Source organism: Sinomonas mesophila (assembly GCF_001999765.1).
GTDB classification, from domain to species: domain Bacteria; phylum Actinomycetota; class Actinomycetes; order Actinomycetales; family Micrococcaceae; genus Sinomonas; species Sinomonas mesophila.
This window is the reverse complement of record NZ_MTIC01000029.1, coordinates 1-52,759: the sequence shown is the minus strand read 5'-3', so window position 1 is coordinate 52,759 and position 52,759 is coordinate 1. Positions and strand designations below refer to the sequence as shown.

Annotated in this window: 50 protein-coding genes and 1 pseudogene; 23 read left to right on the top strand and 28 right to left on the bottom strand. The window is 71.1% G+C overall.

Translation table 11 applies throughout. From position 1 onward, the window contains the following. Nucleotides 1-83 precede the first annotated feature (83 nt). The 4 genes and pseudogenes from BV907_RS19860 to BV907_RS17150 form a co-directional block, all read left to right on the top strand. Nucleotides 84-500, top strand: a pseudogene (locus tag BV907_RS19860) (hypothetical protein); the annotation flags it as partial. A 41-nt stretch (nucleotides 501-541) separates the two neighbouring features. After that, a complete protein-coding gene (locus tag BV907_RS19450; protein ID WP_483881446.1) occupies nucleotides 542-1,891 on the top strand; it encodes an RHS repeat-associated core domain-containing protein in 1,350 nt (449 codons plus the stop codon). A gap of 64 nt (nucleotides 1,892-1,955) precedes the next feature. After that, the gene (locus BV907_RS19845) at nucleotides 1,956-2,354 is read left to right on the top strand and encodes a toxin C-terminal domain-containing protein (RefSeq protein WP_425441655.1); all 399 of its coding nucleotides are present in this window, start codon (nucleotides 1,956-1,958) and stop codon (nucleotides 2,352-2,354) included. Nucleotides 2,355-2,356: 2 nt separating this feature from the next. Next, a complete protein-coding gene (locus BV907_RS17150; RefSeq protein WP_077490965.1) occupies nucleotides 2,357-2,650 on the top strand; it encodes a hypothetical protein in 294 nt (97 codons plus the stop codon). Between the two features lie 405 nt (nucleotides 2,651-3,055). On the opposite strand, the gene BV907_RS17145 is transcribed toward BV907_RS17150, so the two are convergent. Next, the gene (locus BV907_RS17145; protein WP_077490964.1) at nucleotides 3,056-4,006 is read right to left on the bottom strand and encodes a recombinase family protein; all 951 of its coding nucleotides are present in this window, start codon (nucleotides 4,004-4,006) and stop codon (nucleotides 3,056-3,058) included. 917 nt (nucleotides 4,007-4,923) lie between these two features. On the opposite strand from BV907_RS17145, the gene BV907_RS17140 reads away from it, so the two are divergent. Further along, nucleotides 4,924-5,247, top strand: coding sequence for a hypothetical protein (locus BV907_RS17140; protein ID WP_342745575.1), 324 nt, complete (start codon nucleotides 4,924-4,926; stop codon nucleotides 5,245-5,247). A 61-nt stretch (nucleotides 5,248-5,308) separates the two neighbouring features. Beyond that, nucleotides 5,309-6,196 (top strand): hypothetical protein, encoded by an 888-nt coding sequence (locus tag BV907_RS17135; RefSeq protein WP_139346855.1) that lies wholly within the window; start codon nucleotides 5,309-5,311, stop codon nucleotides 6,194-6,196. Nucleotides 6,197-6,223: 27 nt separating this feature from the next. On the opposite strand, the gene BV907_RS17130 is transcribed toward BV907_RS17135, so the two are convergent. From BV907_RS17130 to BV907_RS17120, 3 genes are read right to left on the bottom strand one after another with little or no spacing between them, the layout of a single operon-like run. Beyond that, nucleotides 6,224-7,315 carry an enoyl-CoA hydratase/isomerase family protein gene (locus tag BV907_RS17130; protein WP_077490962.1) on the bottom strand — a complete coding sequence of 364 codons (1,092 nt, stop codon included), beginning with the start codon at nucleotides 7,313-7,315 and terminating at the stop codon, nucleotides 6,224-6,226. Next, entirely contained in the window at nucleotides 7,312-8,196 is an 885-nt protein-coding gene (locus tag BV907_RS17125; protein ID WP_077490961.1) for a gamma-glutamyl-gamma-aminobutyrate hydrolase family protein, read from the bottom strand. The genes BV907_RS17130 and BV907_RS17125 overlap by 4 nt, the downstream gene beginning before the upstream one ends. Next, nucleotides 8,196-9,302, bottom strand: a complete 1,107-nt coding sequence (locus BV907_RS17120; protein WP_077490960.1) for a glutathione S-transferase family protein — start codon at nucleotides 9,300-9,302, stop codon at nucleotides 8,196-8,198. Before BV907_RS17120 ends, BV907_RS17125 begins: the two co-directional genes overlap by 1 nt. A 137-nt stretch (nucleotides 9,303-9,439) precedes the next feature. Here BV907_RS17120 and BV907_RS17115 point away from each other — a divergent pair, with 137 nt between their 5' ends. Then, entirely contained in the window at nucleotides 9,440-10,252 is an 813-nt protein-coding gene (locus BV907_RS17115) for an enoyl-CoA hydratase/isomerase family protein (protein WP_077490959.1), read from the top strand. Between the two features lie 43 nt (nucleotides 10,253-10,295). Here the strand turns inward: BV907_RS17115 and BV907_RS17110 are convergent, their stop codons facing one another. The 6 genes from BV907_RS17110 to BV907_RS17085 form a co-directional block, all read right to left on the bottom strand. Continuing rightward, the gene (locus tag BV907_RS17110; protein ID WP_077490958.1) at nucleotides 10,296-11,315 is read right to left on the bottom strand and encodes an NHL repeat-containing protein; all 1,020 of its coding nucleotides are present in this window, start codon (nucleotides 11,313-11,315) and stop codon (nucleotides 10,296-10,298) included. Nucleotides 11,316-11,377: 62 nt separating this feature from the next. Next, nucleotides 11,378-11,815: an SRPBCC family protein gene (locus BV907_RS17105; RefSeq protein WP_077490957.1), complete on the bottom strand. Its 438-nt coding sequence runs from the start codon at nucleotides 11,813-11,815 to the stop codon at nucleotides 11,378-11,380. Beyond that, a complete protein-coding gene (locus tag BV907_RS17100) occupies nucleotides 11,808-12,818 on the bottom strand; it encodes a TIGR03086 family metal-binding protein (RefSeq protein ID WP_077490956.1) in 1,011 nt (336 codons plus the stop codon). Before BV907_RS17100 ends, BV907_RS17105 begins: the two co-directional genes overlap by 8 nt. A 55-nt stretch (nucleotides 12,819-12,873) precedes the next feature. Then, nucleotides 12,874-13,203 (bottom strand): ArsR/SmtB family transcription factor, encoded by a 330-nt coding sequence (locus tag BV907_RS17095; protein ID WP_175637508.1) that lies wholly within the window; start codon nucleotides 13,201-13,203, stop codon nucleotides 12,874-12,876. A 94-nt stretch (nucleotides 13,204-13,297) separates the two neighbouring features. Further along, nucleotides 13,298-14,089 carry an SGNH/GDSL hydrolase family protein gene (locus tag BV907_RS17090; RefSeq protein ID WP_077490954.1) on the bottom strand — a complete coding sequence of 264 codons (792 nt, stop codon included), beginning with the start codon at nucleotides 14,087-14,089 and terminating at the stop codon, nucleotides 13,298-13,300. Then, nucleotides 14,086-14,607 (bottom strand): MarR family winged helix-turn-helix transcriptional regulator, encoded by a 522-nt coding sequence (locus tag BV907_RS17085; RefSeq protein WP_077490953.1) that lies wholly within the window; start codon nucleotides 14,605-14,607, stop codon nucleotides 14,086-14,088. Before BV907_RS17085 ends, BV907_RS17090 begins: the two co-directional genes overlap by 4 nt. A 99-nt stretch (nucleotides 14,608-14,706) precedes the next feature. On the opposite strand from BV907_RS17085, the gene gluQRS reads away from it, so the two are divergent. Then, nucleotides 14,707-15,618, top strand: a complete 912-nt coding sequence (gene gluQRS / locus BV907_RS17080) for a tRNA glutamyl-Q(34) synthetase GluQRS (RefSeq protein ID WP_077490952.1) — start codon at nucleotides 14,707-14,709, stop codon at nucleotides 15,616-15,618. Between the two features lie 84 nt (nucleotides 15,619-15,702). Here gluQRS and BV907_RS17075 read toward each other — a convergent pair whose 3' ends face one another. The 4 genes from BV907_RS17075 to BV907_RS17060 form a co-directional block, all read right to left on the bottom strand. Then, complete coding sequence (locus BV907_RS17075; RefSeq protein ID WP_077490951.1) at nucleotides 15,703-16,881, bottom strand: FAD-dependent oxidoreductase; 1,179 nt, start codon at nucleotides 16,879-16,881, stop codon at nucleotides 15,703-15,705. A 6-nt stretch (nucleotides 16,882-16,887) separates the two neighbouring features. After that, nucleotides 16,888-18,081 (bottom strand): type III polyketide synthase, encoded by a 1,194-nt coding sequence (locus tag BV907_RS17070; RefSeq protein WP_077490950.1) that lies wholly within the window; start codon nucleotides 18,079-18,081, stop codon nucleotides 16,888-16,890. An 86-nt stretch (nucleotides 18,082-18,167) separates the two neighbouring features. After that, a complete protein-coding gene (locus tag BV907_RS17065) occupies nucleotides 18,168-19,229 on the bottom strand; it encodes an App1 family protein phosphatidate phosphatase (RefSeq protein ID WP_077490949.1) in 1,062 nt (353 codons plus the stop codon). A 31-nt stretch (nucleotides 19,230-19,260) separates the two neighbouring features. Further along, on the bottom strand, nucleotides 19,261-20,607 hold the full coding sequence (locus BV907_RS17060; protein ID WP_077490948.1) for an ATP-binding protein: 1,347 nt from the start codon (nucleotides 20,605-20,607) through the stop codon (nucleotides 19,261-19,263). Nucleotides 20,608-20,758: 151 nt separating this feature from the next. Between BV907_RS17060 and BV907_RS17055 the strand changes: the two genes are divergently transcribed. Further along, nucleotides 20,759-21,106 (top strand): antibiotic biosynthesis monooxygenase family protein, encoded by a 348-nt coding sequence (locus BV907_RS17055; protein ID WP_077490947.1) that lies wholly within the window; start codon nucleotides 20,759-20,761, stop codon nucleotides 21,104-21,106. A gap of 53 nt (nucleotides 21,107-21,159) precedes the next feature. After that, nucleotides 21,160-21,690: a hypothetical protein gene (locus BV907_RS17050; protein WP_139346854.1), complete on the top strand. Its 531-nt coding sequence runs from the start codon at nucleotides 21,160-21,162 to the stop codon at nucleotides 21,688-21,690. A gap of 770 nt (nucleotides 21,691-22,460) precedes the next feature. Here BV907_RS17050 and BV907_RS17040 read toward each other — a convergent pair. The 5 genes from BV907_RS17040 to BV907_RS19010 all read right to left on the bottom strand — a co-directional run bounded on the left by BV907_RS17040 (nucleotide 22,461) and on the right by BV907_RS19010 (nucleotide 27,288). Continuing rightward, entirely contained in the window at nucleotides 22,461-23,654 is a 1,194-nt protein-coding gene (locus BV907_RS17040; RefSeq protein WP_077490944.1) for a multidrug effflux MFS transporter, read from the bottom strand. Nucleotides 23,655-23,808: 154 nt separating this feature from the next. Further along, on the bottom strand, nucleotides 23,809-24,294 hold the full coding sequence (locus tag BV907_RS17035; RefSeq protein WP_077490943.1) for a hypothetical protein: 486 nt from the start codon (nucleotides 24,292-24,294) through the stop codon (nucleotides 23,809-23,811). 187 nt (nucleotides 24,295-24,481) lie between these two features. Then, on the bottom strand, nucleotides 24,482-25,333 hold the full coding sequence (locus BV907_RS17030) for an SGNH/GDSL hydrolase family protein (RefSeq protein ID WP_245828053.1): 852 nt from the start codon (nucleotides 25,331-25,333) through the stop codon (nucleotides 24,482-24,484). A 146-nt stretch (nucleotides 25,334-25,479) separates the two neighbouring features. Continuing rightward, a complete protein-coding gene (locus tag BV907_RS17025) occupies nucleotides 25,480-26,553 on the bottom strand; it encodes a siderophore-interacting protein (RefSeq protein ID WP_077490942.1) in 1,074 nt (357 codons plus the stop codon). Nucleotides 26,554-26,739: 186 nt separating this feature from the next. Continuing rightward, the gene (locus BV907_RS19010; RefSeq protein ID WP_077490941.1) at nucleotides 26,740-27,288 is read right to left on the bottom strand and encodes a hypothetical protein; all 549 of its coding nucleotides are present in this window, start codon (nucleotides 27,286-27,288) and stop codon (nucleotides 26,740-26,742) included. Nucleotides 27,289-27,485: 197 nt separating this feature from the next. Between BV907_RS19010 and BV907_RS17015 the strand changes: the two genes are divergently transcribed. Continuing rightward, complete coding sequence (locus tag BV907_RS17015; protein ID WP_077490940.1) at nucleotides 27,486-28,409, top strand: response regulator transcription factor; 924 nt, start codon at nucleotides 27,486-27,488, stop codon at nucleotides 28,407-28,409. Nucleotides 28,410-28,456: 47 nt separating this feature from the next. Here the strand turns inward: BV907_RS17015 and BV907_RS17010 are convergent, their stop codons facing one another. Genes BV907_RS17010 through BV907_RS17000 form a run of 3 tightly spaced genes read right to left on the bottom strand, consistent with a single transcriptional unit; the run spans nucleotide 28,457 to nucleotide 30,168 of the window. After that, on the bottom strand, nucleotides 28,457-28,840 hold the full coding sequence (locus tag BV907_RS17010) for a hypothetical protein (protein WP_077490939.1): 384 nt from the start codon (nucleotides 28,838-28,840) through the stop codon (nucleotides 28,457-28,459). Continuing rightward, entirely contained in the window at nucleotides 28,837-29,499 is a 663-nt protein-coding gene (locus BV907_RS17005; RefSeq protein ID WP_245828052.1) for a signal peptidase I, read from the bottom strand. Before BV907_RS17005 ends, BV907_RS17010 begins: the two co-directional genes overlap by 4 nt. A gap of 45 nt (nucleotides 29,500-29,544) precedes the next feature. After that, nucleotides 29,545-30,168, bottom strand: coding sequence for a TasA family protein (locus tag BV907_RS17000; RefSeq protein WP_077490938.1), 624 nt, complete (start codon nucleotides 30,166-30,168; stop codon nucleotides 29,545-29,547). Between the two features lie 261 nt (nucleotides 30,169-30,429). Between BV907_RS17000 and BV907_RS16995 the strand changes: the two genes are divergently transcribed. Next, nucleotides 30,430-32,571: an elongation factor G-like protein EF-G2 gene (locus tag BV907_RS16995; RefSeq protein ID WP_077490937.1), complete on the top strand. Its 2,142-nt coding sequence runs from the start codon at nucleotides 30,430-30,432 to the stop codon at nucleotides 32,569-32,571. A gap of 279 nt (nucleotides 32,572-32,850) precedes the next feature. Here BV907_RS16995 and BV907_RS16990 read toward each other — a convergent pair whose 3' ends face one another. The 4 genes from BV907_RS16990 to BV907_RS16970 all read right to left on the bottom strand — a co-directional run bounded on the left by BV907_RS16990 (nucleotide 32,851) and on the right by BV907_RS16970 (nucleotide 39,914). Next, on the bottom strand, nucleotides 32,851-36,300 hold the full coding sequence (locus tag BV907_RS16990) for an ATP-binding protein (RefSeq protein ID WP_077490936.1): 3,450 nt from the start codon (nucleotides 36,298-36,300) through the stop codon (nucleotides 32,851-32,853). After that, nucleotides 36,297-37,187: a DUF4194 domain-containing protein gene (locus BV907_RS16985; protein WP_077490935.1), complete on the bottom strand. Its 891-nt coding sequence runs from the start codon at nucleotides 37,185-37,187 to the stop codon at nucleotides 36,297-36,299. Before BV907_RS16985 ends, BV907_RS16990 begins: the two co-directional genes overlap by 4 nt. Continuing rightward, on the bottom strand, nucleotides 37,187-38,674 hold the full coding sequence (locus tag BV907_RS16980; RefSeq protein ID WP_077490934.1) for a DUF3375 family protein: 1,488 nt from the start codon (nucleotides 38,672-38,674) through the stop codon (nucleotides 37,187-37,189). Before BV907_RS16980 ends, BV907_RS16985 begins: the two co-directional genes overlap by 1 nt. Before the next feature lie 325 nt (nucleotides 38,675-38,999). Continuing rightward, entirely contained in the window at nucleotides 39,000-39,914 is a 915-nt protein-coding gene (locus BV907_RS16970; RefSeq protein WP_077490932.1) for a hypothetical protein, read from the bottom strand. A gap of 178 nt (nucleotides 39,915-40,092) precedes the next feature. On the opposite strand from BV907_RS16970, the gene BV907_RS16965 reads away from it, so the two are divergent. The 8 genes from BV907_RS16965 (at nucleotide 40,093) to BV907_RS16925 (ending at nucleotide 47,312) form a co-directional block, all read left to right on the top strand. Continuing rightward, nucleotides 40,093-41,055, top strand: a complete 963-nt coding sequence (locus BV907_RS16965) for a metal ABC transporter substrate-binding protein (protein ID WP_077490931.1) — start codon at nucleotides 40,093-40,095, stop codon at nucleotides 41,053-41,055. A 28-nt stretch (nucleotides 41,056-41,083) separates the two neighbouring features. Further along, nucleotides 41,084-41,857, top strand: coding sequence for a metal ABC transporter ATP-binding protein (locus BV907_RS16960; protein WP_077490930.1), 774 nt, complete (start codon nucleotides 41,084-41,086; stop codon nucleotides 41,855-41,857). Then, the gene (locus BV907_RS16955; protein WP_077490929.1) at nucleotides 41,857-42,726 is read left to right on the top strand and encodes a metal ABC transporter permease; all 870 of its coding nucleotides are present in this window, start codon (nucleotides 41,857-41,859) and stop codon (nucleotides 42,724-42,726) included. The genes BV907_RS16960 and BV907_RS16955 overlap by 1 nt, the downstream gene beginning before the upstream one ends. Nucleotides 42,727-43,059: 333 nt before the next feature. Then, a complete protein-coding gene (locus tag BV907_RS16945) occupies nucleotides 43,060-44,184 on the top strand; it encodes a DUF475 domain-containing protein (RefSeq protein ID WP_077490928.1) in 1,125 nt (374 codons plus the stop codon). Nucleotides 44,185-44,240: 56 nt separating this feature from the next. Then, complete coding sequence (locus BV907_RS16940; protein WP_077490927.1) at nucleotides 44,241-44,843, top strand: TerD family protein; 603 nt, start codon at nucleotides 44,241-44,243, stop codon at nucleotides 44,841-44,843. Nucleotides 44,844-44,868: 25 nt separating this feature from the next. Further along, entirely contained in the window at nucleotides 44,869-45,450 is a 582-nt protein-coding gene (locus BV907_RS16935; protein ID WP_077490926.1) for a TerD family protein, read from the top strand. Between the two features lie 32 nt (nucleotides 45,451-45,482). Continuing rightward, the gene (locus BV907_RS16930; protein WP_077490925.1) at nucleotides 45,483-46,064 is read left to right on the top strand and encodes a TerD family protein; all 582 of its coding nucleotides are present in this window, start codon (nucleotides 45,483-45,485) and stop codon (nucleotides 46,062-46,064) included. A 45-nt stretch (nucleotides 46,065-46,109) separates the two neighbouring features. After that, nucleotides 46,110-47,312 carry a toxic anion resistance protein gene (locus BV907_RS16925; protein ID WP_077490924.1) on the top strand — a complete coding sequence of 401 codons (1,203 nt, stop codon included), beginning with the start codon at nucleotides 46,110-46,112 and terminating at the stop codon, nucleotides 47,310-47,312. Nucleotide 47,313: 1 nt separating this feature from the next. Here BV907_RS16925 and BV907_RS16920 read toward each other — a convergent pair whose 3' ends face one another. Further along, nucleotides 47,314-48,516, bottom strand: a complete 1,203-nt coding sequence (locus BV907_RS16920) for a hypothetical protein (protein WP_077490923.1) — start codon at nucleotides 48,514-48,516, stop codon at nucleotides 47,314-47,316. 16 nt (nucleotides 48,517-48,532) lie between these two features. Then, complete coding sequence (locus BV907_RS16915; protein ID WP_077490922.1) at nucleotides 48,533-50,443, bottom strand: vWA domain-containing protein; 1,911 nt, start codon at nucleotides 50,441-50,443, stop codon at nucleotides 48,533-48,535. Nucleotides 50,444-50,655: 212 nt separating this feature from the next. On the opposite strand from BV907_RS16915, the gene BV907_RS16910 reads away from it, so the two are divergent. From BV907_RS16910 to BV907_RS16900, 3 genes are all read left to right on the top strand, one after another. Then, nucleotides 50,656-51,303: a GntR family transcriptional regulator gene (locus BV907_RS16910; protein WP_077490921.1), complete on the top strand. Its 648-nt coding sequence runs from the start codon at nucleotides 50,656-50,658 to the stop codon at nucleotides 51,301-51,303. A 155-nt stretch (nucleotides 51,304-51,458) separates the two neighbouring features. Beyond that, entirely contained in the window at nucleotides 51,459-52,148 is a 690-nt protein-coding gene (locus tag BV907_RS16905; protein ID WP_077490920.1) for a haloacid dehalogenase type II, read from the top strand. Between the two features lie 43 nt (nucleotides 52,149-52,191). After that, on the top strand, nucleotides 52,192-52,677 hold the full coding sequence (locus BV907_RS16900; protein ID WP_077490919.1) for a RidA family protein: 486 nt from the start codon (nucleotides 52,192-52,194) through the stop codon (nucleotides 52,675-52,677). The last annotated feature ends 82 nt before the right edge of the window (nucleotides 52,678-52,759 follow it).

The following is a 52,759-nucleotide window of genomic DNA, read 5'->3' as shown; positions in this document are numbered from 1 at the left end:
CCTACACGCCCCGGAACCAGGTCGCCAGCGTCACCGACCCGCAGGGCGCCGTCACCGCCTACAGGTACGACGCCGCGGGCAGGCTGACCAGGGCGGACCTGCCGGGCACGGACAGCGACGTCACCTACACCTACGACGCCAACGGCAACCGCGCCTCCATGGTCGATCCGAACGGCACCACGACCTACGCCTACGACTCGCTCGACCGGCTCACCACCGTCACCCGGGCCGGCAGAGTGTTCACGCTCGGCTACGACGCCGCCTCCAACCTGACCAGCCTCACCAGCCCCGACGGCGCCGTCACCACGTACGCCTACGACGCCGACGGGCGTGTCACCCAGGTCAGGAACGGCGCCGCGGTGGTCGCCGACTACACCCACGACCCGGACGGGAACACCCTCACCGTCACCCGCGCCGACGGCTCCACCGCCACCAAGACCTACGACAGCCTCGGCCGGCTCACCCGCCTCACCGACGCCACCACAACGGCAACCATCCTCGACGAGGCCTACAGCTACGACCCCGCAGGCAACCCACGTCCATTGCCCGGCCGGACGGCACCGCCGACACCTTCGCCTACGACACCCTCGACCGGCTCACCAAGGCCTGCTACACGTCCGGCTGCGCCACCAGCACCGAGGTCCTCGAGTGGACCTACGACCACGCCGGGAACATCCTCACCGAGATCCGCAACGCCCAGACCACCACCCACACCTACAACACCCAGGGCCAGCGCACCCAGACCACCACCCCCACCGGGACAACGAGCTACACCTACGACGCCAAGGGCCAGGCCCTCACCGCCGGGAGCTCCTCCTTCACCTACACCAAGGGCGGACGCACCGCCACGGCGACCACACTGGCGGGGACCACGACCTACAAGTACGACGGCGACGGCCGCCGCCTGAGCGCGACGCTCGGCACCGCCAAGACCAGCTTCGAATGGGACCCGTTCTACCGGCTCGCCAACGAGCTCGACACCAGCGGCGCCCTCCTCCGGCACTACACGCACGGTGACCAGCCCCTCACCGCCCACGACGCCGCCGGCACCCCGGCCTACCTCCACACCGACCGGCTCGGCTCCATCCGCGCCCTCACCGACGCCACCGGCGCCCTCACCTCGGCCGGGGCCTTCGAACCCTACGGACGACCCCGGGCCACCGGCCCGAACAACCCCAACGCCCCACCCCTGGGCTGGCTCGGCCAATACCAGGACCCCACCGGCCTCACCCACCTCCGCGCACGCCAGTACGACCCGAGCGCGGGCATGTTCCTCAGCACCGACCCCGCCGCGACCCCGCTCCGCTACCTCGACATCACCGGCCTCTTCTCCTGGGACGAATTCCTCGGCGGCGTCCAACAAGTCAGCGGCATCGTCTCCGACGTCGCCGGCGTCCTCGCCATCGCAGCAGCCGTCACCGGCGTCGGCGCCCCCGTCGCCGCAGCACTCGGGGTCATATCCATCGCCGCCGGAGCAGTCGAAGCCGGCACCAAAGCCATCCAGGCCTACAACACCTGCAACACCGGCAAAGGCTCCTGCGGCGACGCCGTCGCCGAAGCACTCCTCTCAACCGCAGCCATCGTCCCCGGCGGCAGACTCATCAGAGGCGCCGCAAGCGGGGTGAAAAGCCTATCCGGGGCCTCAAAGGCCGCGAACACGATGGCCAAGGCCTGCTCCTTCTCCGCGGCAACCGTGGTGCTCATGGCCGACGGCTCACGCAAACCGATCGAGGACATCAACGTCGGTGACAAGGTCATTGCGGCCGACCCCGAGACCGGCGAACAGGCCGCCAAGACCGTGCAGCGCGTCTTCGTCCACGACGACACTGTCATCGACCTGGCGGTCGAGGGCGACCTCATCACCACCACCGAAGACCATCCCTTCTGGTAGGCCACCGACCAGCGCTTCGAACGCGCCGACCAACTCGAGCCAGGCGAAGAGGTCCTCGGTGCCGATGGCCGGACCGTCAGAATCTCGGGACTCGAACCCGGGACCCGCGCCAGGCGCTGCCTACAACCTGTACGTCGAAGGCATCCACACCTACCACGTCGGTCAATCCGAAATCCTCGTTCACAATACATGTGATCTCCCACTTCCCCCTCGGAAACCTGGGAAGACCACTCCGCTCACTACCTCACAGGCAACAGATCTGGCGAAATACCTCGGCTACTCTCGTACGGGAGAATTCGTAAAGGGCGAACGTGTGTTTCGTAGCGGCCGCTCATACATTGTTCAAGACACCACCTCCCACAGTGGAGGAGTCTGGAAGATGGCTGGCTCGGTTGAGGATCTTAGACACAAGGACACCAGAACTGCAACAACGGATGCACTTCTCAACGTGATCGGAAAATAGACATGCAACAAGAAGACCCGGTTTACTGGTCAATCGACTTTCCCGACATCGATAGAAAGACGGCTGAGGCGATAGTCGACTCGGTAGAAGAGCTTGGTCTGGCGACCGACGCGATTATCACTCCTCCGGACGTTTTCATGACATTTCATTTGGACGTCGACACAGTTTCGGCTTTGTACGAGGCGGTGTCGTCGCAGGTCCAGTCGAGCAGTGAAGTGAGACCGATCTTGACCGGTCTGTCAGACGCCCTTGCCGAATGGCTTACGGAGAGGGAAGCGCCGGAGGGCTATGAATGACCGCCGTGTGACGGGCGCATTCGGCCAACGTCTGCTTCCTCAGCTACGAACCGTGAGTGCAGGATCCTCGGAATCCCTGTAAATAGCGCGCTGCCGATACAGCCCTCGGGGATGACCAACACCGGGCTCAACGGGACTCTGCGGCGAGGCCGCGATGGCAGCGGCGTTTTCGTCGTCAGGGGATGCTCAACCGGGCCCGGGGCAAGATTCACGAACCCGGGACCTCGTGCCCTTTTGCGCGTCTATGCCCTAATTGGAAGCCGCGCCTGCCTCGATTACCGCACTGAGGTGCCGCTCTTTTTGAACCGGGCGCGGGAAGGCAGGAGTTCACCCTCATGCCTTCCCGCCTTGGTCGGGATCCCGGAAGCACTCGGGAAAAATCAGGCGGATAGGCTGATCTGGGCCTTACTGGCTGGTGGTGAGGTCGGTGTGGGCCTGCTCGATCGCCTCGGGGTAGCGCTGGCGTCTGTCGTGCTCGGCTAGGGCGCGGTAGATGCTGGCCGGACTCGGGTTCTGGCCTTTGCGCCTGCCGGTGGGGATGATCAGGTCGTTGCGGATCGAGGCGACGGGTTCGCCCTGGGCCCGGCGGCGGAGCACCGTGTGCAGCATGTCTTCGGTGATCACCGGGGGCCTTCCGCCGTGGTTTCCCCTTTGGGCGGCGGCATTCAGGCCCTCCAGGGTGGCCTCGCGGATGTTCTCGCGTTCGGTTTCGGCCATCGCGGCGAAGAACGCGAACAGCACCCGGCCGGTGCCGGACGGGTCGTAGATCCCGGTCAGGGGCCCGGCGAGCATCTCCAGGGCGATGCCTTGCGCGGTGAGGTGGTCGGCCAGTGCTGTCAGCTCGGCGGAGTCGCGGCCGAGCCGCTTCATCTCGTACACGGTGAGGATGACCCGGCAGTGCGGGGCGTGCGCCTTGATCTGACGGCAGGCGTCCAACGCGTTCTCGAACTCGGGGCGGACGCGGACGCGGGTGGAGACTTTCTCGGCGAAGATCTTCTCGCGCGGGATGCCGGCCGTGGTCAGGGCGTCCAGCTGGGATTGGAGTTCCTGGGTGAGGTGGGAGCAGCGGGCGTAGCCGATGCGGATGTCGGCGCTCGGCGTGTCCGCCGGGACCGGTGCCGGGGGCGGGGTGCCTGGCCGCCACGGCTGGCCCCGTCCCCGGCCGGCCGGCGTCGGCACGCGCAGTTCCTTGGCTAGGCGGGGCACCTGGGTGAACCTGGCGGTGTGGTAGGTGCCGGCGACCGCGCCGGAGCGGGTCCGGCACGGTGAGCCCGGCTGGGCGGTGCACCTTGGGCAGGGGTGCCGCTCGACATCGTCAGCATCAGACACGTCGGGAGATTCAGAGTCGTTGCTCACCCTCGGATTCTCTCACAAACATTTCTCAAAATTCCCGTCAGTCATCGAGTGTGTGAGAACGGGTTCTGGGACGGAATCCGGGCTCGTGGCTTCGGTGAGGCGCAGTTCGGCGAGAGCTTCCTAGAATGGGCCGTTTGTGAGGATTCCGTCCTATGGCGTCCTCTGTTCTTCGGATCCGTCTTCTTTGTACCCGTCCAGCATTGGCCACATCCAGAACGGCGTCCTTTCCTCAGGTGACCATTGTCCCGGGACGAACCTCGGTCTCGACATCGGGTGCGGCCTCATTGCCCTGCATGCCGGTGCACCCGTCTGACCTCGGTCGTACTGGACGAAGGACGATGACTTCGAGCAGCGGAAGTGGTGCTGATTCTTCCAGCTGTGCTCGCGGCGGCTGGCGGCATCGGGTATCAGCTCGCCCTTTCGGGACCTGATCAGGCCAGCCAACAGTCTTCGTCGTCTCCACAATCGGCGAAAGCTCCGATAATCGGAGAGCTCATCCGCGCCGATTCATCTGCTGGCCTAGAACTCTGGCAACAACTGAATCTCAGGGGTGCAGGCGGCCGAAGATGTGCCGAGGATCGCTGTTGTCGTTTCGTCCGGGGAGGGGTCAGTCCAGAACCCCTACATCGTCTCGACTCTTCCGACAAGCACGTGCAGTGCACAGACGTTTACTGCAGTCGACCAGGTTGCGCGCGTCAGCCTGCCCGTTATGAAAGAGATCGCCTACACGACACACCGTCCATCACCAGAGATAGGGACATCGCAGCCGCGCTCGGCAGGCCCTCATAGCGGCTCTTGGCGTTCGGCGAGTACCGCGAAAAACCCTCATAGTTGACGGCCGAGGCTCCTGGGTCCTCACGTGGCTCGAAGCAGGAGACGAAGGACCCGGTTTACACGTCACGGGGGAGCCCGATCCGGTGCGGGGCGGGCTGCAGACCGTCGTCTGCGATCAGGGCACGCCGGGGGAGGGGTGGAACGTGTACGAGGAGCTCAAGCGCCAGCTCGTCATGCGCGGGGTGCCGGGGCACGTGGTCAGGTTCATGCACAAGGCCAGAAACGACACCGAGAAGGCGCGGCTGTTCGCCGAGGCCCGGGCTGGCCATGTGGCCGTCCTGGTCGGCTCGACGCAGAAGATGGGCGTGGGCACGAATATCCAGAAGCGCGCGATCCGACTCGTGCACATGGACGCCCCGTGGCGGCCGGCCGACGTCGAGAGTTGTCCACAGGCCTGGCTCGTGTGACACGCGCTGGCGCTGCCGCACTGGAAGAATCCCCCGGTAAGCAACGAGGACGGGGGATGACATGACTTCTGGGACACCGACAGCGGCCAGCCCGCGGGCCCGGCGCCCGTGGGCCGGGGTCGTGCGCTGGCTCTTGTGGTTCCTGTGGCCGGCGCTCGGCCTGATCGCGCTCCACGCCATAGCGAGTATCTTCATCCTTCCGTTGGCCGGCGATCCGGAGACGGTAAGCCTCGCAGAATGGATCGGCCTTCTCTGGTGCGCGGCGAGCGCTGCCCCGGCGATCGTCATGATCGTGAAGGTCTTCAAGGCCCTCGGCATGCTGCGGCGGCGGCTGGGCTGGCTGACCCGATCCGAGCAGCGACTCGCCGCCTCCGCCCTCGCCTATCAGCAGGGGTTCGAGCGGGCGGCAGAACTGAAGGCCAGGCTCGTCGCCGGCGGCGAGCCTGTCCGTCTCACGGTGTGGGATGTCATGCTCGAGCCGGGCGAGACCCTCCTCATGGAGGCTTCCCTGCAGTACTCGCGGTGGTACGGCACGGACGCCGTCTACACGCACACGAGCACCTTCGCCGTCGGCCGCCCGTCATTCGTCGCCGGGGCCCTCGTGGGCGACGCGATCGGCAACGCCATCGCGCGGAGCAACGCCGTCTCGGAGGCCCGCACGATATGGCGCGAGCAGCAGAACTGCCGAACCCTGGTGACAGACAGGAGGATCCTCTGCAGGACCTCCGACCAGTGGCTCAGCTTCTACTACGGCGGTGTGATGGCCAGCCACCCCGATGTCCAGGGCGCCACGCTCATCCTCGAGTTCTCGGACACGGCAGCCCTCAGGCTCCACGGCGTCGACGGCCCCGGCCTCTGCGTCTTCGTGACGGCTCTCTTGCAGGGACGACAGTCTCTCGAAGCCCACCCGGCACTCGGACCGCTCGCGCTCGCCCACGCTCAGGCCTGAGCCCGCCGTAGTGCTCGGCCCTGCCTTCTACCCGCCGAACGCCGCCTTGATCTCGGCAGGGTCGATGTCCTCGATCCGCGCCGGGTTCCACCGCGGGGCGGCGTCCTTGTCCACGAGGAGCGCCCGGATCCCCTCGCGCATGTCGCCGCGGGCGATGAGGGCGGCCCCGAGCCGCAGGTCCTGGGCGAGCACGTCGGCCAGGTCCATGAGGGCGGCCCGGCGCAGCGACTCGAGCGTCAGCACGACCGAGAACGGGCAGACCTCGCGCATCGCCGCGGCGGCCGCCCGCGCGGCTGCGTGCCCGGCTGAACCCCCATCCATCGCCGTGGCGAGCTCGTCGAGCCGGTCGAGGATCGTCTGTGTGTCGTCACCCGCGTAGGCCTCGTCGATCCACTCGCGCCCTGCGACGAGGGGGGCGACCAGCCGGGGATCCTGCGGGTCGAGCGCGAGGCCGCGGACGGCGTCGTGCGCGATCGCGACGTCCGCCCCGCCCGGCAGATCGTCCACGTCGAGCCCCGCGAACCGCTCGGCGAGCCGGCCGATGAGGGCCCCGCCGCCCTCGCCGAGGCGCTCCGAGGGCACGAGGTGGTCCGCCCAGCCGAGGGCGAGGGCGTCGGCGCCGGTCGCCGTCGACGACGTCAGCGCGAGGTGCGTGCCCAGCTCCCCCGGCGCCGCCGCGAGGAGCTTCGCCATCCCGACGTCGGGGGTGAAGCCGATCCGGGCCTCCGGCATGGCCACGGAGGTCCGCTCCGTCACGACCCGCACCGAGCCATGCGCCGAGATTCCGAGCCCGCCGCCCATCGTGATCCCGTCCATGAGCGCGACGTACGGCTTCGGGTACCCCGCGATGAGCCCGTTGAGCCGATACTCGTCGGCCCAGAACGCGATGGCGTCCTCGTCCGGGCCGTCACGCAGGGCGCGGACGTCACCGCCCGCGCACAGCCCACGCCCCTCCCCACGCACGACGACGGCGCGCACCTCGGGAGCGCCGGCCCACTCGAGCAGGGCACCCTCGAGGGCGAGGACCATGCGGCGGTCGAGGGAATTGAGGGCCCGGGGCCGGTCGAGCGTGAGGATGCCGAGGGGTCCGTGGGTTTCCGCGCGGACGTGGGCGCTCATGAGGGCTCCCGGGCGTCCTGCTCCCGGGCGTCCTGTGCCTCCCTGTCCCCCGCCCCTTGGCGGCAGGCGTCGGCGAAGGCGCCGAAGATCGCCCCGAGCTGGCCGGGCGAGGCCTGCTCGGTCTGTCCGTCCTCGGGGTGCCACTGGATGCCGACGAGCCACTCGGAGGGGTCGGTGGTCTCGATGGCCTCGACCACGCCGTCCGGTGCCACCGCCGAGACGCGCAGTCCCTCGCCGAGCCGCTTGACGGCCTGGTGGTGGCCCGAGACGACCCGGGCCTCGGGCCCGAGGACCTCGAAGAGCCGCGTGCCCGGCTCGATCTCGACGTCGTGCTGGAACATCGGGCCCTGGCGGTCGGCGTCGTTGCGGTGCATCCCCGTCCCGAGGTGCTCGTGGAGCGTCCCGCCGCGGACCACGTTGACGAGCTGGAGCCCCCGGCAGATGCCCAGGACCGGCCGGCCCGCGGCGAGCGCCGCCCGCACGAGGCGCGCCTCGGCGTCGTCCGCCCCGCGGTCCACGGCGGCGACCGTGGGATTCGACGTGTCTCCGCCGTACAGCTCCGGGTCCACGTCGCCTCCGCCCATCACGAGGACGCCGTCGACCTCCTCGGCCAGGCCGGGCCCGAAGGCCTGGGCGGTGCCGGGGTCGGCGGCGTCGAGCATGACGGTGTCCGCGCCCACTGCGTGCAGGCCCTCGGCGGCGGCGGCGGCGAGCCGATTCACCTTCCTGTGGAACCAGGGCTCGTGCGAGGCCGCCGAGCCCGCGTAGGTGACGGCGATGCGCGGGGTCCGCCGCCCCGACTGCTCGCCCTCGCCCTCGTTCAGGGACTCCGGGGACACCTGGGGCTCGGTGGGGGTCGCGGTGCTGTCGTCGGCGGTCATCACGCGCCCTCGGCCGGGTACAGCGGATTGTGGCCCGCGGCGATGCGCTCGTCCTCGCGCACCGGGCCCGGCGGGGTGCCGTCGCCGAAGGGCCGGCCGCCGAGCGCCTCGCGCCCGTGCGGGGTGAGCCAGCCGGAGAGGTCGGGGCCCGCCGGGACGATCCGCGTCGGATTGATGTCCTCGTGGACGATGTAGTAGTGCTGCTTGATCTGCACGAAGTCGACCGTGTCGCCGAAGCCCGGCGTCTGGAAGAGGTCCCGCGCGTAGGCCCACAGGGCCGGCATCTCGGCGAGTTTGTTCCGGTTGCACTTGAAGTGCCCGTGGTAGACGGCGTCGAAGCGGGCGAGCGTCGTGAAGAGGCGGACGTCCGCCTCCGTGATCGTGTCGCCGACGAGGTAGCGCTCCCCCGGGAGCCGCTCCTCGAGCCAGTCCAGCGCGTCCCAGAGGCGGGTGTAGCTGCGGTCGTAGGCAGCCTGCGATCCCGCGAAGCCGCAGCGGTACACGCCGTTGTTGACGTCGGCGAACACGCGCTCGTTGACCCAGTCGATCTCGTCGCGCAGGACCTCCGGGTAGAGGTCCGGGGCGCCGTCGCGGTGGAAGGCGCTCCACTCGCCGGAGAAGTCGAGGGTGATCTGGGGGTAGTTGTTGGTGACGACGGCGCCGCTCGGCACGTCGACGATCGCCGGGACCGTGATGCCCCGGGGATAGTCGGGGAAGCGGCGGAAGTACGCCTCCTGGAGGCGCTCGATCCCGAGGACCGGATCGCGCCCGTCGGGGTTGAGGTCGAAGGTCCAGGAGCGGGAGTCGTGGGTCGGGCCGGGGAGGCCCAGCGAGATGGCGTCCTCGAGCCCGAGGAGCCGGCGCACGATCACCGTCCGGTTCGCCCAAGGGCAGGCCCGCGCCGCGATGAGCCGGTACCGGCCGGCCTCGACCGGCCACGCCTTCGCCCCCTCCGGGGCAGGAGTCCCGGGCGGGAAGGTGCCGTCCCGCGTGATGCGGTCCTCGATGTAGTTCGTGTCCCGGGTGAACTCCTCCCCCGTGTGCACGTAGGAGCCCCTCGTGCTGTACTCGGCGGTGCCCTGCCTTCCGGCGGTGTCCTGAGCCATGCTTCTCAGCCTAGCCCCGGGCGGCGCGGCCGGAGCAGCTACTTCGGCCGATTCCGGGGCACGATGGTTTCGGCTTCGCTGGCCCGCCACGTAGCGTGGGGCTCGGACGCTACCCATCGACGGCGAGGACGTGACCCATGGACTTCGGCAGCTACTCGACCCTTCATCTCGACGTGAACGACAGCATCGCCACCCTCACGGTGAACCGACCCGAGGCCCTCAACGCGCTCTCGCAGGAGGTGGTCGCGGAGCTGTGGAAGGCGTTCACGGCGATCCAGGACTCGTGCACGCACGACGCCGGGTGGCCGGTTCGCGGGGTGATGGTCACCGGGGCGGGCGGCAAGGCCTTCGTCGCAGGCGCCGACATCCGGGAGATCTCCGCGATGGAGCCGGACGAGGCCGCCGAGTACTCCCGCTCGATGCAGGCCGTGACGCTCCTGATCGAGAAGCTGCCCGTGCCGGTCGTGGCGGCCGTGGACGGGTTCGCGCTCGGCGGCGGGTGCGAGCTCGCCCTCGCCTGCGATTTCATCTACGCCTCCGAGGCCGCGTGGTTCGGGCAGCCCGAGGTCAACCTCGGGCTCGTCCCGGGCTTCGGCGGCTCAGTGCGCCTGCCCCAGCGGGTGGGGCTCGGCCCCGCGCGCGAACTCATCTACACGGGCCGGCGCATCGACGCCGCGGAGGCCCTGCGGCTCGGGCTCGTCAACCGCGTCCTCGGCACGCGCGAGGAGGTCCTCGCCGCCGTCCGCGAGACCCTCGCCGAGATCGCCGAGAAGGCCCCGGCCGCCGTCGGCCTCGCGAAGCAGACCATCAGCAAGGCGACCGGCCGCTCCACCGCCAACGGCCTCGAAGACGAGGCCGACGCCTTCCGCGAGGCCTTCGCGACCCATGACATGCGCGAGGGGACCCGCGCCTTCCTCGAGAAGCGCGCGGCGGTGTTCACGGGGAGATAGGGCCTGGTTGCGCGGGGGTCAGCGCGCGGGTCAGCGCGCTGGATCACCGCGCAGGGAGCCTCGTGATCCAGTACTCGGCAGTGTCCGGGTCCGGCTGCACCCCGAAGCGGGCGTTGACGGCCCACAGCCAGCCGCCCGCCACCGTCGCGGTCGACGGGACATCGAGGGTCTCGTCGCGGCGGTTCCCGGCCCAGTTCGCCGACCACCCGCCGTCGTGCGTCAGGATCACGACGGCGACCGAGTCCGCCCCCGCGCCGCGGACGTTGTACAGGATCGGGCCGTCGAGCTCGAGGCCGTCGCCGCCGATGATGCCGGGGCCGCCCGAGACGGGGATCGGCTCGACGGCGCCGCTCGGGAGCGGGACGCGCCACAGTCCGCCGGCCGTCGTGTTGTTGAGCACGAGCGAGCCATCGGGAAGGGCGCGCAGGCCGTTCGCGCTGAAGCCGCTCACGATCGGCCAGTCCCCGACGAGGTCCAGGAACGTGGCTGGCCCGCCCGTCGGCGCACCGCCCGGCGCGGCGATCCGGGTGAGCCGGTTGACGCGGGAGTCGGTGACCCACACGGCGTCGGCCGTGACGTCGAGGTCGTTGAGGAAGGCCGCGCCGGGTACCGGTGTCGCGGAGACGACGGCGCCGGTTGCGGCGTCGACGGCCCACACGACTCCACCGCCCTGGCTGCCCACGGCCCACACGTAGCCCGACCGCGCGTCCCAGCGCAGGCCGCGCAGGGAGCGGCCGGCCGCGGCGGGGAGCAGCTCGGTGAACTCGCCGGTCAGGAGGTCGCCCGTGAGGATCCGCCCGCTCGCGACCGAGCCGACGTAGAACCGTGTGCCGGGGCCGGACGTGATCCCCTCGGGCCGGAAGCCGACGGGCAGTGCCACGGTCCCAGGCGCGGGAACGGCGCGGCGGGGCGCGGCGGCGACGGCACCGTGGGCGCCAAGGACGACGCCGGCACTCGCCGCAGCGGCGGCGAGCACCGCGCGCCGGGTGAGGGGCCTGGCGGCGGCAGAGGCGGTCAGGCCGGCCAGGGCAGCGGAACGGGAGCGGGATGCTGGCATGTCCATACGCCATCGTTGGCAGCCCCCGGGCCCGGTGTCGAGGGCCTGCGCAGCGCTCTTCGGACAGGCTACCCGCGTCCCTCGAGGATGCCCTTGAGCCTCGCGAGGTCCTTCGTCGTCGCGCGGCGGATCGCCGCCTCCATGACCGGGGCGGCGATCGCCGCGAAGCCGCTCGGCTCCCCCGCGTTGGCGAGCGTCATGACGGTGCCGCCCTCGCCGTCCGCCCAGGTGTACGTGGTGCGCATCGGGAAGGGGCCTTGCGCCGTCGCCATGACGAGCCGCTCCCCGGGCACGTACTCCTCGATCCGGTAGGTGTAGGCGAGGTCGCGGCCGAGGAAGCGCGCTCGGAAGTCGACCTCGCTGCCGACGGCGAGCGGCCGGGGCGTGCGCCACGAGGCCGAGCGGATGTTGGCGTACCACTCGGGCGCGTTGTCCGGGTCCGCTGCGTACGCCGCAACCTCGGCGCGTGGGCGACGGATGACCGCGGAGGTCTGGACATCAACCATGTGAGGGCACCCTTCCGGTGAAGGCGATGAGACGGTCGAGGGCATGAGCCGACTCGTCGACGAGCGTCTCCTCCGCAAACGAGCCATTGGCGCGGGCCTCGTCGGTGATCGTCGACTGCGCGAGGCCCAGCACGTACTCGGAGAGCTCGGGCGAGACGTCGAGTGTCCGGCCGAGCGCCGCCGCGTAATCCCACGCGTGCACGAGCATTTCAACGTTGAGGAAGGTCGCCACGAGCGTTGCCGGGAGGACGGCGAAGCCAAGGTCGACCTCGCCCTCGAGCCCGCGGCGGGAGAAGGCTTCGAGGGTCGGCTGGATGACGACGGCGAGGCGCGCCTCGGTGGGGACGTCGGCGTCGTCTGTGGTGAGGTCCGCCCCTGGGGCGGGGTCCGAAGGCAGGTCCGCGCCGAGCGCGGTGCCGATGCTGACGATGCTGCCGCGCACGTGCTCGGTGAGGGCGGCGACGTCGAACTCGGCGCACGGCGTCGGGAGGCCCGCGTGCTCGGGGCCGATCGCGGTGAGCACACGGGACAGGACGGCGTAGGAGCCGTCGGCGCCCTTGAGCTGATCGAAATCCTTGGGCATGCCCCATGCGTCGAGCCCCGCGTCGCCGGTCTCGGCGAGCGCGACGAGGCGGTCAAGGTAGTGCGTCCAGCCTTGGGCGTGCATCGCCTCCTGCTCGGGGCTGAGGCCGGCATGAACGAGCGTGACCTTCGTGCCGCCGTCGGCCGGTTCGAGCGTGATGGTCACGTCCGTGGATCCGGGCGGAACCTCCTCGTTGCCCTCCCACCCGAAGGCGAAGGAGATCCGTCGCCCGGGCTCGACCTCGGTGACCGCTCCCGCCGCATGAGCGCCCGGAACAACGGTCCAGCGGAAGTCGCCGCCCGCGCGCAGATCGATGCGGGCGGTGATGGTCATCCAGCGGCGAAGGCGGTCCGGCTGAGTGACGAGCTCGAAAGCTTGGGCAGGGGCGACGGGCAGATAGACGGTCTTGGAGAACGACATGGCGGGTGGTCCTTCCGGCGTGTGGGTTCTGTTGACTCTTGTCGTGGTTCTGGCCTTAGGGGTGGCGCGGCGGCGAGGGAGGTGCGGACTGCGCGAGCGCCGTCGCGTCGGCGACGAGGACGTCGAGCTCCCGCGCCCAGAACACAGCGACCTGCTCGCGCAGGCGGTCCATGCCCTCGGGGACGAGGCTGTAGTAGCGGTTGCGGCCCTCCTTTCGCGCCTCGACGAGGCCGACCTCGGCGAGGAGCAGGAGGTGCTGGGAGATCGCGGACCGGGAGACCTCGAACTGCTCGGCGAGCGGCGTGACCGCCTGCTCGCCCGACGCGAGCAGGGCGAGGAGCCGACGCCGCGTCGGCTCGGCCGCCACCTCCAGCAGATCGGGCATGAAAATACGTTAGCAATGGCTAACGTATCGGTCAAGGGTCGACGTGGCCGGGCTCGGCACGCCGAGGGCCGGGAAGGGGGGGTGAAGGCGACGCCTAGAGCCGGATGAGCTCCGGGTACCTCGGGCTCACGCCGTTCCCCGAGGAGCGGCCCGTGAGCCGGCGCATGACCCAGGGCCCGGCGTGCTCGCGGACCCAGACGGCGTCCGCGCGGAGCTGCTGGGCGCGGGTCAGGGCCGGGAGGTCGGGCGCCTCGGGGACCTCGGCCAGGCCCTCGTGCTCGAGGACGCCGAGGACGCGGTTGGCCATCGTCGCGTGCCCGAGGGAGGACATGTGCATGCGGTCGACGTCCCACATCCGCCAGTCCTGGAACTCGTGGTACCGCCAGTAGTCCACGATCCAGGCCCCGTGCCGGTCCGCGATCCAGCGGACCTGCTCGTTGTAGATCGCGATCCGGCCGCGCATCGTCCCGAAGACCTTGGACGAGCCGGCGTCGAAGCCCGTGAAGAGCAGCACCCGGGCCCCTGCGCCCACGAGGCGGGCGACGGCGGCGTCGTACTCGATGAGGAGCCCGTCGATGTCGACCTTCGGCCGGAAGATGTCGTTCGCGCCCGCGTAGAGGGACACGAGGGTGGGTTCGAGGGCGAGCGCGGCGTCGATCTGCTCGGACAGGATCCGGCGGATCTTGCGGCCGCGGATCGCGAGGTTCGCGTAGCCGAGCCCGGGATCGGCGGCCTGGAGCTGCTCGGCCACGCGGTCGGCCCAGCCGCGCACGCCGTTGGGGCGGGACGGGTCCGGGTCGCCCAGGCCCTCCGTGAACGAGTCCCCGAGGGCCACGAAGCGCGAGGTGAAGCCCGCGGTGAAGCGCCCGGTGACATCGCCGCTCACGGCGCGCTCCCGCCGTCGTCCGCGAGGGCCTGCGCCCTGGCGGTGTCGCGGAAGATCCAGTTGTCCTCGTCGAGCCGGCCGACGATCTTCTCGGCGATCTCAGCGAGGCGGCGCACGTCGTCGCCGTCGAGGCCGTCGAAGATGAGCTCGCGGACGCGCTCGACGTGAACGGGGGCGAGCTCGACGATCGTCTCCCAGCCCTCGTCGGTCAGGTGCGCGGTGGTGACGCGGGCGTCGTCGGGCGAGGGCTGGCGGTCGATCCAGCCGCGGGCCTGCAGCTTCGTCACGACGTGGGAGAGCCGCGAGAGGGACGCCGACGTGCGCGAGGCGAGCTCCTTCATCGGCAGGGAGCGGCCCTCGGCCTCGCTGAGCATGGCGAGGACGTCGTAGTCGAAGAGCGAGAGCCGGTTGAGCGACGTGAGGTGGGCGTCGAGCGCGGCCGGCAGCAGGGTGTTCACGCTCAGCAGGGCCAGCCAGGCCCTGCGCTCCTGGGCGTTCAGCCAGCGGGGTTCCGTCACGGATATCAAGCATAGGGGTTTGAGACCCGCCTCTCGGCTCGCCCCATGGGCGGGAGGTCCTCGCGCGACAGCGACCCCTGAATCGCTAGCCTTGGGCGCATGAATCCAGGCGCCGGCCGCTTCGCCCCCAGCCCCTCCGGGGAGCTCCATGTGGGGAACCTGCGCACGGCGCTGCTCGCGTGGCTCTTCGCCCGGTCCAGCGGGCGGCGGTTCCTCCTGCGCGTCGAGGACCTGGACCGGGCCCGCGCGGGGGCCGAGGAGGTCCAGCTGCGGGACCTCGCCGCCGTCGGGCTCGACTGGGACGGCGGGGTGGTCCGCCAGACCGAGCGAGGCGCGCTCTACGAGGCCGGGATCGCGCGGCTCACCGGGGCCGGGCTCACCTACGAGTGCTACTGCACCCGCCGCGAGATCCAGGAGGCCCCGAGCGCGCCGCACGCCCCGCTCGGCGCCTATCCGGGAACGTGCCGGGACCTGACGGAGGCGGAGCGCGCACGACGGCGGGCGGAGCGTCCCGCGGCCCTGCGGCTTCGCGCGTCGGTCACCGAGTGGGGCATGACGGACGCCCTCCACGGGCGGTATGCGGGGATCGTGGACGACTTCGTGCTGCGCCGCAACGACGGGGTCGTGGCGTACAACCTCGCGGTCGTCCTGGACGACGCCGCCCAGGGCGTGGACCAGGTCGTCCGCGGCGACGACCTCCTCCCCACGACCCCGCGGCAGGCGTACCTCGCCGGGCTCCTCGGCGTGCGCGTGCCGGAGTACGCCCACGTGCCGCTCGTGCTCAACCCCGTGGGGCGGCGGCTCGCGAAGCGCGACGGCGCCGTGACGCTCGCGGACCTCGCGGCGGCCGGAGTGCCGCCCCGGCAGGTGACGGGGCTCCTGCTCGCCTCGCTCGGACTGCCGCGGACGCTGCCCGAGGCACTCGAGGCCTTCCGGCCCGAGGACCTCCCGCGCGATCCGTGGGTCCTTGACCCCGAGGCGCTGGCGACCTGGCGCGAGGCGCCGAGCTAGCGCGACGTGCCGAGCTAGCGCGAATTGTTGGCTTGAGCAGGGTCGGCGGGCCCATCACCCTGCACAACCCAACAATTCGCGGCGTCAGCCCTGCATCGTGAAGCGCTGCGCCGTGAGGCCCGCGGCCCCGGGGATGCGGTAGACGCCGCGGAGCAGGGCGTTGCGGGCGGCCATGGCCCCGGGGGGCATCGGCCTGCCGAGCGTCATATTGAGCCTCGCCTGCCGCGCCGCGAGAGCCGCCGAGGCAAGCCGCTCCCGCTCCGCCGCGGCCCACAGCTCGGGCCACGCCGACGCCCGGCCGGAACGGGCCGCCCGCACGTCCGCAGCAATGAGCGGGGCGAAGGCCTCGGCGTCGAGCCACCCCAGGGTCATGCCCTGGCCTCCGATCGGGCTGACCTCGTGCGCGGCGTCGCCCACGAGCAGGACGCGCCCCAGCACCATGCGTCCCGCGAGCCGCTCGGTCACGGCGAAGGCGCTGAGCATGGTGCACGTCGAAGGATCCGGCCTGGCGCCGGTCCGCTCGGCGACGAGACGCGCAAGACCCCGCGGGGTGGGGTCGACCCACAGCCGGTCCGTCCTGGCCACCCACCGCCGCACTCCCCCGGGCAGCGGGAACGACTCGACGATGCCGCCCGGTTCGAGGTGCAGGACCGCAAGCGCCCCGTCGCCGGTCTCGTCCGCGAAGTCCCCCATGACGTAGGAATCGGCAAGCCTCCGCTCGCGGACGGGCAGCCCCCGGTCCCACTGCAGGGCCGCCCGCAGCGGCGAGCGCGCGCCGTCGGCCGCGACGATCCAGCGCCCGGCCACGGTCACCCCATCCTCGCAGCGCACGACGGCGCCGCCCGGCCCGCGCGCGAGGCCCCCCGCACGCGTCCCCCGCCGCAGGGCGCCGGGCGCGAGGCGGTCGAGCCGGGCCTCAAGCGCCTCCTCGGTGCGCCACTGCGGCACGGCGAGGACCGACGGATGGAGCAGCAGGCGGGCGACCTCGCGGCTGCGGCCCTGCGGCCCGAGCGTGCGCGCCGAGCCCTCGGCGATGCGGACGGCCTGCGCCGCGACCTCGTCGGCGACCCCGGCCCGGGCGAGGACGCGCTGCCCGGGCGGGTGGATGCCGATGGAGCGCGAGTGGCGCAGCCGCTCGGGCCGGGCCTCGAGCACGACGACGCCGACGCCCAGCTGCGCGAGCAGGACCGCGAGGCAGAGGCCGACGGGGCCGCCGCCGACGATCACGGCATCGTGTGCCTCGCCGTCCTGCGTCTCGCCCATGCGCGCCTAGGGCAGGAGCCGGGTCATGAGTGCCGTTTCGACCGTGAGGCCAGGCCCGAAAGCCATGGCGCAGATCCGTTCGGAACCCGGCCCGACACTCGAACCCGCCCCGACCCCCGAACTCGGCCAGGCCCCCGAACCCGGCCCGCGCCCCGAACCCGGCCCGCCGAGGATGTGCTCGAGCACGAACATGACGGTCGCGCTGGACATGTTGCCGAAGTCGCGCAGCGTCTGCCGCGCGGGCGTGGCCTGCGCCTCGCTGAGCCCGAGCCGCGCGACGACCTTGTCCACGATGCTGCGGCCGCCGGGGTGGATGGCCCAGTGCTCGATCTCGGCGTGCGGGAGCGCGGCGAGGGCCGGCTCGCGGGCCAGCAGCGGGGCGAGGGCGCCCGTGATGTGCTCGTCGATGATGTGCGGGACATAGGTGCCCAGGACCATCTCGAAGCCCCGGTCGCCGATGTTCCACGCCATCGTCTCCTCGCCGACGGGCGTGAGGGTCGTCTCGAAGGCGTCGAGGCTCAGCGCGGGGCGCGTGAGCGGGAGGTCCCGCGCGGTGACGACGGCGGCTGCCGCGCCGTCGGCGAAGAGGGACGCGCCGAGGATCGTGTCCGGATCGTTGGAGCTGCGGACGTGCAGGCTGCACAGCTCGACGATCGCGACGAGGACGACGGCGGTCGGGTCGGCGTCGCAGAACGCCTTGGCCGCGCGCAGGGCCGGGAACGCGGCGTAGCAGCCCATGAAGCCGAGGTGGAAGCGCTGCACCGAGGGGTCCAGGCCGAGGTCGCGGACGACCCGGTAGTCGGGGCCGGGGTTGAAGAAGCCCGTGCAGGAGACGGTGACGACGTGCGTGACGTCCTCGGGGCCGATCCCCTCGGCCGCGTCGAGGGCGCGGCGCGCGGTCTTGGTGAAGAGCGGGGTGGCCTCGCGGGCGAAGAGGTCGTTGCGGGTCTTGGTGCTCGGATTCAGGATCGTGCCCGTGGACGAATCGAAGAAGTCGGGGTGGTGGTCGGGGAGGTCCCAGGAGAACTCGGCGACCGCCGAATAGCGGGTGTCGATCGCCGACGCGTCGAAGCACGTCGTGACGAGGCGCTGGCCCAGCCGCGTGAGGCCCTCCTGGGCCGCGAAGACGTCCCTGGCCTCGGGTTGCTTGAGCACGGTGGACGGGACGGCGGTTTCGAGGGACCTCACAAGGACCGGCATGGGCCATTCTCACTATGGGACCGGTGCCCGGGGCAAGGGGTCGGGGGAAATCCGCCGTGGCGGGTGCCCCCGCTGGGGCCCCAGGCTCACAGGATCCCGGCGGCCTCGAGCTGCTCGGCGAGGCCCGCCCCGTCCGGCGCCGACGCCCAGGTGACGTCCGGGCGCGCGGCGGCCTCACCGGCGTCGTGCGTCGTGCCGCCCGAGAAGACGGCCTGGCTCGGGGACAGCTCGCGGATCGCGACGGCGGCGACGGACGCCGGGTGCGCGGCGGCGAACTCGGCGTAGATCGCCTCGTCGTGCTGGCCGTTGTCGCCGACGAGGAGCCAGCGGATCTCCGGGAACTCGGCGGCGAGCCGCACGAGGTTCTCCCGCTTGTGCTCGCGGCCCGAGCGGAACCAGCGGTCGGGCGTCATGCCCCAGTCCGTGAGCAGGAGCGGCCCGGCGGGGTAGAGGTTCCGGCCGAGGAAGCGCGAGAGCGTCGGCGCGGCGTTCCACGGGCCGGTCGAGACGTACACGACGGGGGCCTCGGGATGGTCCGTGGCGAGCCGGTCGAGGAGCACGGCCATGCCCGGGGTGGGCGTGCGCGCCCGCTCGCTCAGCACGAAGGTGTTCCACAGGGCCAGGAACGGGCGTGGGAGGGCGGTGACCATGACGGTGTCGTCGATGTCGGAGACGATCCCGAACCTCGCCTCGGGGGACACGACGAGGATCTGCCCCACGGACGCCTCGGCGCCGTCCGCGCTCATGCGGGCCTCGTGCCACCCCGGCGTGAGCTCGACGTCGACCATCGCGTCGACCACCCCGCCGGAGTCGGCGCGCACGACGGCGCGCGTTCCGCCGATCTCGACCGTCACCTCGGCGTACTCGATCGGCACGGACGTGAACGAGACCCAGCCGCGCACGTTCATGAACGTGTCCTCGCGCCCGTGCAGCCCCGGGCGGGCGTACATGACGCGGGCCAGGACCCGCACGCGCCGTGTGGTCCCGTACCCGCGGTACGCGACGACCTGTGCCACGTAGTCCCCGTTGCGCACCATGCGCGTGCGCATCGCGTTCCACCCACGCCCGAGCCGCTGGGCCACGTTGAAGAGCGGGCGCAGCCGCGGGGTCGCGGCGCGGACGACGTCGTGGGCTGGCTGCACGGTCATGCAACCACTCTGCCAGAGGCGTGCGGTCGGCTCACACGCGGGCCAGTTCGTCGATGTCCTCGAGGAAGGCCGCCGCGACCTCCGCGCCGACCGTCGTCTTGGTCTCGCCGATCGCCTCGAGGTAGTCCTCGGTGGTGGGCCCGCGCCGCCCCGCCGGCTGCCCGCTGGCTCGCTGTGCGGACGTGGCGCCGTCGTCCGACGCCGGCGACCCGCCCGCGTGCTGGCCGCCGTAGACCGCCTTCTCGAGGGCGCGCTGGCTCGCCGAGCGGGCCGCGAACTCGATGTCCGCGGGCGAGAAGCCCTCGGTGCGGGCCACGAGCGCGTCGATGTCCACGTCCCCGATGACGGCGTCCGGGATGAAGCGCTGCCACATGGCCAGGCGGGCCTCGGCGTCGGGCAGGCCGATGGGGATGACGTAGTCGAAGCGGCCGTGGCGCAGGAACGCCGAGTCGAGGGCGCGGATGAAGTTCGTCGCGCAGACGAGGAGGCGGCCGGGCTGCTCGCGGAAGGCCGGGATGATCTTGAGCAGCTCGTTGGTCACGCCCTGGTTGGGGCTCGGCGGATCCCCCGCGCGGTGGGACGCGATCTCCTCGACCTCGTCGAGGAAGACGACGGCGTGCTCGAGCTCGGCGATCTCCGTGAACGTGGTGCGGAGGGCGCCCGCGAGGCCCTCCGGGTCGCCGGCGAGGCGGGACGGGAACACCTCGACGAACGGCCACTCGAGCCGGGACGCGATGGCCTTGGCGAACGTCGTCTTGCCCGTCCCGGGCGGGCCGAAGAGGACGACGGCGCGCGGCGGCACGACGCCGAACTCGTCCGCGAGCTCGGCCTGGGCGAGCGGGAGCACGAGGCGGCGCTCGAGGAGCTGCTTCTCGCGCTTCATGCCCGCGACGTTCTCCCACAGGTCGCGCGGCAGGACGCGGCCGCCGAGCAGGGCGAGGGGCTCGAGCTCGGTGCGCTGGACGGGGATCTGGCGCTCGAAGAAGCGCAGGTTCTTGACGTCCTTGAACCCGCGGGAGAGGAACGCTTCCAAGCGGGTCTCGGTATCCGGCATGAGAGCCGAGAGCTTCGTGAGGCCCAGCGGGGCCATGCGGTTCTCGAGCGCCGAGAGCAGCGCCGTGCCGATGCCGCGCGAGCGCCACTCGGGCAGGGTCGCGAGGAAGACGATCCAACCCTGCTCGTGGGCGGCGCGCCCCACGGCGGCCCCGACGACATCGTCGCCGTGGAGCGCGACGACCGCGTGGTCCTTCTGGCAGCTCGCGAGGACCTCGGAGAGGGAGTAGACCGGCTCGATGCCCGAGGCCGTCATGGCGCTCCACAGGTGGAGGATCCCGTCGAGGTCCGAGGGGTGGAAGTCCCTGATCCGCCAGGTGGTCATGCGCTGCTCCTTCGCTGTGCCCTGAACACGTGGCGCTCCCGGCCGTCCGGGGCCGGGTGCGCTGCTCCCGGCGAGTCTAGCGGCGGGGGGTGGCAGTCAGGTTGCGTCTCGGACGCGACGGGGCCCGGGCGGACCTGCGAGGATCGTGGGCATGAGCATCGTGAAGATCAACGCCATCACCGTCCCCGCCGACTCCGGCGACGAGCTCGCCCGGCGCTTCGCCGCCCGGGCCGGCGCCGTCGACGGCCAGCCCGGCTTCGAGGGCTTCGAGCTGCTGCAGCCCACCGACGGGCGCAACGTCTGGCTCGTTGTGACCCGTTGGGCGGACGAGGAGAGTTTCGAGGCGTGGAAGAACTCGGCGGCGTTCGGGCACGGGCACGGGCGCCCCGCCGCGGGATCCGAGGGCGCCGAGGGCGCCGAGGGCTCGGCGGAGCGGCAGCGCCCGGTCGGCATGTCCGCCGAGCTGTGGAGCTTCGCGCCCGCGGACCTCGGACGGTAGTCCGTCCCCGGCCCTCCTCCTGCTCCTGGCCTTCGCGACCATAGTCTGATGCCGTGGAACGAGTGGTGTTAGACCAAGTTGTCGAGACCGACTACGGACAATTCGACCTCGTCTGGACGGAGGACGGCGGCTTCGACGGCGATTTTGATCGCTTCTTCGCCGGGCAGGTCAACGGATTGGTCGGGGCCTCTGATCCCGATCGCGTGTATGTGAACCTGGCCCGCCGGTCGGGCGGCTCGCCCGTACGCATCGTTCTGTTGGAAGCAATGCCCAAGGATGATGCCGATGCCCCCTGGGAGGACGTCGTCGAGGTGTCATTTATCCTCCCCGAAGGACACGAGATGCGGTGGAGCTCCTGGGCGGGCCTGAGCGGCGGTGTGCTACCTGGCATCCCGCCGGGCAGCTACCGGCTGCGAGCCAGCGCAAACGGACGAGATCAAGGAAGGGAGGGCGAATTTTCTGATCAGCCGGTCGACTTCTATCTCCTCCAATTGTGGCCGGCACCTCCACTGCCGGACGCGGTGCTGCGCACCGGGAGCGAGGACGCCACTTACTGGCATCGCGAGGTAGGTCAACGTCGATAATCGGGGAGCCTTACCCAACTCCGGCGTGACCTGAAAATAAGGCCGAGGAATGTCTGAGAGAATTCCCCGTCGGATAGGACTACGGGATGGGCGGGGTGGTGGGGCACCATGCAAGGCCGAGCTGAAGACGAGATCCATGCGCTCTACCCTCAGGACTTCGACCATGACGCCTGGGAAGTCGAAGCCAAAGGCTACTGTGATGCCGATGTGCGAGTCGACGACTCGCTGATCAGCGTAGGCTTCTACGAGCCGACACGCTTGCGACAATAAATCGCCGATGATTTCGAGGCTGGTGACACTGCATTGGCGGACGTCACCTTCGACGCGGATCCATTGGAATTCTGACGCGTGGAACGAAGGCCTCGTCCAGGGTGGGCCCGGCGAAGCTGACCCCAGTCCGAAGGTAACGATCACCGACGTCTCCGAACGGTGGCGCGGCCTCATCGGGGAGCGCCTCACCGCGTGCACGTTCTCTCATTCGGATCCGCCCAGTGACCTTCGATGGGCGATGAATCTCCACTTCGCCTCCGGCGCGAACCTGGTCATAGCGCTGGGCGAACTGCTGGACGGTCAGCCGAGCTACATGCCCGACACCCTGCTTGTGATTGGGTCGCGGGAAACCGCCGAATCGTACAGCCCCCCCCGGCGGTGCTAGGAACGGCCTGGAGCGATCGCCGTGAGTAGCGTCGTCCGCAGGCCTTCGGCGCGAAGTTCATGGGGACGGTCGCCTCTGGCCTGCCGCCCGCCGTCGTGTTCGTCGCGGCGGCGTTCTACGCGGGGCGGCGGCGCAGGACGGCGACGAGGACGAGCGCGGCGGCGGCCGCCGTCGTCATCATGAGCGCCATGGGCAGGGGCGTGCCCTCGCCTCCGATGCCGGAGAGCGGTGAGACGAGCGCGCCGAAGATGAACTGCGCGAACCCGAGCAGGGCGGAGCCGCTGCCGGAGACGTGGCGGACCTCCTCGAGCGCGAGGGCCGTGGAGTTGCCCATGATGAAGCCGACGCTCGTCACGGCACACCAGATCGGCACCGCGAGGATCCACCGCGGCACGGGCAGGAGGGACACGACGAGGACCGCCGTGCAGAACGCGAGGAGCGATGGCACGGCGACGCCGATCATGCGCTGGGGACCCCAGCGGTGGACGAGGCGCGAGGAGACGTAGCCGGCGGTGATGAGGCCCACGGCATTGACGCCGAACATCGCGCCATAGCCGACGGCCGAGAAGCCCATAACGTTCTGGTAGACGAACGGGGATGCGGAGATGTACGTCATCATCGCGGCGAACGTCAGGGCGAAGAGGGCGCCGTAGCCGAGGTAGCGGGGCACGCGCAGCAGCTGGGCGAAGCCGCCGAGGAGGCTGTGGGCGGCGCGCTGCTCGCGGGGGCGGGTCTCGCGGAACACGGTCGCGACGCACAGCATCATGAGCGCGAAGAGGGCCGCGAGCGTCCACATGATGCCGCGCCAGCCGACGGGGCCCTCGATGAGCGCGCCGATCGAGGGCGCGAGGACGGGGGCGATGCCGCCGACCGTCATCATGAGGCTCATGGTCCGGGCCGTCTCCGAGCCCTTGGTGAGGTCCACGATGATGGCCCGCGCGATCACGATCCCCGCCGCGCCGCACAGGCCCTGCACGAGCCGCGCCGCGACGAGCACCTCGAGGGACGGGGCGAGGGCCGCGAGCACCGAGGCGACGAGGGCGCCGACGTTGCCGATCAGGAGGGGCCGCAGCCGGCCGAAGCGGTCCGAGATGGCACCGAACCCGAGCTGCCCGAACGCCATGCCCACGAGGAAGCCCGTGAGCGTCAGCTGGACCCCCGAGGCCGTGGCCGCGAACTCCTGCTGGACGCGAGGGAAGCCGGGCAGGTACAGGTCGGTGGCGAGCGGCGCCGTCGTGGCCAGGAATGCGAGGGTCAGCAGCCAGGCCGGGTGCAGTCCGCCGCTGCGGCTCAGGGCTGGGAAGGACACGGGATCCGCCGGGAATTGGTTGAGACGTCAGGCACCAGCCAAGCCTAGTGGGTCGGAGAGAGCCCTCCGCCCAAAGGCAAGGCCCCGTCCGGAGGGATCCGGGCGGGGCCTTGCGAGGCGAATCGGCGCAGGAATCCGCGCCGCCCCTCCTCGGCTACAGGCTGTGCTGCTTTCCGTACGAGGAGACGAGATGCTGGTACTCGGCCTTCGCGGCGTCCACCGTGTCGCGGTTGGCGTCCTTGAGCTCGGCGAGCTCGGCCCGGTTCTGCTCCTTCAGGTCGTGGAAGGCCTCGAGGGCGGCCTTCTTGTCGCCGTCGCCGCCCTTGGCGGCGTCGAGGAGCGCGCGCTCCTCAGCGCGGTTGGCCTCCAGCGCAGCCTTCTCGGACTCGCGGGCAGCCTCCCGTGCGGCGGCGAACGCGGCCTTGGCCGCGGCGACCTGCTCCTCGGTCACTGGGGGATCGGTGGGCGGGGGAGCCGGGTAGTCGTCGTCGTGCTCGGCGAGCGGGACGGCCGCGATGGCCGTCGAGGCGGTCGATGTGTGGGTGTTGGCGTTGGCTGCGAAGGCCGCGGTGGACCCGCCAGTCGTGATGGCGAGCGCCGCGACAATCACTGCCGCAGTCCTGTCGAACGAGAAGCCCATGTTCCCTCCTTCAAGGTTGATTGGTCTCTGTCCCCCGCGGCCATCGTGTCAGCCCCCGCGGAGCGATATCAACCGAAATTGGTACGCGTTACGACGATTAATGGAATGTTCATGACATTTTTTGTCAAAACAATTGGAAAAACAATGGGGCCTGTGGCCAACGAGTGGCTCCCCCGGCCTTGAGGCCTTAGCCCACCCAGCCCGGCGTGCGCGCGAGGGCCTCGGGGTGCTTCTCGACGTAACGGCGGAGGCCGCCCTGGCGCGGCACCTTGACAGGCTCCGGCCAGCGGGGCGACAGCGAGTCACCCAGCGTCACGCCACGGAGCTTGCGTCCGATGAGCGGCACGACCCAGTCGCGGACCCACGCCCGCTGGGCCCCCGCCCACTCCCGGGGGGTGCGCCGGAGGGGTGGCTCCCACTCCTTGGTTTTCATGCGGTGCGGGACGCCGAGGTGGTCCAGGACCTGGCGTGCAAGGACTTTGTGGCCCGCCTTGGACATGTGCAGCCGGTCGGCGTCCCACAGGCGCTTGTCCGCGAACTCGTCGAAGCACCAGTAGTCGACGAGGACGGCGTCGAGCTCGCGGGCCAACTCCCGGACGCGGCCGTTGTACTGCCAGTTGCGGCGCTTGAGCGGCTCGAGGAGGGGGTTCACCTTGACGTCGTAGCCCGTGAAGAGCACGAGCGTCGCCCCGGTCGCGGCGAGGCGCCGGACAAAGTCCTCGTACTCGCCGAGCAGCTGGTCCATCGAGGTGCCGACGTCGAGGATGTCGTTGCCGCCCGCATAGACGCTCACAAGGGTGGGCTCGAGGGCGAGGGCCGGCTCGAGCTGCTCGTCGACGATCTGCCTCAGGCGCTTGGAACGGATCGCGAGGTTGGCGTACTCCCAGCCCTTCTCCGCCTTCGCGAGCTTCTCCGCGACGCGGTCCGCCCATCCCCGGACGCCGTTGGGCAGGCCGGGGTTCCAGTCCCCCACGCCTTCGGTGAAGGAGTCGCCCAGGGCGACAAATCTCCTTCGGCCCTCGCGAACGCTTCCAGCCACGCCCGGGAGCCTAAGCGCGCGAGGCCACACGCGGTAGACGTGAGGGTGAACGCGAGGTGACCCGGGTCGCAGGGGACCCGCGTCGCAGGTGACCCCTCAACGCAGGGGGATATGACCCCTCAACGCTGGGTCCTCAACGCTGGCCGTCAACGCTGGGCCACGCCCTGCTTCCAGTAGCCCATGAACGCGACCTGCTCGCGGTTGATCCCGCAGTCGCGCACGAGGTACCGCCGCAGCGCCTTGACCATGCCCGACTCCCCCGCGATCCACGCGTAGAACGGGCGGACGGTCGCCGGGCCGGGCTCGGCGCCGCCGGAGGCATTGCCGAGGCCGGCGCCAGTGGGCTCGGCGCCGAAGAGCCGGCGGTACTGCGGGGTGTCCCACATCAGCTCGCGGTCGGGGCCGACGTCGAGCGGCTCGCCCGCCGCCGTGGCGCGCGCCGGGACGTCGGGGCCGGGGGCGCAGAACGGCTCGAGCACAACGCCCCGCACGGCCTCCGTGAGCAGTTCGCCGTGGGTGCGCTCGCCGCGGGCCAGCCACGTGACGCCGACGTCGGCACGGGTCGGGAGGTCCTGGAAGTCCTCGGCGCCGGGCACCTCGAGAATGGCCTGGCCGGTCATGCCGGCGGGCAGGTCGCGCAGGATCCCGCCGATCGCAGGCAGCGCCGTCTCGTCGCCGACCAGGAGGACGTGGCCTGCGAGGCCGGGCGCGAACTCGATGCCCGCGCACTCGCCGGAGGCGGCGCTTGGGCCGAACACGAGCGCCTTGTCCCCGGGCGCGACGCCCATGGCCCACGTCGCGGCCGGGCCGGAGTGGCCGTCCGCGTCGACGTGAAGGACGAAGTCGACGTCGATCTCCGGGTAGGCCTCGTCGAGCCGGGCCTCGCGGACCGTGTAGCTGCGGATCTCGCCGCGCGTTCCCTCCGGCAGCCCGAGCCAGGTCTGGTACCACGAGGCGCCGTCGCCCGACGGATCGGCCGCGGCCAGCTCGGCGACGCGCGGGAGCGGATGCCCGGGCGAGGGCACGAGCACCTTGATGCGCAGATCCCACGTGGCGCCGTCGGCGTCGGTCGCGAAGTCGCGCAGGCTCGTCCCGCCGAGGGTGAGCCGGCGCAGGTTCGGGGTCAGGTCCCGCACGGCGGCGACGGTGAGCTCGAAGGGGCGCACGACGGCGGCGCGCGCCTGCGTGCGCGGGCGGCTGCTGGAGGTGGGTCGGCTCATGCGACGGCTCCTTCGATACGCGGTGTCGGAGGGGCCGGCGCGTCCGCGAGGCCGGCGGCGCCGAAGAAGCCTCGGCGGGACAGGATCGGGGACTGCACTCGGCTGCTCCTTGGGGTTAGGCGAACCTCAGTAAGGCTAGGCTAAGTCAGCCCGATAACGCAAAGGATACTTCCTGTATTTCGCGGTTCACGGGGCCCCTGATCCGGTGCCGCCGGCTCCCCCGCCCCCTGATCCTCCAGCCCCCGATCCACCGGAACCCGATCCCCCAGACCCCGATCCCTGCTGCTGCTGCCCGCAGACGTGCGTCCGGATCAGTGGCGCCCCAATCCACGACCCGATCCTGGCCTGGATGGTGAGGGTGTAGACGCCGCTTCCCACGGAGGCGGAGCTCTGGCTGAGCGTCACGACGTCGAGGGTCGTCGTGGTGCTGCTGCTGGTGCCGTCCGGCGCGGTGAGGGTGAAGGTGTATGACGTCGCACGCTCGACCTTGCCGTACGCCATGACCGTGACGGTGGCCTGCCTGCCCGAGAGGCCACAGACGAAGTTCGCGTTCACGCTCCCCGGCGCCGGGATGCTGTATGTCGCGACCCGCAGGGAAGCGGCGCCGGCCCCGGTGAACGCGGCCCACGCCCCCGCCGGGGCGAAGACAAGGCCCGAGACGCAGGCCGAGACCAGCACGCAGAGGCGGAATCGCGCGCGGCCCGGCGATACCGCCGTGTCCCTTGCGTGTGCCATCCGGGCGCTGCCTTCCCTGCCGTGTTGTTCTGATGCCCTACCCCCAGGCCATGCTCCCAGCCACCCCTCAAGCGCGCCCGGCACAAAGGCTCAAGTTTTTCTCAACCGGTGTGCCCGGTCCGGGCTTGGCTGTGGCCAGTGATGTCGCAGTGGCCAATGATGTGGGAGTGCTGGATCGTCTGCCAGACTTGACGTCTATGGAGCACGAATTGGCCGATCGGCGCGCGGTGGTCATCGAGGATGACGCCGACGTCCGGATGCTCCTGGCCAGGACGCTGCAGCGGCACGGCTTCGAGGTGGCCGAGGCCGCCACCGGAGCCGAGGGTCTGCGCCTCGCCCGAGAGCACGAGCCGGACCTCGTGACGCTCGATCTCAACCTGCCCGACCTGGATGGGACGGAGGTGTGCCGACGGCTGCGGGAGTTCTCCGACGCGTACGTCGTCATGATCACGGGCCGCGCCGAGGAGATCGACGAGCTCATCGGCCTCCAGATCGGAGCCGACGACTACATCAGCAAGCCCTTCAGCCCCCGCACGGTCCAGGCCAGGGTCGAGGCCATGTTCCGCCGTCCGCGCGCCACCGCGCCGAAGGCATCGGCCCCGGATGCCGCTGGCCTGGACCATCCCGGACCCCCGCCAGCTCCTCCGGTCCCGCTGGCCTCAACCGGCTTCCCGGCCTCAGCTGCTCCCCCTGCCCGCGCGGCTTCCCCCCTCCAGCCTGCACCGGCCCCCTATGTCCCGGCGCCCTACGTCCCGGCGACCCAATCACCGGCGCCCGAGCCACCGGCGCCCGAGCCACCGGCGCCCGACGGCCAGAGGCTGGCCCACGGCCCGCTCGTCGTCGACCTCGACGCTCGCGTCGTCGAGGTCGACGGCAAAGAAGTCGCCCTGACCCGCACGGAGTTCGACCTGCTGGCGCTCATGGTCTGCTCCCCGCGCCGGGTGTGGACCCGCGAGATGCTCCTGCGCTCCGTGTGGGGCGACGAGTGGGCCTCGGATGAGCATCTGGTCGAGGTCCATGTGGGCAACCTCCGCCGCAAGCTCGGAGACCGGGGCCGCAGCCCGCGCTTCATCCGCACTGTGCGCGGCGTCGGCTACGGGATGATGGCCCCGCAGTCCTGACCCTCCGGCCTGACCTTCCGGCCCTCCGCCGCCGTCACGCGGCAGCCTCATGGCCAGCCGACGACCCCGACGGCCTCGACGAGGGCCGCGCAGGCGGCATCGGCGTCGTCCACGAGGCGGCGGACCGACTCGGCGGCGAGTGCGGCCCGGCCGGCCAGCACCTCCCCATCGAGGAGGCGCGCCTCGCGCTCGAGCCTGAGGGCGCCGACCATCGACGCCGACACCGCGAGGCTCACGAGCGACACGTGGGCGGCTTCCGTCCTCCCCCCGTCGAGGGCGGCCGCGATGGAATGGATCCGGCCCGGAAGGAGCTTGACGAAGGACGCCGCGAAGTCGCGGGCGTCTGCCGGCGACGCGAGGTCTGAGGCCAGGTCGTCGAGGCATGCCCTGTCGAGGACCGGGATCTCCGCGGGTTCCACGGTCGTCGTCACCCACTCTCCGTCCGGGCCGGGCGGGCCTCCCGGCGCCAGATCGAGTGCAGCGCGACGGCCACGAAGGCGGCCGCGGCGGCGTACATGAGCGCCGTCGAGACCCCTCCCTGCCGGAGGAAGCGGATGGCGTCCCCGAGGTGTGGAACGACGGCGGCGGTGGTGTAGACGGCGTTGTCCGTGATGACGGCCGTCCAGGGGTCGAGCCCGTTGTTCGCGTCGCCCCGCGTCCGCACGAGCGTCGTCCCGTCGCCCGGGCGGGTGACCTCGATGACGCGGTGGGTCTCGACCCGCTGGTCGCCGACCGGGATGTGGTAGGTGAGGACATCACCGACCTTGAGCTGCGAAGTCGGGGTTCGCACGCTCACGACGACGTCGCCCGAGTTGATCATGGGCGCCATCGAGCCGGTCAGCATCGTCGAGGTCTGGTAGCCGAGCACGCGCGGCCCGACCGCGAGGAACAGGAACGCGGCGAGCGCGACGCCGACCGCGAGGCCCAGCGCCGCCCGCCCGAGCACTCGGGCGGAGGCGAGCAGAAGCCGGAGGTCGCTCCGCCGGGCCTCCCGCCCGCGGGAGGGGACGCGGGCGGGCTGCGCGGCGCCGGGGGTCTCGGTGACAGCCTCGTCGAGGACGGACATGTCGGTGGACACGGCGGTGGGCATCGCGGCCTCCTGGCGGTTCTGGTCGGAGCCGGCTCAGTCAGCGGTTCACTTGCTCGTCGCGGTGCGCTGCGTGCCAGTGAAGGCGAACTGGACGGTGCTCGACTTCCCCTGGAAGTCGTTGTTCGCGGCCGCCGGGAGGGACACCGTGACGCGCAGGTTGTCCGTCTGCCCCAAGCCGACCGCCGCGAGGTTCGAGAGCGCGACGTTCGCGCCGATGATCGCGCGCGAGGCGAGAACGGACGACGTCGTGCCCGAGCACGTGTAGGTGTAGCCGCCGCTGGGCGCGTCGGCCTCGGTCCACGCGACCGAGCAGCGGTCGATCGTCACCTGCAGGCCGCTCGCGCCGTCGGTGTCGAGGATCGAGGAGGTGGTCGCCGTCGTCGTGAGCGTGACGGCGGAGAGATCCTGGTTGCCGCTGTTCGTCAGGGTGACGGCGCGCTGCACCGAGTCGCCGGGGACGATCCCGGTGGCCGCGACGTCGAGGCGGTTGGCGGCCGTGCCGGAGGCACCGAGGCCGATGACGACGGTCCCGGAGGAGACCGTCTCGCTCGCGGACGTCGTGGAGGTGAAGGCGCCGTACGTGCCCAGGCCTGCAACGCTCGCCGCGGCGCCGATCAGCGCGGCTGAGGCCAGGATTTTGCCTGACGTGGAGTTGAGGCGGATGCCCATGGTCGTATCCTTGTCTTCCGCCGGGCTCGTGCCGGCCCGGTCTGTGCTTGTCGGCCAGCCCAGCGGCCGGCACTGACAACTCTCGGCCGGGGACTTCAACGCCAACGCCATGCGGGTGACAAGAAAACTTCAAGATCAGCTCAAGCGGGGCCGAATCGCTCTGACCCCTCGCGCACTCGCCCCGAAAGCAGCAGGATTAAGGCCTGTACCGGATGAGGGATCCATCCGCCGGCTGGAGACCTCCGTGAACGGGAGGTGCGCATGTCGGGGAAAGGAACACCCAGCTCGGCCAAGGGACCGGGCCGCAACGACGTCTCGGGGCCGGGAGTCGTCGTCGAGCGGCCCGAACAGATCCGCAACGTGGCCCTCGTGGGCCACTCGGGTGCCGGCAAGACGATGCTGCTCGAGGCGCTCCTGGCCTCGACCGGGGCGATCTCGCGCCGGGGCTCGATCGAGGACGGAACCACGGTCGGCGACTCCGACCCCTCTGCCGTCAAGCAGCAGCGGTCGGTCGCGCTCTCGGTGGCGCCCGTCGTCGTCGGCGAGGTCAAGGTGAACCTCATCGACACACCGGGCTACGCGGACTTCATCGGCGAGCTGCGCGCGGCGCTGCGCGCGGCGGACGGGGCACTGTTCGTCGTCTCGGCGGTCGACGGCGTGGACGCGGCGACGACCGCGCTGTGGGCCGAGTGCGAGCGCATCGGGATGCCACGCGCCGTCGTCATCAGCAGACTCGACCACCCGCGCGCGAACTACGACGCCGCCCTCGCCGCGACCCGCGAGGCCTTCGGCGAATCCGTGCTGCCGCTCTACGTGCCCATGCGCGACGGCGACGAGCTCACGGGCCTCCTCGGCCTCATCTCCGGGACCGTCTCCGACTACTCCGGCGACCGGCTCCAGCCCGACACCCGGCCGGCGAAATCCGAGGAGCTCGCCGGCTGGGAGACCGCGCGCGGCGAGCTGATCGAGGGCATCATCGCCGAGAGCGAGGACGAGACCCTCATGGACCGGTACCTCGGCGGCGAGGACATCGATCTCGACGCCATCGTGGCCGACCTCGAGACGGCGGTCGCACGAGGCTCGTTCTTCCCGGTCATCCCGACGTCGGCCACGGCCGGCGTCGGCACAGCGGAGGTCCTCGAGGTGCTCACCCGGGGCTTCCCCTCGCCGCTCGAGCACGCCGTCCCGCCCGCGACGACGCTCGACGGCGCCCCCGCACCGACGCTGCGCTGCGACCCCGACGGGCCACTCGCCGGCGAGGTGGTCCGCACGACCGTGGACCCGTTCCTCGGCCGCGTGTGCCTGGTGCGGCTCTTCTCCGGGACCCTGCACGAGGACACCCCGGTCCACGTGGGCCGGCACGGCCTCGCCGACCGCGGCCACCCCGACCACGACAGCGACGAGCGCATCGGGCACCTGTACTCGCCCTTCGGGACGAACCTGCGCGCCGTCCCGGCGGCCGTGGCCGGGGACCTGTGCTCCCTCGCGAAGCTCGCCGTCGCCGAGACCGGGGACACGGTGTCCTCCCGCGAAGCGCCCCTGCTCGTGGACACGTGGGACATGCCCGAGCCCCTCATGCCAGTCGCCGTCGAGGCGGCGTCGCACGGCGACGAGGACGCGCTCGCCAAGGCGCTCGGCAAGGTCGCGGCCGCGGACCCGACGCTGCGCGTCGAGCGGAACCCCGAGACGCACCAGCTCGTGCTGTGGTGCATGGGCGAGGCGCACGCCGACGTCGTGCTGGACCGGCTGCGGGACCAGGGCGTCAAGCTCCAGACGGTCGACGTCGTCACGCCCCTGCGCGAGACGTTCGCCGAGTCCGCGTCGGGCCACGGGAGGTACGTCAAGCAGTCCGGCGGGCACGGGCAGTACGCGATCTGCGACATCGAGGTCGAGCCGCTCGAGCGCGGCGGGGGGTTCGAGTTCGTGGACAAGATCGTGGGCGGCGTCATCTCGGGCACCTTCATCTCATCCGTCGAGAAGGGCGTCCGGGCGCAGATGGCCAAGGGTGTCGCGGAGGGCTTCCCCGTCGTCGACATCCGCGTGACGCTCATCGGCGGCAAGATGCACAGCGTGGACTCCTCGGACGCCGCGTTCCAGTCCGCAGGGGCACTCGCGTTGCGCGAGGCCGCCGCGGCGGCGCGGATCCAGCTGCTCGAGCCCGTCTCGCTCGTGACCATCAGCGTCCCGGACGAGTACGTCGGCGCCGTCATGAGCGACCTCTCGGCGCGCCGCGGGCGGCTCACGGGCACGACGTCGGCGGGCGGGGAGACGACGGAGGTCACCGCCGAGGTGCCCGATGTCGAGCTGCTGCGCTACGCCGTCGACCTCCGCGCGCTCACCGCCGGGACCGGGCGGTTCCGGCGCGAGTATGTGCGGCACGACCCGGCCCCCAAGGCCGGCTAGCCCACCCACGTTGCGGGGTCACCTCCCTGCGTTGCGGGGTCACCTCCCAGCGTTGCGGGGTCACCTCCCTGCGTTGCGGGGTCACCTCCCAGCGTTGCGGGGTCACCTCCCTGCGTTGCGGGGTCACCTCCCAGCGTTGCGGGGTCAATGACCTAACATTGGCTCCGCGTCCCAGGGACGTGACCCTGCATCGTTGAGAGGTGACCCCGCATCCTTGGTACGTGACCCCGCATCGTTGAGAGGTGACCCCGCAACGTTGGGACGTGACCCTGCGTCCTCCTAGCGGAGGATGATGTCCACCGGGTTGGCCTGGGACCTCGGGCCTGTGCCGTCGCCGGACAGGCCGGACGGCCCACCCTCGATGAGGCCCGACCGGTTCGTGCGCTTGTCCCGGAGGATCTCCGTGACGGAACCGAGGTACCGCGAGAGGTCGATGACGTTCTCCGGCGCCGCGAGCAGGAGCTGGAACCCGAACTCGTGCAGCGCCGAGATGCCCGCCCCGGCGAACTCCTCGGACGCGAGCACGAAGGCCTCGTCCATCATGACCGTCCCGTAGCTCGTAAACCCCTGCTCCGCGATCCCCAGCTGGTAGCTCAGCGCCGCCGCCATGATGAACGCCGTGAAGCGCTGCCGCTCGCCGCCGGACATCGAGCCGGTGTCCGCGTGCACGAACACCTCATCCCGCACCTCCCCGTCCCCCGAGCGCGACACGCGGTGCTCCTTGCACGAGATGAACACGTGAGTACGCACATCGAGCACCTCGGCCCGCCACCGCCGGTCCTCGGGCGTGTGCGAGGCGAGCCGCTTCACGAGCGCCTCGAGCGTCTTGTAGCGGATGGTCAGCGCGTCCTCGCCCGAAGCAGCAGCGGCACCCGCAGCGGCCGCAGCGCCGGCTGGCCCCCCGCCGTCGTGCGCATGGCGCGCCGTGAGCGCCGAGACGATCGCGTCCTTGAACTGCCTTGCCGAGGACGGAACGGTCTGGCGGATGTCGAGCTCGAGGTACGAGCCCTCGTGGAAGTTGACGCCCGCGAGGATCGAGTTGAGCGGCAGGATGCGCTGCGAGATGCCGCGCCGTTCCTCGTCGAGCAGATGCAGGAGCGTCGAGAACGACTCGTGCGTGCGCTGGGCGAAGAACTCGCGGAACTGCGCCTCCTGCGTGGGCAGGCCCTCCGAGACGATCTGGTGGTAGCGGGCCTCGAACGCCTCCGCGGCCGCGACGGAGACGCCGTGGTCCGCCGAGACGACCGAGCCCCAGTCGCGCTGGAACTGCTCGAAGATGCGCGTGAGCTTCTCGGCGGCGGTCTGCGCGCGGCTCTCGGCGGCGTGGACCTGCGCGACGATCCGGGCGTGCACCTCGGCGGCGATCCGGTCGAGGTCGTGCTGGTCCTCGGGCTCGCCAGCCTCGGCGAAGAGCGGGGAGAGCACTTCGTGGGCGGCGTCCGACGGCGGGGCCTCGGCCAGGCGGGCGCGCGCGGCCTCGAGGAGGCGGTCGGCGCTCATGAGCTGGGCGTCGAGCTGGCGGTACTCGCTCTGCAGCACGGCCGCGGCCTCGGTCGAGCCCTGGTGCTCGGCGCGGGCCGCCTCGACCTTGGCGCGCAGCGGCTCGAGGTCGCTCTGCGCGGCGAGGGCGTCCTCGAGGCGTGCCTCGATCCGGTGCAGCTCCTCCTCGGCGACCTCGGACGAGACCTCCTCCCAGGCCCGCGCGTCCTCGGCGACCCGGCGCAGCGCTTCGAGCCGGCGGGCGAGGCCCTGGTGCGAGTCCTCGCTCGCCTGCGCGGCCTCCGCCGCCTCAGTGAGAGCGGCCTCGAGCCCGAGCACGCGCGCGGCGAGGAGCTCGAGCTTCGGCGCGTTGTCGAAGCCGAGCACGAAGTCGGCGCGGGCGGCGAAGCGGTCGTCCTTCTCGACGCTCCCGCGGCCCCGCTTGACGACGCCGCCGAGGCTCACCCCGCGCTCGACCCCGGCGAGCTCGTCGGGATCCTCGACGCACGCGTAGGCGAAGTCGGCGGCGATCCGCTCCCGGAGGTAGTCGCCCGCCTCTCCGGGGAGGATCTGGAGCTTGGTCAGGAGGTCGCCCTCGGGCGCGTCCTCGAGGGCGAGCTCGGCGCCCGGCACCCGCGCGGAGAGGTCGACGGCGCGCAGGGCCCCGCGGATCGCGTTCCCGTCGAGGTAGCGGGTCACCGCCGCGAAGTGCCGGCCGGGGACGAGCAGGGTCGTCGCGAGCGAGCGGAGCGCCCGCTCCGCGGCGGGCCGCCAGCGCTCGTGCTCCTCGGCGAGGTCGATGAGCTCGCCGCCGAACGGCATCTCCTCCTCCGCAATGCCGAGGGCTGCGGCGATCGCGGCACGGTTCTCGACGGCCGACGGCGGCAGGAGGCTCTTGCGCTCGGCGAGCGAGGCGAGCTCGCGGCGGGCCTCGGCGAGCTCGCGCTTGGCGGTCGCGTGCGCGTCGAACGCCTCGAAGCGCGCCTCCCTGAGTGCGGCCGTGTCCCCCTCGGTCGCCTCGAGGGCCTCGGCGGCCCGGCGGCGCGCGTCCGCCCACCCGTCGGCCGAGAACGGCAGCTGCAGCCCGGCGTCGTGCATCCCGGCCTTGGCCGCTGCCTCGACCTCGCGGCGCAGCCGCAGGCCGACGGCCGCGTTCTCGCGGGCCTGCTCGAGGGTGGAGATCTGGTTGCCGCCGGCGTTGTTGTACTCGTTCTCGAGCGAGCGGAGCTCCTTCGCGAGCGCGTCGCGGCGGTGCCGCTCGGCGGAGAGCTCCTTGGCCTTGGCCTGGGCGCGCGTGCGCACGTCGGCGAGCGCGCGCTCGTGGACAGCGACGGCGTGCGCCTGCCGGACGGCGTCGAACGGGCCTGCCGCGAGCCCGCGGAGCCGCTCGGCTTCCGCGAGGGCCTGGGCGTGCTCCCGGTTGAGGGCCGGGACGGGCGAGAGCTGGTCGCGCTGGAGCCGCACGTCCTCGAGCCGGGCGCGGATCGACATGAGGTTGCCGAACTCCTCAACCACCTCGTCCGCGGCCGCGAGGGTGGCCGGCGGGTCGAGGACCTGGTCGCGGAAGAAGCTGTTGACGCTCCCGCCGAGGCCCTTGCCGGCCTGGATGACGCGCAGGAGCGGCAGGGCCTGGTCGCTGGAGATGCCGAGCAGCCGGCGGAAGCGCTCGGCGAAGGCCTTGTGCACGTCGAAGACCTGGGCACTGGGGAAGAGCGCCTCGAGGGCCGAGCGCGTCAACCGCCGGTCCGCGACCCCCTCGACGGCGGGGACGTCCAGAGGCGCCGAGTCGATGAGGTAGAAGCGGCCCAGGCTCGACTCCGTGCCGTTCTTGGGCAGGTCGAAGAGCGCCGAGAGGGTGTGGCGCGTGCCCGCGGCGTTGTCGAAGGTGAGCGCGACGGCGCTCCACGTCGCGCCGGGGCGCTGGAACGCGCTCGCCTGGCCCTCGCCGACCGCGACGTCGCCGACCTTGCCGCGCATGTAGGTGTAGGTGGTGCGGCGGTCCTCGCTCGAGCCCGCGCGGGCCGCGGCGGCCTCGTTCGAGCGCGGGCGGGCGTCGAACACGCGGGCGATCGCGTCGAAGAGCGTCGACTTCCCCACGCCCGAGTTGCCCGTGAGCATCGTGCCGTTGCGGTCCACGTGCATCGTGTGCGCGCCGTGGAACGTGCCCCAGTTGACGATCTGGACGAGGGACAGGCGGTACTGCCCCGGGTTGACCTCGGTGCCGAGCGGCAGCATGGTCGCGATGCTCACGCAGTGGCCTCCTCATCCTCGCCGAGGTGGGGGTCTGGGCCGCCGAGACGGGGGCCTGCGGCGTCCTCCGCGGCGTCGTCGCCGAGGGCGAGCTGCCCGCCGGCCTGCGCCAGCCCGCCGTCGTGCGCCAGCCCGCCGTCGTGCGCCGGGCCTGCGGCGAGCGACTCGAGGTGCCGCGTCACGTCCCCGATGTTTTCGAACGGCAGGGCGAGGGGCAGGGCGTTGGAGATGAGGTAGACGTCCTCGAGGGGGGTGGGGAGGAGCAGGCGACGGGCCTGGAGCTTCGCGACGGCGCGGGCCACGGTGTCGGCGTCGCGGAGGGCGTCCTGCTCCTCGGCGGGACGGTAGTGGGCGACGACGTCGGCGAGCTCCTCGAGCGTGACCGTCGGCTCGGTCTGGGCGGCCGTGTGGCGGTCGAGCAGGAGCCGCAGCCGCAGGAGCAGGATCGTCTCGACGCGGCTCAGCGCGCGCTGCTGGCGCAGCACCGTGGAGCGCGAGGCCGTCCCGAGCAGCTCCGGGTCGATGGGGCGCAGGACGGCGATCTTCCGCTCGTGGTCGATCTGCAGCCGCAGGAACAGCTCCGAAAGCCGCGAGCGCAGCACATCCTCGTGGTCCAGGAGCGTGGTCCAGCCCTTCTCGTCGCGGCCGCCGTCGAGGTACGGGCCCTTGAGCAGGCGCACGAGGACCTGGCGCACCTTGAGCGTGAGCTCGCCCGTGTCGCCGTCGTAGAGCACGACGGCGGGGCGGACCGGGCGCGTCGGCTCGCCTGTGCGGTGGCCGGGCAGCGGGCCCGGGCCGTCGGCGTCGTGCGCGGGCTCCGGGACGGTGGGCGGATCCGGCTCGGCCGCCGAGTCCACCTCGGCCACCGGTGCGTTGTCCTCGGGCATCAGCTTTCCCCTCCAGCGGTGACGGTGACGGACGGCAGGTAGGCGGTGCGGCGGGAGCCGTCGATCTGGCCGAACTCGAGCGGCCCCCACGCCCCGCGGTCGAAGTCCGCGCCGCGGTGCAGCAGCTCGGACAGGAGCGCGCGGATCGAGTTGATGTGCTGCTCCCCCGCGGGCAGGCGCTCCCACACCTCGGGCAGGGTCGCGCGGCCGCCGCCGTCGGCGAGCGCGAGGTCGAGCGCCTCCCGCAGTGCCGCCGCCCGTGCCTTCGCCGTGCGGGCCGAGCGGACGCGGTCCTCGGAGCCGAAGCTGATCGGCTCGGCGAGCCGGGGCGGCGGGGCGAGCTCGTCCGGGTCGAAGAGCTTGACCATGGACAGCGACTCGAACTCGCCCCCGAAGAGCTCGGGCGCCGGCGCGAAGCCGGACTCCTCGCGGACGTACGGGAGCCGGCGGACGGCCTGCTCGGCGCGGCGGATCGCCTCGCGCAGGCGCACGGACTGGCGGTAGTCGTCGCTCTGGACGTACGTGTTGAGGCTCTCGGAGAGCTTGCCGTAGATGCGCTGGATCTGGGTGTTGGCCTCGCGCAGCTCGGCGACGAGGTGGCGGAGCGTCTCGCGCTCCTCGTGCCCGAGCCCGTCCGCGAAGTCGCGCGAGAGGACCTCGGCGATCGCGGCGCGGAAGCGCATCTGCTGCTCGGGGTTCTCGAGGAAGGCCGTGAACGAGCGGAACGTGCGGCCCTCGCTCGAGGCGCGCAGTCGGCGGTCCGCCTCGAGGACCTGGGCCATGGTCGCGCCCTTGCTGAGCGACTCCTCGATGATCTGGTTCCGCAGCTGGCCCACGGACTCCTCGAGCGCAGCGCGCATGCGCTTGAAGTCCGCGGGAAGGCCGCCGGCGAGGTCGAGGATGTTCTCGGCCGCCTCGAGCGCGTTCTCGTCGTCGAGCCCGGCCGTCTGCTCGCCGGTCCGCAGGGCCCGCACGAGCTCGCGGCGCTCCTCGATCTCGGCCTCGAGGGCCTCGATGCGGGCGGACGTGTCCGGGTTGGTCTCGCGTGCGAGGCGCTCGACGTCGGCCAGGAGCGTCCCGAGGCGGGAGCCCGTGAGCGTCGAGCGGTCGGAGGAGAGGGCCTCGAGGAACGCGAGGACGCGGGCGGCGGCCTCGGTGAGCTCGTAGACAATCCGCCCGCCCTGTGCGCGGCGGGTCAGGAAGCGGCGCCGGGTCCAGTCGTCGGCGACGGCGCGCCCCGTCGCGGTGCCGGCCGTCACGGGGGTGCCGGCGGCGGCGTCGCGGGCGCGCAGGTCCTCGAGGAAGCCGTCGAGCTCCTCGTGCAGCTCCTCGAGGCCGACCTGCGGCCGGTTGCGCGTGAACGCCGTCTGGAGCGCGGCGATGGTCCAGGGCGCCGAGCGCGTGAGCGCCCACGCGGGTCCGCGGTGGAGCGACTCGAGCTCGGCAAGCCGCGCGAGCGTGGCGGACGACGGCGCGGCGCCGGGCACACTGCCGGGTGCGGCGGGGTGGGCGGCGGGCGGCGCGGGCATGGCGGAGTGCGTGCCGGGAGCCGTGTGTGCGGCGGGGGCTCGGTTCGGGCTGGTCGTCTCGGCCGATGCCGCGCCGTCCGACTCCGCTGCTGGCGGCGTGGGGGAACTCGGGGAGGCAGCTGGCACGGCAGCCCAGTCTACCGGGGCGCGGACCGCCGCCGGCCGGCCCGCGCCCGGCTTCGACGTTTTCGCATCGCGAACTCGCAGCCTCCGCACGACACCCCGGTGAATCCCCTGCAGAACGCTACGTTGTCGCGTCGAACCTGCGGCCTCGAAGAGAGGCCTAGGACGCCAGCAGCCGGTCGACGCGCCGCCGCAGTTCGGCCTCGTCGAACAGGTCGGCCCAGACAAGACGCAGCAGCCGCCAGTCCTCTTCCATGAGGGCCTTCTCGCGCTGCCGCTCCCGGAGCAGCACCTCCGGGGTCGGAGCGTAGGCGAAGTACTTGACGCGGCCGTCGAACTCGATGCCGCGGCGGATGGCCGGCCACCCCGTGTCCACGCGCACCCGGCCCGCGCGCGTCGCCACCTCGATCTGCTGGTGCGGCGTGGGCACGGGCATGCTGTTCAGCTGCCAATTCAGAAGGCTCTCCCCGGGCGATTCGCTGAGTGTCGAGCCAAGGGCAATGGCCGCACGCGCTGTCACTACGCCCCGCTGGCCCGACGCACGGTCAAGGAGGGCCTCGAGCCTGGCCGGCTCGGCGCCCAGCCGCAGCCCGTGGTCGATGATGATCTGCGCGGCGCCGCGCTGGAGAATGCACGCACTGTCCACCATCGTCCTTTCGAGGGCAGTGGCCGGCAGCCCGGACACCAGGCACCGGTCCTCGCTGCCAAGGTGGCCGGCGTGGGGACGCACCTCGGGCCGGTATCGGGACCGGCCCGGAGCTCGCGGAACGGTGACGTGGATGAACTCGTCTGGCTTCCAGAGTGACAGGCCGTGAAGCCTCGCGGCGCTGAGGTGGCTGTAGACGAACCCGGGCTCCGACAGCCGCGCGTGGTGGTCGAAGTGCGCCCGGAGCGTCACGAGGTGACGCTCTTTCGCGCCGAGGGCATGCCATGCGTCGAGCCGGTAGTACAGCCCGTGCGCGATCCGCACGAGCAGGCCCCCCTGAACAAGCCGCTCGGCAGCCCTGCCTGAGCCGAGCCTCTCGGCGACCTGGGAGGCGAGCCACGGTCCAGGATGCGGAAGGGGGAAGTCCATGAGGCCACGCTCGCGCTACCCCGGGCAGCCCGGGAGAGGTGCCGAAGCGCATGTGGAGGACACGCCGTCGTGCGCCCTGTGGATGAGCATCCATCCAGCCCAGCGGCAGCCGTGGGTAATACAACTTTTCGGTGAGCCGAAATTTGTTCCGAGGTACTCCTAAACCTATCCTTGCCGTATGCGTACAGCGTCGTTCCGCGCCCTGAGGCGTCCCTGGTCCCGTGCCCGACTACTCGCCGCCCTCCTCTCCGCCGCCCTGCTAGCCACGGCCTGCGGCGGGGCCAGCGGAGGTGCAGGCAGCGGCGCGGGCAACGACGACCGGCCAGTCGTCCTGACGACCTTCACGGTCCTCGCGGACATCGCGCAGAACGTCGCCGGGGACCACCTCAGGGTCGAGTCGATCACCAAGGCCGGCGCGGAGATCCACGGCTACGAGCCCACCCCCGGGGACATCAAGAAGGCCGCGCAGGCCGACCTCATCCTCGACAACGGGCTCAACCTCGAGGCGTGGTTCGGACAGTTCGTCGCGGACCTGGACGTCAAGCACGTGCAGGTGAGCGCCGGCGTCGAGCCCGTCGACATCGCCGAGGACTCCTACGCCGGCAAGCCCAACCCCCACGCGTGGATGTCCCCGCAGAACGTGCAGACGTATGCCGACAACATGGCCGCGGCCTTCGCTGAGCTCGACCCGGCGAACGGCGACGCCTACCGGGCCAACGCCTCCGTCTACAAGTCCGAGCTGCAGAAGGTCCAGGACGAGCTCGTGAACGGCCTCGCGGCCCTTCCGCGCAACCAACGCGCACTCGTGACGTGCGAGGGCGCCTTCTCGTACCTCGCCAAGGACGCGGGCCTGACCGAGAAGTACATCTGGGCCGTGAACGCCGAGCAGCAGGCCACCCCGCAGCAGATCGCGAGCGCGATCGAGTTCGTCAGGGCCAACCAGGTCCCCGCCGTCTTCTGCGAGTCCACGGTGAGCCACGCGCCCATGGAGCAGGTCGCGGCCGCGAGCGGCGCCGAGCTCGCAGGCGTCCTGTATGTCGACTCGCTCTCCGAGGCCGGCGGGCCCGTCCCGACGTATCTCGACCTCATCCGCCACGACGTGAAGACCATCCTCGCCGGCCTGAGCAACGGCTCGGCATAGTGAGGGGCGAGAGAGGATGCTGAGAACCATGAGCACGCACCCGTTCCCGGCTGCTTCTGCCAGCGGCGCCGCGCCCGCCGTCGACGTCGCCGACGTCACCGTGCACTACGGTGACGTCCTCGCCCTGAACAATGCCAGCCTCTCGCTCGAATCCGGCCGGATCTGCGGGCTCATCGGCATGAACGGCTCGGGGAAGTCCACCCTGTTCAAGACCATCATGGGCATCGTCAGGCCGGACCGCGGCCGGGTGCGCGTGCACGGTGGCTCGCCCGCGGAGGCGCGCCGCCGCGGCGTCGTGGGGTACGTCCCGCAGAGCGAGGGCGTGGACTGGGACTTCCCCGTCTCGGTGCGCGACGTCGTCATGATGGGCCGCTACGGCGGCATGGGCCTCACCCGCCGGCCCAAGGCGGCGGACCACGAGGCGGTGTACGCGGCCCTCGAGCGGGTCGAGCTGACGAAGTTCGCCGACCGGCAGATCGGCCAGCTCTCGGGCGGGCAGAAGAAGCGCGCCTTCGTGGCCCGCGGGATCGCCCAAGGCGCCTCGGTGCTCCTGCTCGACGAGCCGTTCGCCGGCGTCGACAAGCGCTCCGAGGCCACGATGTCCCGCCTCCTGCGCGAGCTCGCGGACGACGGCGCGACGATCCTCATCTCGACCCACGACCTCCACGCGCTCCCCGAGCTCGCCGACGAGGCCGTCCTGCTCCTGCACCGCGTGCTCATGCACGGCGATCCGTCCGAGGTGCTCCAAGCGGAGAACCTGGCCCTGGCCTTCGGCCTCGACGTCCTGGGAGGGAAGGCGTGATGGACCTGCTCGAGCTCGTCGCCGAGCCGCTCTCGTACGAGTTCATGACCCGCGCGCTCGCGACGGCGGTCGTCGCCGCGATCGTGTGCGCCGTCCTCTCGTGCTGGCTCGTGCTCATCGGCTGGTCCCTCATGGGCGACGCCGTCTCGCACGCGGTGCTGCCCGGCGTCGTGCTCGCCTACATCCTCGGCGCGCCCTTCGCGCTCGGTGCCGTCGTGTTCGGCTTCCTCGCCGTCGCGCTCATCGGCGCGGTGCGCGGAACGAGCCGGGTCAAGGAGGACGCCGCGATCGGCATCGTCTTCACGACCCTGTTCGCGCTCGGGCTCGTGCTCATCTCCGTCACGCCGAGCCAGACCGACCTGAACCACATCATCTTCGGCAACCTGCTCGGCGTCAGCTGGGAGGACCTGTGGCAGGTGCTCATCCTCGGCGCCGTGACCTTCGCGATCCTCGTGCTCAAGCGGCGCGACTTCACGCTCTACGCCTTCGACCCGACCCACGCGCACGCGATCGGCCTGAGCCCGCGGCTGCTTGGGGCCACGCTCCTGGGCCTGCTCGCGCTCACGGCTGTGGTCGCTCTCCAGGCCGTCGGCGTCGTCCTCGTCGTCGCGATGCTCATCATCCCCGGCGCCACGGCGTACCTCCTGACCGACCGTTTCTCGCGCATGCTCGTCATCGCCCCGTCCGTCTCGGCCGCGTGCGCGATCGTGGGCATCTACGTGAGCTACTACGCGGACACGGCCTCGGGCGCGATGATCGTGCTCGTCCAGGGCATCGCGTTCACGCTCGTGTACCTCCTCGCCCCGCGGCAGGGGCTGCTCGGGAAGCGCCTCGCGGCGGCGCGGCGGCGCCGTCCCGTGCAGGTGTAGCGCGGACGACGGCGGCGCGGGGCCGGCCCGGGGACGCGGCGCGGGGCCGGCTCGCGGACGCGGCGCGGGGCCGGCTCGCGGACGCGGCGCGGGGCCGGCTCGCGGACGCGGCGCGGGGCCGGGAACCTGCCCAGACGCTCCCCCGTTGGACCCCAAGAAGGCTGCGCGGATCTGATGAGGTTCAGCCGGGGTTCGAAACTGTCAGTGGCCCACGACATAATGGGCCGTGGCTGGTCTTGGGGGCACCCGCCCCCGTGGGATCCCTGGGCCCGTCGGCAGCTGATGCTGTGATGCCGCCCGGCACCCCGGGCCTGGACGAGGAGGCGCCGCGCTGTGTTTCTGAGAACCTTCGGCTGGTCCTTCGCCGTGAGCATCGCCGCGCTCGTGGTGGCCTTCGTCTACGGCGGCTCGCAAGCGCTCTTCCTCGCGTTCGTCCTGGGAATCCTCGAGGCGAGCCTGAGCTTCGACAACGCCGTCGTGAATGCGCGCATCCTCGAGCGGATGAACTCGTTCTGGCAGAAGATGTTCCTCACCGTGGGCATCCTGATCGCCGTCTTCGGCATGCGCGTGCTGTTCCCGCTGCTCATCGTGGGGCTCACGGCGCAGCTCAACCCGGTACAGGCTGTGCAGCTCGCGCTCGAGAAGGGACCGATCGAAGAGCCCGGCACGTACGCCTACATCCTGCACGAGGCGCATCCGCAGATCGCCGCGTTCGGCGGCATGTTCCTGCTCATGATCTTCCTCGACTTCTTCTTCGAGGAGCGGGACATCCGGTGGCTGCACTGGCTCGAGATGCCCTTGGCGAAGGTCGGGAAGATGAACGGCGCCTCGCTCGTCGTCGGCCTCTTCGCCCTGGCGATCATCGGCCAGCTCTCCGGCGACGAGATCCGCGGCACGGTGCTCATGTCCGGGATCTTCGGCATGGTCACGTACTTCCTCGTCAAGGGCCTCGGCGAGCTCTTCGCCGTCGACGAGAGCGGCGAGATCGACGTCGGCGAGATCGACGTCGGGAACATCCCGGAGCAGGCTGGCACCCCCACCGCGACGGGCCCGAACACGGCCGTTCAGGTCTCGGGCAAGGCGGCGTTCATGCTCTTCCTCTACCTCGAGATGATCGACGCCTCATTCTCGTTCGACGGCGTGATCGGCGCCTTCGCGATCACCTCGGACCCGATCATCATCGCCCTCGGTCTGGGCCTCATCGGCGCGATGTTCGTCCGCTCCCTCACCGTCTACCTCGTCCGCCAGGGCACGCTCGACGAGTACGTCTACCTCGACCACGGCGCACACTGGGCCATTGGCGCCCTCGCCGTCATCCTCCTCATCACGATCGGGATCCACGTCAACGAGGTCATCACGGGCCTCATCGGAGTCTTCTTCATCGGCGCCTCGTTCGTCGCCTCCATCCGGCGAAACCAACGCCGGGCGGCCGAGCCCGAGCCGGCCGCCCTCCCGTGACCCGACTGAACCGCCAGACATCCATCCACGAAGAAGAACCGACGAAGGAGCACACTGTGGGACTGAGCTTGCAGAAGGGCCAGGGACTCTCGCTGACCAAGCAGGACGGCACGAGTCTGAGCCAGGTCCGCCTGGGCCTGGGCTGGGACGCCGTCCAGCAGCAGAAGAAGGGCGGCCTCTTCGGCGGCCTGTTCGGCGGCGGCGAGTCCGAGGTAGACCTGGACGCCTCTGCCATCCTCTACAACGCCGGCCGGCAGGCCCTCGACACGGTGTTCTTCAACCAGCTTGCGAGCAAGGACGGCTCCGTGCGCCACACCGGCGACAACCTCACGGGGGCCGGGGAGGGCGACGACGAGGTCATCGCGGTCAACCTCCCGGCCGTCAACGGCCAGGTCGAGCACATCGTCTTCGTCATCACGAGCTACTCGCAGCAGACGTTCGACCGCGTGCAGAATGCCTTCTGCCGCGTCGTCGACGACTCGGTCGCGGGCAGCCCCGAGGTCGCGCGCTATACCCTCACCGAACAGGGCCCGTCCACCGGCATGATCATGGCAAAGCTGTCCCGCGAGGGCGCCGCCTGGACGTTCACCGCCGTCGGCCAGCCCGCGAACGGGCGCACGGTCGGGGACCTCGTGGGCCCCGCCGCGGCCGTCCTCTGATCCGCGCGCCCAGGAAGGAGCAGACATGGCGAGCCTCTCGCTCAGCAAGGGCAGCAACCTGTCCCTGACCAAGGCCGACCCGGGCCTGACCCGCGCCATGGTCGGGCTCGGCTGGGACCCGCGCACGACGGCGGGCGAGTCCTTCGACCTCGACGCGAGCGCGCTGCTGGTCACCTCCGCGGGCCGGGTCCGCAGCAACGACGACTTCGTCTTCTACAACCAGCTCGCCGCCGTGGACGGCTCGGTGGTGCACCAGGGCGACAACCGCACGGGCGTCGGCGAGGGCGACGACGAGCAGATCATGATCGACCTCTCACTCGTGGCGCCCGAGGTCGAGAAGGTCGTCATCATCGTCTCGATCGACCAGGCCGACGCCCGCAGGCAGAACTTCGGCATGGTCCGGGGCGCGTTCTGCCGCGTAGTCAACGACGACTCCGGCCAGGAAGTCGTCCGCTACGACCTCACCGAGGACGCGGCCTCTGAGACCTGCATGATCTTCTCCGAGATCTACCGCCACGGCGTCGAATGGAAATTCCGCGCTGTCGGGCAGGGCTACGCCTCAGGCCTGCGTGGCATCGCGACAGACTTCGGGATCGTCCTCGACTGACCGGTCCCTCGACCCCAACAAAGGAGCATCACATGGCTGGACTGTCCCTCTCCAAGGGCGGCAACCTCTCCCTCACCAAGACCGACCCGGGCCTGACGAACGCGATCGTCGGCCTCGGCTGGGATCCGCGCACGACGACGGGCGACTCCTTCGACCTCGACGCCTCGGCCCTCATGCTGGGCGCCGACGGCAAGGTCCGCTCCGACGCGGACTTCATCTTCTACAATCAGAAGCAGTCCGCCGACGGGTCGGTCGCGCACCTCGGCGACAACCGCACCGGCGAGGGCGGCGGCGACGATGAGCAGATCCAGGTCCACCTCGCGAACGTTCCCGCCGACGTCGAGCGCGTCGTCGTCGTCGTGAGCATCGACCAGGCCGAGGCGCGGCGCCAGAACTTCGGCATGGTCCGCGGCGCCTACTGCCGCATCCTCAACGCGGCCACCGACGCCGAGGTGGTCCGCTACGACCTGTCCGAGGACGCCGCCGCCGAGACCTGCATGATCTTCGCCGAGCTGTACCGCCACTCAGGCGAGTGGAAGTTCAAGGCCATCGGCCAGGGCTACGCGAGCGGACTCGCGGGCGTGGCCTCCGACTTCGGCGTGAACCTCGGCTGACGGTCACCTGACCCCCGGACGACGACCACGAGCAAGGAGCACGCGATGTCCATCTCACTGACCCCTCCGGACCCGACCGAGACCCAGCAGGCCCTCGTCCTCCAGGCGCCCGAGCCCGCGCCCGTGGTCAAGGAGGAGGAGGCCCCGGGCATGGTCCCGGTCGCCGCCGAGCGCAAGAGCGAGATCAGCACCCAGGCGCGGGCGTTCGTCGCCGAGATCGCGGCGATGGACTCGCGCAGCCCGGAGTTCGCGCAGAAGGTCGAGGGCCTCAACCGCTTCGCGGGGCGGGAGATGGTCGCGTCCTCGGACGCGTCGAACCGGATGCTCGAGCGCTCGAGCACCTCCTTCGCGAGTGCGAAGAAGACCGGCAACAGCGCCCAGATGCACGTTGCCTCGACGCTCGGGGACCTCCGCTCGACGGTCGAGGACCTCACCCCGAACCAGGCCGACCTGAGCGTGGGCCGGAAGATCCTCGGCGTGATCCCCGGCGGGAACAAGCTCGCCAAGTACTTCCAGCGCTACGAGTCGGCCCAGACGCAGCTCGACAAGATCATCAAGTCACTCATGGCTGGCCAGGACGAGCTCATGAAGGACAACGCCTCGCTCGCGCAGGAGAAGACCACGCTCTGGGAGACGATGCAGCAGCTCTCCGAGTACGCCGTCTTCGCGCAGGAGCTGGACACGGCCACGGTCGAGAAGATCGACCAGGTCCGTGCCCAGGGCCAGGCAGAGCACGCGCAGCAGCTCGAGGCGGACGTCCTGTTCCCGGTGCGCCAGCGCCGCCAGGACATCCTCACCCAGCTCGCCGTCTCGGTCCAGGGCTACCTCGCGATCGACATGATCCGGAAGAACAACAACGAGCTCATCAAGGGCGTGGACCGGGCGCGCACGACGACGATCTCGGCCCTCCGCACGGCCGTGATCGTCGCGCAGGCGCTCGCCAACCAGAAGCTCGTCCTCGACCAGATCGACGCGATCAACACGACGACGAACAACATGATCCTGCGGACCTCAGAGATGCTGAAGGACCAGACCGGGCGCATCCACCAGCAGGCCACGACCTCGGGCGTCTCGGTGCAGACGCTCGAGAAGGCCTTCGCGAACATCTACGCCACGATGGACGCGATCGACACGTTCCGCTCGCAGGCGGCCAAGAGCATGGAGGGCACGGTCCACGCCCTCGAGAGCGGGCTCGAGAAGTCGCGGCCGTACATCGAGCGGGTCCGCCGCCAGGAGGGCAACGCCTGACCTACTCCTCGCCGTCGTCGTCCCCGGCGTCCTCGCTGTCGTCGTCCTCGTCGCCATAGCGATCGTAGACCTCGTCGTCGAGCACCGCGTCGTACACGGCGTCGAGCGCGGCGACGGGGACCGCGACCATGCCGTCCGAGGTGTCGACGAGACCGAGCTCCTCGAGCTCGCGGATCTCGGCCAGGAGCATCTCCCCCATACTGCGCAGCTGCTCGGCGGCATCGGGGCCCAGCTCCTCCTCGAGGCCGAGGTCCTCGCTGGCCTCCGAGCCGAGGGAGGCGATGTCCTCGAGCGGGAACGGCTCCTGCTGGACTCCGCGGGCCAGGACGCTCTCGAGGATCCGGGCGGCGCTGTCCCCCTCAGACCCTGGCGTCGCCGAGCAGGCCGCGATGACGAGCTCCGTGGCGAGGAACTGCGCCTCCAGCCGGCCCATCGCGTCCGCCGCCCCGAGGTCCGCGGCCCCCTCGCCCGGGCGGGCCACGCCGCCGTCGAGCATCACCAGCTCCGCGGCGAGCATCGCCTCCCACAGACGCCGCGCCCGCGCCTCCGACCCGACGATGCCCCCGGCCTGGGAGAGGGCCGACGGCGGGAGGGCGCCGTCGTCGTCGGCCTCGCGGCCGGGGCCGAGCCAGTCGAGGAGGGCCTTCGCGCGGGTCACGAACGGGGCACGGGAGGCGAACTCGGCTGCCTCCTCCTCGGTGGCCTGCGGCAGGTTGTCCCGCGGGGTCGCGTCGACGATCCCGCCGAGCGCCTCGGCCTCGGCGTCGAGGAGCTCCGAGACCGCGGCGAGGTCCTCGGCCGTGCCCTCCCAGCGGTCGGTCTCCTCGAGGAAGCTCAGCCAGTCGATGAGCGTCCCGACGACGTAGCGCTGGTCGTCCAGAGCTGTGCTCTCGTCCTCGGACATGGACGCGACATCGTCGAGGAAGGGCCGGAGGAAGCCGGCCACGTGCTCTGGGTCGAGGCGCAGGTTCGGGGCCCCGTCGGAGAACGTCTGGACGACGGTGACGAATGCCTTGACGATGCCGAGCTGGCCGGCGGCGAAGGCCGCGACGTCGTCCTCGCCCCGGGACGCCCACGCGACGTACTCCGGCGTGAGGCGGTCGATGAGCAGGCCCACGCTCCGTCGTCTGCCCTCATAGACGGACGGCGCCGTCGAGGTCTTCGGGCGGGTGTTCTTCGGCTTGCGCGTGCGGCTCTTCGGCATGCCACGAGCCTACGCCTCAGAGGCTGCTCGCGAGATCCTTGAAGACGTCCTTGATGCGGCTCGGGTCCGTCGCGTCGAAGAACTGCCCGCCCGAGGCTGCGGCGATGCGGCGGAGGGCATCGGTGTCCGCCTGGTCGCCGTAGGCGAGCGTGAAGACCTTGACCTTCCGGCCCGCTGCCTGGCCCTGCTCGAGCCGCGCGATCGCCTCCTCGAGGGTGCCCTTGCGCGTGGTGTCGTTCGTGCCGTCGCTCAGGAGGATGACGGCGTTGAGCGCGTCCGGGCGATACCCCTCGGACACGGTGTCCACGGCAAGGCCTACGGCCTCGTAGAGCGGCGTGTAGTACATGGGCTCGAGGCCGCGGATCTTCGCCGTGATCCTCTCTCGCATGGACTTGACGCTCGCGAGGGGCTGCACGACGCCGGGCACGAGCGGCCCGCCATCCCAGTTCGAGAAGCCGGCCACACCCACCTGGTCCTCGTAGCCGAAGAGCCCGAGCGAGCCCTCGACGGCGTCCTTCGCGGCCTCGATCTTCGTCACGCCCGGGGCTGCCTCGTCCCGCATCGAGCCGGAGACGTCGAGCGTGAAGAGCACGCGCGCGGGCTTGCGGACCGCGGCGAAGCCCTTCTGCAGGCCGGCGGCGAGCTCGCTCGGCAGCGGCCCGAGCACCTTCGTCGCCGTCCCGTAGCGGCCGGCCGCGGCGACCTCGGGGTCAGCCTCGCTGCGGATGTCGCGGTACCCTGCGGCGCGCACGGCGGCCTGGCCCTGGGCGGTGCGGGCGAACCGCACGAAGTCATCGGCGCCGGCACGCTGGGCGTCCCCGACCCAGGCGGCGTTGAGCACGAGCGCTGGGGACTCGGAGGTGTACACGCCGTCGGCAGGGTAGTACGGGGTGAGCGGGACGGTGGGCGGCGCGCCGTTCGCGGCGCTCATCCCGTCGAGGCTCGTGACGCCGCGGTTGTACTCCCACACGGACCTCTCGTCCGCGATCATGGCCGAGAGCTTCCCGGAGACCGCCGTGACGTCCGCGGCATCGCGGACGGAGTGCAGGAAGTGCCCGGGCGAGGCCACGTAGCTGCTCGTCGCGAGCTCGCCGAGGCGCACCTGGGAGGCGACGAAGTCCGAGCCGAGGTCCGACGTCGTGAGGCGATCGAGGTGCCCGGCCGCTGAGCCGTACGCGGAGGCGAGCGCGAAGAGGCCCGCGCTGGACATGGCCGGGCTGCCCTTGGCGAGCTTGAAGTACCCCCACTCGGGGTGCCCGGCGCGCTCCCAGCCGCGCGCATCGGAGGCCGCCTTGTACACGTCGGCCCACGTCGGGGGTGCCGCGTCCCAGCCTCGGGCCGCCGCCATGTCTGCGGGCATGGCCAGTGCGATGGCGGTCATGGCGATGCCAGCGCCGGACTCAGGGACTATGGCAGCGCCCTGCTCTCCCGCGCCGCGCGCGACGGATGGCCACGCAGACGAGTCCGGGATCCAGAGCGCCGGCCGCTGGTCGGGAGGCAAGCCCGCGAAGCCGCGTGCCGCGTCGTCGGCTGCGAGCCCGGACTTGCGGGCGGTGACGGCGACGTCCACGCACCGACCGCCCGCGTTGCGCTGGGCGCCATGGTAGACGGCCGCGACGGCGCGGACGGCGGCCTCGTTCTCGGGCGAGGCGAGGACGTTGAGCCGCGTGCAGGGGCCCGCGCCGGGGCTCGACGGCGGAGCGTCGGGCTCGAGGGGCGGGGCGGCCTGGTCTGTGGTGAGCCGAGCGGTCTGCTTCGGGAGGCGGTTGACCGTAAGTGCCTCGTAGAGCGGAGGCAACCAGAGCACGGCGCCGGCGGCGAGCGCGGCGACGATCGCGAGGATGACGACGTCGCGCGCCCACGGCAGGGCGGCGCGCCGGCGGCGTGCCGCGCGGCTGTTCGGTGGGGTGGAGCTTCGTCTGCCCATGCCCGGATGACCTTCCTGCTGGGGGCTCGGCTGCCCGGGGCCCCCACCCGGTACCCGTGGGACCGTACAGAGGTCAGGGAAACGTCAGGTGAACAGATCCTTAATGTTCGCCGCCTGGGCGGGGCGTCGTGTAGCAGGCTTCCCATGTGAGCCCCTATCGAACGCCGGTGTCCCAGAGCGGTATAATCGACAGTCGACAATAGGAGGCAGGGATGGGCCCTACGTTCACGTGGCAAGCGCAGCGAACCACCACACCCGACGGCGTCTACGGTGTGCTGCGAACCGCCATCCTGGATGGAACCGTGCCTCCCGGGGGACAGCTGCGCGAGACCCATATTGCCGCAGACCTCGGAATCAGCCGGTCTCCCCTGCGCGAGGCGATGACGAAGCTCGAGGAGGAGGGGCTGATCGTCAAGATCCCTTACCGCGGATCCTTCGTGGTGGAGGTGAGCGCCCAGGAGGTCGCTGAGATCGCCTCGGTGCGCGCGCTCGTCGAACCGCATGCCGCCGAGCTCGCCGCCCCGGCGCTGCGTGGTCCGGAGCGGCCCAGGCTGAAGCAGATCATTGAGGAACTGCACGCGGCCACCGAGAACAACGACATTCCGGCCAGCATCGACGCGCACCTCCGCTTCCACAGGCTCTTCTACGACTTCTCGGGGCATGGCGTCCTGCAGTCCATGTGGAACAGCTGGGAGAACAAGCTGCGCCTGTACCTCGCGACCGACCACCGCTCCTACAGCGACCTGCACGACATTGCTGTCGAGCACGAGCGGCTGGCCACTGTCGCCCTCGAGGGCGACACGGAGGAGTTCCGCCAGGAACTCGTGCGCCACTTCCAGTCAGCGCTCCGGGCTCAGTAGGCGCTGCCGGGCGCCCCCGGCGGGTCCGATCCAGCCCCCTGAGACGTCCCGCTTCATCATTGACAGCCTCCGGGAACCACGAGTATCGTCGACAATCGACAGAGAGTTCGTCGACAATCGACAACCTGGCCCCAACAGACCCTCGGAGGCACCCAATGGCATTCGACACCCTGCCGAAGTTCGTCACGTTCGACATGAACGGGACGCTCATCAAGTTCGCGATCAACGACACGATGCGCGACGTCCTCGGCGACCGGCTGCCAGCCGAGGTCGCCGACGAGTACCTGCGGATCTGCAAGGCCTACCGGATCGACGAGTGCATGGGCGCGTACAAGCCCTTCCACCAGATCGTCGCCGACTCCATGGAGCGCGCCTCGCGCAAGGTGGGCCTCGAGTTCCGCGCCGACGAGGCCCGCGAGGTCTACGACCGGATCACCACCTGGGGCCCCTACCCCGGCGTCACGGCGGCGCTGAACCGCCTGGCCGAGGCCGTCCCGCTGGTCATCATCACCAACAGCGACACCGCGGTTGCCGAGCAGCTTGCGGCGAACCTCAAGGCCCCGTTCGAGGTCATCATCACGGCCGAGCAGATGGGCTGCTACAAGCCGCGCCTCGCCGCGTTCGAGTACATGTTCGACAAGCTCGGCGTGACCCCGGACGAGATCGTGCACGTCTCCGCGAGCCCGATGTACGACCACCGCCCGGCGGCCATCATGGGGATCGAGAAGAAGGTGTACGTGGACCGCGGCTTCGAGCACGACGAGCACTGGCTCGGCTACGAGCGCATCACCGACATCGCCGACCTCCCCGTCCTCTTCGGCCTGCCGCGTCCCGACGCCTCCTGAGCGGAGCCATTGAGACGATGATCCGAAGCAAGGCGGTGGCGGCATGACCCTCCCCCTCCCCCAGACCGTCCAGGGCGAGACGGCCACGGAAAGGCTCCAGGCCCTCGGCTTGGAGCTGCCCGACCTCGACGGCAACGCCTACTTCGTCCACCACAATGCGGTGGGCGAGAGCATCCACATCTCGGGCCAGCTGCCGTTCAAGGACGGCGTGCTGCTGGGCCAGGGTGTCGTCGGCCGGGACGTCGATCTGGAGACCGGCAAGGAGCTCGCGCGCCACGCTGCGCTCAACTGCCTCGCCGCCGCTGTCCAGGCGGTCGGAGACCTGGAGCGGGTCCGGATCGTCCAGATGCTCGTCTTCGTGGCCAGCCAGCCGGACTGGGGCCTCCAGTCGCAGGTCGCCAACGCGGCCAGCGAGCTTCTCATCGAGGTCCTCGGTGAGAGTGGACGGCACTCCCGCACCGCGATCGGCGTTGCGGGGCTGCCGCTCAACACCCCGGTCGAGATCCAGATGATCATCACTGCGGTATAGCGGAGAACGAATCATGACAAGTACAGCTGTGAACCGCCTCCAGAAGGCGCTCGACGCGCTCGTCGAGCGCATCGACACCCCG

What these genes read in the sequence shown, in the direction of transcription:
- BV907_RS17105 (WP_077490957.1), bottom strand. Translation starts at nt 11,815, where the DNA reads ATGGTTGATGTCCAGACCTCCGCGGTCATCCGTCGCCCACGCGCCGAG.
- BV907_RS19010 (WP_077490941.1), bottom strand. Translation starts at nt 27,288, where the DNA reads ATGGCACACGCAAGGGACACGGCGGTATCGCCGGGCCGCGCGCGATTC.
- BV907_RS19845 (WP_425441655.1), top strand. Translation starts at nt 1,956, where the DNA reads ATGGCCGGACCGTCAGAATCTCGGGACTCGAACCCGGGACCCGCGCCA.
- BV907_RS16920 (WP_077490923.1), bottom strand. Translation starts at nt 48,516, where the DNA reads ATGCCGAAGAGCCGCACGCGCAAGCCGAAGAACACCCGCCCGAAGACC.
- BV907_RS17065 (WP_077490949.1), bottom strand. Translation starts at nt 19,229, where the DNA reads ATGACCGTGCAGCCAGCCCACGACGTCGTCCGCGCCGCGACCCCGCGG.
- BV907_RS17125 (WP_077490961.1), bottom strand. Translation starts at nt 8,196, where the DNA reads ATGACCGCCGACGACAGCACCGCGACCCCCACCGAGCCCCAGGTGTCC.
- BV907_RS16905 (WP_077490920.1), top strand. Translation starts at nt 51,459, where the DNA reads ATGGCATTCGACACCCTGCCGAAGTTCGTCACGTTCGACATGAACGGG.
- BV907_RS17075 (WP_077490951.1), bottom strand. Translation starts at nt 16,881, where the DNA reads ATGGGCGAGACGCAGGACGGCGAGGCACACGATGCCGTGATCGTCGGC.
- BV907_RS17055 (WP_077490947.1), top strand. Translation starts at nt 20,759, where the DNA reads ATGAGCATCGTGAAGATCAACGCCATCACCGTCCCCGCCGACTCCGGC.
- BV907_RS16930 (WP_077490925.1), top strand. Translation starts at nt 45,483, where the DNA reads ATGGCTGGACTGTCCCTCTCCAAGGGCGGCAACCTCTCCCTCACCAAG.
- BV907_RS17025 (WP_077490942.1), bottom strand. Translation starts at nt 26,553, where the DNA reads ATGAGCCGACCCACCTCCAGCAGCCGCCCGCGCACGCAGGCGCGCGCC.
- BV907_RS17000 (WP_077490938.1), bottom strand. Translation starts at nt 30,168, where the DNA reads ATGGGCATCCGCCTCAACTCCACGTCAGGCAAAATCCTGGCCTCAGCC.
- BV907_RS16910 (WP_077490921.1), top strand. Translation starts at nt 50,656, where the DNA reads ATGGGCCCTACGTTCACGTGGCAAGCGCAGCGAACCACCACACCCGAC.
- BV907_RS17150 (WP_077490965.1), top strand. Translation starts at nt 2,357, where the DNA reads ATGCAACAAGAAGACCCGGTTTACTGGTCAATCGACTTTCCCGACATC.
- BV907_RS17005 (WP_245828052.1), bottom strand. Translation starts at nt 29,499, where the DNA reads ATGCCCACCGCCGTGTCCACCGACATGTCCGTCCTCGACGAGGCTGTC.
- BV907_RS17130 (WP_077490962.1), bottom strand. Translation starts at nt 7,315, where the DNA reads ATGAGCGCCCACGTCCGCGCGGAAACCCACGGACCCCTCGGCATCCTC.
- BV907_RS16985 (WP_077490935.1), bottom strand. Translation starts at nt 37,187, where the DNA reads ATGCCCGAGGACAACGCACCGGTGGCCGAGGTGGACTCGGCGGCCGAG.
- BV907_RS17120 (WP_077490960.1), bottom strand. Translation starts at nt 9,302, where the DNA reads ATGGCTCAGGACACCGCCGGAAGGCAGGGCACCGCCGAGTACAGCACG.
- BV907_RS16915 (WP_077490922.1), bottom strand. Translation starts at nt 50,443, where the DNA reads ATGGGCAGACGAAGCTCCACCCCACCGAACAGCCGCGCGGCACGCCGC.
- BV907_RS17060 (WP_077490948.1), bottom strand. Translation starts at nt 20,607, where the DNA reads ATGACCACCTGGCGGATCAGGGACTTCCACCCCTCGGACCTCGACGGG.
- BV907_RS17035 (WP_077490943.1), bottom strand. Translation starts at nt 24,294, where the DNA reads ATGGGCTTCTCGTTCGACAGGACTGCGGCAGTGATTGTCGCGGCGCTC.
- BV907_RS16935 (WP_077490926.1), top strand. Translation starts at nt 44,869, where the DNA reads ATGGCGAGCCTCTCGCTCAGCAAGGGCAGCAACCTGTCCCTGACCAAG.
- gluQRS (WP_077490952.1), top strand. Translation starts at nt 14,707, where the DNA reads ATGAATCCAGGCGCCGGCCGCTTCGCCCCCAGCCCCTCCGGGGAGCTC.
- BV907_RS17070 (WP_077490950.1), bottom strand. Translation starts at nt 18,081, where the DNA reads ATGCCGGTCCTTGTGAGGTCCCTCGAAACCGCCGTCCCGTCCACCGTG.
- BV907_RS16965 (WP_077490931.1), top strand. Translation starts at nt 40,093, where the DNA reads ATGCGTACAGCGTCGTTCCGCGCCCTGAGGCGTCCCTGGTCCCGTGCC.
- BV907_RS16900 (WP_077490919.1), top strand. Translation starts at nt 52,192, where the DNA reads ATGACCCTCCCCCTCCCCCAGACCGTCCAGGGCGAGACGGCCACGGAA.
- BV907_RS16995 (WP_077490937.1), top strand. Translation starts at nt 30,430, where the DNA reads ATGTCGGGGAAAGGAACACCCAGCTCGGCCAAGGGACCGGGCCGCAAC.
- BV907_RS17095 (WP_175637508.1), bottom strand. Translation starts at nt 13,203, where the DNA reads ATGCCCGATCTGCTGGAGGTGGCGGCCGAGCCGACGCGGCGTCGGCTC.
- BV907_RS17100 (WP_077490956.1), bottom strand. Translation starts at nt 12,818, where the DNA reads ATGTCGTTCTCCAAGACCGTCTATCTGCCCGTCGCCCCTGCCCAAGCT.
- BV907_RS17015 (WP_077490940.1), top strand. Translation starts at nt 27,486, where the DNA reads ATGGAGCACGAATTGGCCGATCGGCGCGCGGTGGTCATCGAGGATGAC.
- BV907_RS17110 (WP_077490958.1), bottom strand. Translation starts at nt 11,315, where the DNA reads ATGGACATGCCAGCATCCCGCTCCCGTTCCGCTGCCCTGGCCGGCCTG.
- BV907_RS16960 (WP_077490930.1), top strand. Translation starts at nt 41,084, where the DNA reads ATGAGCACGCACCCGTTCCCGGCTGCTTCTGCCAGCGGCGCCGCGCCC.
- BV907_RS16925 (WP_077490924.1), top strand. Translation starts at nt 46,110, where the DNA reads ATGTCCATCTCACTGACCCCTCCGGACCCGACCGAGACCCAGCAGGCC.
- BV907_RS17115 (WP_077490959.1), top strand. Translation starts at nt 9,440, where the DNA reads ATGGACTTCGGCAGCTACTCGACCCTTCATCTCGACGTGAACGACAGC.
- BV907_RS16955 (WP_077490929.1), top strand. Translation starts at nt 41,857, where the DNA reads ATGGACCTGCTCGAGCTCGTCGCCGAGCCGCTCTCGTACGAGTTCATG.
- BV907_RS17135 (WP_139346855.1), top strand. Translation starts at nt 5,309, where the DNA reads ATGACTTCTGGGACACCGACAGCGGCCAGCCCGCGGGCCCGGCGCCCG.
- BV907_RS16970 (WP_077490932.1), bottom strand. Translation starts at nt 39,914, where the DNA reads ATGGACTTCCCCCTTCCGCATCCTGGACCGTGGCTCGCCTCCCAGGTC.